The sequence below is a fragment of the Citrobacter sp. Cpo103 genome (genome assembly GCF_030332605.1).
Lineage (GTDB): Bacteria > Pseudomonadota > Gammaproteobacteria > Enterobacterales > Enterobacteriaceae > Citrobacter > Citrobacter portucalensis.
In genome coordinates, this window is the sequence record NZ_JAOWHO010000016.1 from 57,384 (window position 1) to 112,761 (window position 55,378).

The following is a 55,378-nucleotide window of genomic DNA, read 5'->3' on the forward strand; positions in this document are numbered from 1 at the left end:
ATTGCGAGGATCACTAAGCCATCACCAATCCAGTGGCTCACCGGCCACACCTGGCTGGCGTAGCGCCACGCAAATCCCATCCCGATGGTACCCAGTACCATGCCAAAATAACCAGCCGGAAGATTGAGGACCCGTTCACTCTGTTTGTTCTTACTCATTTTGTTTATTTTTTAAAGTATATTTGAAATGCATTTTATGGAATATCTGCCGGTTTAGCCAGTGCAGAAAACTTTGCTACGTTTAACTAAGGTGCGCAACATGGAAATGAGCTATGACCAAATACCGTCTAAGCGATGAATCTCGCTCCTTTAGTTACCTGGATAATGGCAATAAAAAAAGTGTATTACTACGCCAAATCATCGCACTCATTGATTTTAATGATGTTAGATCCGGTACGCTCGGTGGCTGGATTGATGATGAAAGCGTTCTGTCGCAAAGCGGTAATTGCTGGATATACGATGAGAATGCGCTCGCGTTTTCCGGCGCGACGATAACCGGAGACGCCCGTATTACACAGGCAAGCGTGGTCAGAGATGGCGCGCAGATTGGTGATGCCGTCTGGATTGACCGAGCAGAAATCAGCCATAACGCGCAAATACGTGACAACGTCACCATTCAGGATTCTGTTGTTCGCGGTGAGTGCCTCATCTGCGGTGATGCACGCATTGTGTGTGACTCTGAAATCATTGCGGCCAGAGGGTTAACCCGTGAAAGCGACCAGCTCCTGCAAATTTACGAGCGGGCGACCGTCAGCAATTCACGCGTGGTGCATCAGGTGCAGATCTATGGTGATGCGATGATCAACTATGCCTTTATAGAACATCGGGCTGAAGTTTTTGATTTTGCACAGGTAGAAGGCAATGAAGAGAATAATGTCTGGATCTGCGATTGCGCTAAAGTCTATGGCCATGCGCGTGTCATCGCCGGAACTGATGAAGACGCCATTCCTACCCTGCGCTACAGCTCGCAGGTGGCGGAACACGCGGTGGTTGAAGGTAACTGCGTGCTGAAACACCACGTGCTGGTTGGGGGGCATGCGCAATTACGTGGCGGACCGCTCCAGCTTGACGGTCACATCCTTATTGAAGGCTATGCCTGTATTCTGGGTGAAGTGCTGATCGAGCATCATATTGAGATAACCGATCAGGCCCAAGTTGAAGCCTTTGATGGCGATGCGATCCATCTGCGCGGGCCAAAAGTGATCAACGGCGAACAACGTATCACGCGCACCCCTATCGCCGGTTTATTCTGAAGAACCATCAATGATGCGGGCGTAGAGCTTCACGTCATGGTAATCGCCATTAAGGAATTCCGCCTGTTGCATACATCCTTCCAGTCGGAAGCCATTGCGCAGTGCAACCTGGTTGCTCCTGACGTTATCTACACGACATTTAATCACGAAACGGCGAATCTCCTGGCGCTGCGCATAATGACGAATCATTGCCTGTAGCGCCTGAGACAGAATGCCTTTGCCCTGGTGCTCTTCGTCCAGCCAGTAACCAATATAAGCGGCTTTGTTCAGCGGCTCTATCTGGTTAAACGAGATAACGCCAGCCACCTCCCCTTGTTCGAAAATAAGGAACATTTTGGCGTAGCCGCGCTGGTGCAACATCATATTCCCCTGCACGTTTTTGCGCGTGTCGTCCTCAGATTCGACAAACTGCGGCCAGTTCAGTGACTGTTGGAGCCAGGTTTTATTTTTAAGCACCAACTGATGCAGAGGGGTGACGTGTTGTTCTTCTACCGCCCGCAGTTCCAGCGCGTCACTAACGATAATTATTTCTGACATGTTTATCTCCTTTGCGATCGTAAACGGGGCATTTCTGACTGGCAGTAGCCGATATTACTCTGTTTAGCACCGAGGATGTCTTATTTTTATGCTGTAACAGCAATCACTTAGAAAGAATCTCTGGCGTGGAACCCGTTACTCTGGTGATCCGGGTATCCCCTCATGGATAGACCGTAATGATGACAATAACACTTTCATTCTATTGCTAAGGAGCAAGCATGGCAGCACCTTTGGGTCGTTTAGCACTTATTCCGCTTTTACTGATTACCGCCTGTCACCAACCTGTTTCCACCACGCAAGCAGGCCCCGTTCCCTTTGCGGTCAATAAGCAACAGGTTGTGGATAATACCACGCTGGAAATTTCCCGCAGCGCGCTGGAATATAACATCCATAAAGTTCAGCAACTGCTGGGAGATAAAACCCGGATGTGCGCCATTCTTAAAGGCGACGCGTACGGCCACGATCTCTCACTGGTAACGCCGGTGATGATGCAAAACGGCGTGCAATGTATTGGCATCGCCAGTAACGAGGAAATCAGTACCGTTCGCCAGTCAGGCTATACATCGCAGCTCATGCGCGTGCGTAACGCGACGGAAAAAGAGATGCGCCAGGCGGCGGATTTCGATACCGAAGAGCTTATCGGTAATCTGGATATGGCTAAGCGTCTAAGTGCAATCGCTCAGGAGAAAGGTAAAACTATTCGTATCCATCTGGCGCTGAACTCTGGCGGTATGTCGCGTAACGGTCTGGAAGTCAGTACCGCCGCAGGTCTGGAAGAAGCACGCGCTATTTCCGCATTACCCGGCCTGAAAATTGTCGGCATCATGTCGCATTTCCCGGAAGAAGATGCGGCAGTGGTAAAACGCGATCTGGCCCGTTTCAATACGCAATCAGCCCAGGTATTGAAAATTACCGGGCTTAAGCGCGAAGATGTCACCCTGCATGTCGCGAATACGTTCGCTACCCTGACCGTTCCAGAATCCTGGCTCGACATGGTGCGTGTTGGCGGTATTTTCTATGGCGATACCATCGCCAGCACCGAATACAAACGCGTCATGACGTTTAAATCTGCCATCGCGTCGGTAAACCATTACCCCAAAGGAAACACCGTCGGGTATGACAGAACCTATACCCTTAAACGTGATTCCGTTCTGGCCAATATCCCGACAGGTTATGCCGATGGTTATCGCCGTGTGTTCAGTAATGCGGGGCACGTGCTGATCCGCGGCCAGCGGGTTCCGGTACTGGGTAAAACATCCATGAATACCGTGATCGTCGATGTAACCGATTTGCCGCAGGTTGCATCCGGTGATGAAGTGGTGCTGTTCGGTAAACAGGGAAATGCGCAGGTTAGTGCAGAAGAAGTCGAAGAAATTAGCGGCGCGTTGTTCACTGAAATGTCGATCCTCTGGGGGGCGACGAACAAACGCGTGATGGTCGATTAACACCTAAAACAGGAAGGGCTTCCGTTTCTCGCAGGAAGCCCTTTTACACAGCAAGCGCCGTTCTACTTAGCTCTCACTGACACTCTCTTTTTGCAATATTTTGAGCAGATCTTCCTTCAGGTGGAGTTTCTGTTTCTTAAGACGAACAATGTCCAAACTATACCCCCGACCATCCGAACCTTCCAGTCTGGAGATCTCATGATCAAGGCTGTTGTGTTTTTCGAATAAGGACAGAAAGCGAGGGTTCTCGGATTTCAGTCGGGAAATAAGGTCTCTGTATTCTGGAAACATACTTTCTCCCTGTTAGTGGACAAGAACGTGTATAAGAAATACACACCCACAGAGTACCCATTTGCTATACAGAAAAATGCGAACAGGATCGAGTAAATAGTGTACAGAGTCGTTATGAGGATGAATGCAGATACGGCTCCCCATCAGGAGAGCCGTAAAGGGCGTGATTAACGCATCTCGCGGTCGTCAACGTACTGACGTTTATCCGGCGCTGGCGGGAAGTACTGATACAGCCAGGTTTCGCTGATGGCGTCACCCTGACAACGCAGGAACATACGCATATCTACCGGATCGGTTGAGTCAGAAGTCGGATACCAGTCAAACTGAATGCGATAACCGTCGATAGGCTCCACGTAGAGGATCTCAATCTGTTTCGCTTCACCGCTGGAGAGCGTAATCACCGGTTCAATGCCTTTCGGCGCAGCCGCTTTTAGATCGCCACCAACGAAGTCAACGGCAAAACGACGCGCCCATTTTTCCGGGTAATGCTCGCCCGGTGCCCATCCTTCCGGGAAGCCGCCCATACCTGTCCGGGTCGCCATCACGCGAGCCAGCGGTGAACGCACCGGCGGTTGAGCGCTCCAGTACAGGCGATATTTGAATTCCAGCTCATCGCCGGCTTTGATCTTCTTGTCCGGCTGCCAGAAGCAGACAACGTTATCCAGCGTTTCGCCAGTCGTCGGGATCTCCATCAAACCGATGGTCCCCTTGCCCCACTGGTTGCGCGGTTCGACCCACAGACTTGGGCGCTTGTTATACCAGCCCATGATGTCCTGATAATGGGAGAAGTCGCGATCGAGTTGCAGCAAGCCAAACCCTTTCGGGTTGTTATCGGTATAGGCGTTGAACTGCAGCTTTTGCGGGTTATTCAGCGGACGGCAGATCCACTCGCCATTGCCCCGCCACATCGCCAGACGATCTGAGTCATGGATTTGCGGGTGAATAGTGTCGCACATCCGACGCTCATTGTTGCCGCAGCTGAACATGCTGGTCATCGGCGCAATGCCGAGCTGCTTGATGTCTTTGCGCGCATAGATGTGGTTTTGTACATCCATAATCACCTGCGTTTTCTCGCAGTGGATCACGAACTTGAATGCGCCGGTTACGCTTGGGCTGTCGAGAAGCGCATACACGGTAAAAGAGGTTGCGCCCGGTTTAACCGTTTCGAACCAGAAAGAGGTGAAATCAGGAAACTCTTCTTTACTGTCGGTGTAGGTATCTACCGCCAGACCACGGGCCGATAAACCGTACTGATAGGTGTCATCCACGGCGCGGAAATAGCTGGCGCCCAGGAAAGAAACGACATCGCGGCGGGCCAGTTCTGGCGCTTTAAACACGCGGAATCCAGCGAATCCGAGGTCAGTCTGCCCTTCCAATTGTTTGGTATCCACACCCGCGTCGTTGTATTTAAACAGTTCCGGACGGAAGTGAATTTCACGCGCCATATGCGTACTACCATCAACCGAGAACATGCGTACACGACGACGGAAGCCCATTCCCACGTGGAAGAACTGCGCATCAAGCTGACGATTTTCAACATTGTTCCACAGAGACTGCTCTGCGTCATATTGAATGCTGTTGTAGGCCTGCGGCGTCAGTTTCGCCAGCGTATCCGGTAACGCGCGCGGTGCGCCGCCCCAGGGTTTCTGTGCTAAGTCATGGGCCATCGATTGCAGAACGGAAAAATCAAAACGTACGGTTTTTCCGTCTGCAATGTCAGACTCTGCCGCAAAGGCGGCGCGGGAAAAGAGTGATGCAATACCACTGGTTCCGCACACGGCGGCCATTGCCATTGAACCTTTAATAAATCGTCTGCGATTCATGCCTGAAAGTGAGTCCTTCTGGTCGTGTAAATGTTCCCGCGCCGGTCAAAATCAGCGGCAAGAGAGTGCACATTTCTGACCGCTCACTCTAGACAAAATTCATTAATAATCCAATTGTTGGTCGCCGATTATCTGTACAAAATCGAAAATATTTTATGTCGATGGGAACAGACCGAATCCCATGTAAATTCCATTAAAGTAAACCACACCGACGTTTACTTCGCTCTTGAGCCTCCTGATACAGCGCAAACTCATCATAAACCGCGCAACCCAGCGCCTGTTCAAACGCGTCGCGGCTGGAATTTCCGTGGCTGCGAGCTTGTGTTTCATTACCCAAATTGGACTGGAAAATTCCTGCGGCGCTCACCGGTAAAAAATCTTCGTAGGTGATGGGTTGCGCAACCAGCCAGCCCCGTTCAATAAGCGGCTGCGGATCGTCATCCGGGCGAATCGCCTGCCGATGCGCTTCACCCGATGGCGTCAGACGATAGCGGAACCAGGCTAGCCCCTGCTGGCGCAGCAGGAATTCGCTGTCCGGGAAGGCTTTGAACACCTCCTGAAGATGTAGCTGGTGCGTCAGATTGTCTTTCCCCGTTCCCGCTTTATTCAGCAATTCGTCGTACAACGCTCTGCCTTTCGGCGTCAGGGCCACGCCGCGCTGTTCGATTTCACCAAAACGTGCCGTGTGAGTGCCGCGCATTTCACCGGCAAACAACACCGGTTCTTCCAGCGCTTTGAAACTGGTCTGACGCAATAAAATGGGCACCTCGCGGCGCGGCGGCCCTTCAATCAGTATTTTGGGCTCAATGCCGCATTCCGGCATCATCGACTGCACCCGGTCAATATCCAGCGTTCGCGGTGTCAGATGGTTGATATGACAACCGGGGAAGCACACTACATCAGCAACCAGCCGATGTTCGTTATGTAATGCGTGATAGGTCTCTTCATCGACCGTGGCGTGCTGATGCCAGCGGAATGTTTCCAGCGCTTCATGCACAAACTCTTGCGCCTGTTCAGTTGTAAAACTGCCCTGCGCATCAAATTCATCCAGCAGCTCGTGGCAACGGCGGGTGAAAATATCGCGTTTCGCGAGGATCTCTGCGGCTTTTTGCCGCAGCGCGGCGTTTTCGATTAGTTCGAGCCGTAATAACGAGGTGAATACCCGAAACGGGTTGCGCGATAGCGAGGCATCGTCGATGGGACGGAAGGCTGTGGAATGTACTGGGACGCCCGCCTGGGAGAGATCGTAATAACTCACCGGATACATGCCCATAACGGCAAACATCCGGCGCAGCGTAGAAAGCTCCTGCGCGGTACCCACTCGAATGGCGCCATGACGCTCAACGTTTAGCCGGGCCAGTTCATCCGCATTCGCCAGTTTTTCATGCAGCGTCGGATTATTTTCCAGTACCGCCAGATTCACATCAGCGACAAGTTCCAGCAACGTGCCGTACTGCGGGACTTCCTGCTGGTACATTGCTGACATTGCCTGCGAAAATTGTTCCCGAATCTCATCTGCCGTGATGGTGTTCGCCATAATGTCATGCCTCCAGTGAATATTACCTGGAGTGTAGAAAACGCCGCTGACTCCGGTGGGAAGAATTTACAAAGTGTGACCCCGCGTAAACTTCCCACCCATACAAAAGATGAACAGTACCTACTGGCGTAGTTTCAAATGACTTTCCAGCCAGGGCAGCATCTGTTTTTTACGGCTAAGCATACCTTCTACCTTGCAAGGCTGCGGGATGTCTGAAAGTTCTGATCCAGCAAACCACAGGCTGGTGTCACCCAGATTGATGTCAGTGAGCATCAGCACGACTAACGCAGCATTCTTTTCTTCTGCATAGCTCGCCATTTCCTGACGGAGATCGTCCAGCACCGCATCCACCTGTTGCAGCGCATACAGTTCAAGCTGCGCTACACAGACTGAATGTCCATGGATGGTGAAGGTTTTAATGTCTTTCTGCAGAAGTTCGCGGGCGCTCATCCCTTCCACGCTTGTTTTGGCTGACAGCAGGTCGCGGCTGAAAGCGTCAAGATCCACTCCGGTTTTTTGGGCCAGCGCATCAACCGCCTGACGATCGTCAGAGGTGGTCGTTGGTGAACGTAGCGTGACAGTGTCACTCAATACGGCACCGAGCAGTATAACAGCCTCAGAGGAAGATAACTGGTTGCGTTCATCCTCCGTCATCAGTTGCCACAGCAGGGTTGCGCTACTGCCGACGGGCTTCACCCACACTTCCGGTGGCAGACGGGTGACTAACCCACCGAGTCGGTGATGATCGATAATTCCCACCACGTTACTTTCGGTCAACGATTCCGGCCCCTGGGTAGGCTCGGTGAAATCGACCAGCCAGACATCACGATCGGTCAGTTCAAACGCCAACCGTTCAGGCATCGTCAGCCCCGCATGCTCAAAGATAAACTGCGTTTCGCGGTTAGGCTCGCCCAAACGCCATGCCGTCGCCTGCTGGCCACGTAAACTAAGCCAACGCGCCGTCATTGCGGCGGTGCAGATGGCATCACTATCGGGATTAAGGTGCCCTATTACATGTATCATTCATCAGTGCCTTGTGAAGAGAAATCGTTCAAAAGTAAACAATCACCAAAGTATAACGACTGGGCACACTCCCTTCCATGATCCCACTCCCCAGCAATGCTGTACAAAACATAAGCAAAATAAATCAGTTGTAAGTAAAACATGATAAATGTTAATAATATTTTGCTATCAGGTTATCAAAAACAAACAACTTTACTTGTCACCGATACGACTCTGTTTTTAACATCGCTTATGGAAAAAAATGTTCTGTTCAATCAGCGCATTCGCTTGCGCCACCTTCATACTTTTGTCGCCGTTGCACAGCAGGGAACGTTGGGGCGCGCGGCTGAGACCCTTAACCTGAGCCAACCGGCTCTCTCCAAAACGCTAAATGAACTGGAGCAACTGACCGGGACCCGGCTCTTTGAGCGTGGCCGCCTTGGCGCGCAGTTAACGCTGCCCGGAGAACAGTTTCTTACCCACGCGGTAAGAGTGCTGGATGCGCTCAACACCGCCGGACAAGCGTTAAATCAGCGCGAAGAGTCGCAGACTGATGTAGTACGGATTGGGGCCTTACCCACCGCAGCACTGGGTATTTTGCCTGCGGTAATTGGTCCTTTCCACAAGCAGCAAATGGAGACCACGCTACAGGTCGCCACCATGAGCAATCCGATGATTCTGGCAGGTTTAAAATCCGGGGAAATCGACCTTGGCATTGGTCGCATGGCCGATCCAGAATTGATGGTCGGTCTGAATTATGAATTGTTGTTTCTGGAATCACTTAAACTGGTCGTGCGCCCTAACCATCCGCTGTTGCAGGAAACCATCACGTTAAGTCGGGTAATGGAGTGGCCGGTGGTGGTTTCGCCAAAAGGAACCGCACCTCGCCAGCACGCAGAAGCATTGTTGCAAAGTCAGGGTTGTAAAATGCCGCCAGGCTGCATTGAAACACTGTCAGCATCGCTTTCCCGCCAGCTGACGGTTGATTACGACTATGTGTGGTTTGTCCCTTCAGGCGCGGTTAGAGAAGATTTACGCCAGGCGACGCTGGTGTCGTTGCCGATACCTACCCACGGGGCGGGCGAACCCATCGGTATTCTTACCCGTGTCGATGTGCAACTCTCTCAGGCCGCGCAGATCCTTATCGCCGCAATACGCAAAACCGTACCGTTTTGATACCAAAAATTAAGGGACCATCAGGTCCCTTAATTTATTGTTAAAACGTTTCCCAGTTATCGCCACTGGCCGTTGCCGTCTGCGGACGTGAAGGGTCAGGCGTAGTGGTCACGAAAGCGCGTTTAATCGCGCTTATTCCTGTTAAACGAAACGTGCCAACGGCTTCCGTTAAGCGTGCAGCCTGCTCTTCCAGAGACGCCGCCGCAGCCGATGCTTCTTCAACCAGCGAGGCATTTTGCTGCGTAACCTTATCCATTTCTGATATCGCCTGGCTCACCTGTACGATGCCCCGGCTCTGCTCATCAGAAGCCGCCGCAATTTCTAACATAATGTCGGTGACGCGTTTTACCGCATCGACAATATCCGTCATCGTATTGCCCGCCGCGACGACTTCTCCGGAGCCCTGATCAATCAGTCGGACCGATTCGCTGATCAATCCTTCAATCTCTTTTGCCGCCTGAGCGCTGCGGCTTGCCAGCGTACGGACCTCACTGGCCACCACTGCAAATCCACGCCCCTGCTCTCCTGCCCGCGCCGCCTCAACCGCCGCGTTCAGCGCCAGGATATTGGTCTGGAAAGCAATGCTATTAATCACGGCTGTGATTTCGGAGATTTTCTTCGAGCTCGTTGAGATATTGCCCATGGTTTTCACCACGCCAGAAACCATCTGACCGCCCCGACTGGCCTTGCCGGACGCATCTTCCGCCAGCTTGCTTGCGTGATGCGCGTTGTCGGCGTTTTGCTTCACCGTGGCGGTCAGCTCTTCCATGCTGGCTGCCGTTTGTTCAATCGCTGCGGCCTGTTGTTCAGTACGTGAAGACAGATCGGTATTACCCGCCGAAATCTCACTGGTACCGCGGTAGATTTCTTCCGCGCCCTGACGTACCGTGCCCACCGTTTTCCCCAACGATCGTTGCATTGCCTGTAGGTGACGGCTCAGGCGACCAATTTCGCTACGCCCGGTCGGTTCATCTTGCATCGTCAGATCGCCCGCGGAAATTTGCTCAATACGCTTGGCCGCGCGTAACAGAGGATGAATGACCGTGCGGCGCAGAACAATGAACGTCATTACGGTCAGCGCCAGCGCAAGAACGAATGCACCCAGCATAAAAGCCATGCCGAGTTGTGTACGCTGATGCGCCTGCTCGCTTAACTGGTTCGCCCTTGCGGTACGAATGTCGATCGCTTTTAACAATACCTTATTGTAAGCAGAGTCCAGCGGTCGGGCCTGTTCATTTTCATGGTTGATGATCGCTTCAAACATGCCGTTTTTAGCGTACTTCAGCATGGGCTGTAAGCCGTCGGTATAGGCTTTGAAGCTGGCGCTCAGTTCAGCATCTAGCGCTTCATCAGCAGACGTTTTTACCGCACGCGACATATACGCGTTAAAACCGTCCTGCGACTGCTTGATCCGTTTTTCGGCCTCGGCAATATTGGCCTTCATGTCATCCATTTCGGCGATACGGCTCGCCGCGCCGGCGTGGATCATATTGATACGTGCGGTGCGTAAGTGGTTAGAGCTGTTAGATAACCCCATCCTGACCTGAATCTCATCGGTCACGTCGCGCTGATCGCGATCGGCCTGCATAAGAAAATAGCTTGCCAGCCCAGAACTTAGGGCGAACAGCAGGAGAATGCCACCGAGAATGGAGGAAAACAGCGGAACCAGCCGGATTTGATGCAGAAAGCCCAGTTTATGCTGGGCTTGCATCGATGTAGTGTTGTCCATGACCGTCGACTCTCTTGTAGGGTTTATGCGTGAAAACACGCCCGTTAGATAGTCATCGGCAATCCGGGAAGTTTACTTACCTTGAAAAGCGCCGGATTCGTCACACTTTCACAACATAATTCTAAAAAATTCAGGAAAGTGCCAGCGGTTAAATCCGCTGGCCAATGAATCAGTTATCGCCAAAGTGGATAACGGTACGGATGGACTTACCCTGATGCATTAAATCGAACGCTTCGTTAATCTGCTCCAGCGGTAAACGGTGGGTGATAAACGGATCCAACTGAATTTTCCCACTCATCGCATCTTCAACCATGCCAGGAAGCTGAGTGCGCCCTTTCACGCCGCCAAATGCGGAGCCGCGCCAGACACGCCCGGTAACCAGTTGGAATGGACGCGTTTTGATCTCTTGTCCTGCTCCCGCCACGCCAATGATGATGCTTTCGCCCCATCCTTTATGGCAACATTCCAGCGCTGCGCGCATCACGTTAACATTACCGATACATTCAAAGCTAAAATCCACACCGCCGTCAGTCAGTTCGACGATCACATCCTGAATCGGTTTGTCGTAATCCTTCGGGTTGATGAAGTCGGTCGCGCCCATCTCACCTGCCAGCTTAAATTTTTCCGGATTGGTATCAACGGCCAGAATACGCCCGGCTTTCGCCTGCACCGCGCCCTGAATGACCGCCAGACCAATACCGCCCAGACCAAATACGGCTACGGTGTCGCCTTCTTTCACTTTTGCGGTGTTATGGACGGCTCCGATACCGGTGGTCACGCCACAACCCAGCAGACACACTTTGTCCAGCGGGGCCTGCGGGTTAACCTTCGCCAGAGAGATCTCCGCGCAAACAGTGTATTCGCTGAAGGTGCTGGTGCCCATATAGTGATAAATCGGCTCACCGTTATACGAGAAGCGCGTTGTGCCATCCGGCATCAGACCTTTGCCCTGGGTCGCACGTACGGCCTGGCACAAGTTGGTTTTACCCGATTTACAGAACTTACACTCGCCGCACTCTGCGGTGTACAGCGGGATCACATGATCGCCCGGTTTCAGACTGGTAACGCCTTCGCCTACTTCAACCACAATGCCACCACCTTCATGGCCAAGTACCGCCGGGAATACGCCTTCCGGATCGTCGCCAGAGAGCGTAAAGGCGTCGGTGTGGCACACGCCGGTATGGGTAATTTTAACCAGCACTTCACCTTTCTTTGGCGGTGCGACGTCGATTTCGACAATTTTTAACGGTTGGCCGGGGCCGAATGCAACTGCTGCACGTGATTTCATTTGTCTCTTCCCATTATTGCGAGGTGATGGTGTTATTTTAGATAAGCACGCAGAAGATGGCCGATTTCAGCCATGCGCACGGCACGCTGATCTGGCGTAGTTTCCCCGCTGACCAGCTCGTCTTTCAGATGGATCTCAACCATTTCGCCCATCAGGCCATTGGATGCACCGCGCACGGCGGCAATTTGCTGCAGGATAGCCAGACACGGTTCGCCGGACTCCAGTGCGCGCTCAAGCGCATCAACCTGACCGCGAATACGGCGTACACGGGTGAGAATGCGTTTCTTGTCTTCAGGTGAATGCGGCATACGCCCTCCAGATACTATAGGGGGGTATACTATCAGATTTGTTATTTGGCTGTAAAATATATGATTACTGATTATGTTAACGCATTGATTTTTATTATATTAGTTTGAACAACACCCTGATTGATTTTAACTGTGTCAGATGCACCCAAAGATTATGTAGATTAATAAGGCCTGCCTGAGCCAGTATCGCCAGGGTGATCATCAATGTGGACGCGGTAATCACAAGCATCAAACGACTAATATTTTTCTGGATCCTGATCTGCTGCTTTTCCCGTTTATCTTCAGATTCCCATGAAACAATTGTTGAAATAGCCTTGCCCTGAATATAATATTTTTCATCACTAAATCTGACATCCTCTGTAATTACAAGTGACTGGAGCAGCAGAAAGACCTTCCTCCTGAAATCTTCATTCTTGATATGTTTATACCAAAGCGTCCCGTACAATAGATCAATAACCTCATCACATGTTACTCCAGTGTGAGTTTTCTCTGGCGATTGATGTACATATTCGTTCACCAGCATCTGTAGCAACATTATACGATCAAGTCCACTCAACGCCTTGTTACTGGCGAATGAAGAAAAGAGATTGCTTTTTGCTCTCGTCAGAGCATTTTTTACATAAGCAATACGCGTAAAATAATTTATTGCAAAAAGAAAAATCGAATTAAACCTTAACGGACCTTGCTTTCTCCAATGAATAATCTCAACATTCATTTTTTCAATATCATTGAGTGGAAGGTTTATTTTCTCCATATAGGCGTGCTGCTCAGCATGCCATTTTTCAAGCACAACATTTTTGCCTCTTAGACTCACAAGCTGATATTTTTCTTGTTTTACATCCGAAAAATAAACACCATAGTAATTATATACTTGATCATCCACATGATTTTTCAGAGTAAACCGTGGCAGAAAATAACGCCATAATTTACCTTTAGCTCTCGAAACTAACGATTCTATGAACATGATTACGCTCTAACATCTTTAAATTGTCACAGTTAATGATAGTTCACTGTGCGAATAAAAAAGCCCTCCCCATTCGATAATGAGGAGGGCTTTTTGTACACCGATTTAGTGCTTATCAGTGATCTCAACAACGACATGGCGATCTGGAGCAAGACAATTAATCAGCTGCTGTCCGGTCTGCCCATCACAACTGGATCCCGTGACAGAATCACTCGAACCATATCCTTGTGCAGTAATATTTGCAGCCGGCATGCCTAATGCGACTAATTCATCGGCGACAGCCTGCGCGCGTTGGGCCGACAGTTGCTGGTTATAATCTGCGGCTCCGGTGCGATCGCTATAGCCAATAACAACGGTCGCTTTATCTTTTGCCGGTTGCAGACCGGGGTTTCGGTATAGCTGCGCAATCGCCGCTTTCCCTTCTGGGGTTAGTGCTGCTGAATCATAACCAAACATCACATCAGATTTTAAGTTAAAACGCTGAGGTTCAGGCGCAGGAGTTGCGGCAACTGCCGGTGCAGGCGTAACCTCCGCGTCGTTATGCTGGCCAAAGCGATATGACAACCCAGCGGTAACGGAACTAACATCACTTGATACGCCAATCTGGTTTTCATTACCCACATTGCTCACCCATTGATATTCCACGCGTCCAGCCCAGTTCTTGTTAAAGGCATATTCCGTACCAACAGCCACAACCGGACGCACACCAGTATCAAAGCGGTTATTGCCTTTAATATCTGACTCCGCGCGATATCCCATTGCCCCTGCACGGCCGTAGAGATCCCAATTATCTGTCAGACCATAACTTGCCTTCAGAGATAATTGCAGGCCCTGACTTTTCATTTGAGAACCAGATGCGCCATTTTTACCGTTGAATTGCATATTGCCTAAATAGTCATAACCGCCTTCAACTGCCAGCCATGGAGTAATCTGATAGCCTGTAAATACACCACCACCGACGTTATCGCTATCAAAACCAACATCACCATATTTATTACCATTGGCCCCCGTTTGCTGGCTTGCGCTGGTATCAAAGTAATGTGACCAACCAAATTTCCCACCAGCATACCAGGTTCCCGCATCCGCGGCGGCAAATGCCGTAGTCGCGGTCAGCGCATTTGCAATAATGAGTGTAATAAGCGTCTTTTTCATAAATTTCCTATTATAGACTTGCCGTTTGTCAGTTAGTTATCTGTTAGTCGGCGCTACAATAAGATTTTTAATGAAGGCTGATAATCGTTTTTTTATTTATTTCTGGACAGTTTTAGAATCGCTCTGGACGCTTATTTACGATAACAATGGCTATCCCACCCGCAGTAAATCGCTATATCTCGTTGTATAACGCGGTGAAAGCATATCTCGCTTCATTGCCCACGGTTGTTGTATACCTTGTCCGGCAAAATAGAGTGTTCCTTTACCCTTTTCAGCATTGAGTGTATCCAGAACGGCCATCAGCTTATCGCTGTTATGCCGTGGGGCGTTGTCATCAAACAGATTCAACTGCGCAACGCCAGAACTAAAAAAATCGCCCAGCATGACCCCTGCTTTTTGATAACGCAGCCCCTCCCGCCATATTGCGTCCAGGCTACGTGTGGCCGCCCTTATAATTTCCCGACTATCCTGGGTTGGTGTCAGCAGTTTTATCGATGCGCTGTTACCGTAATACGGTTCATTCAGGGAAAATGGGCTGGTTTTGATAAACGTAGAGATAAACCGGCAGAACTGGTGCTCTCTGCGTAATTTTTCCGCAGCACGTGCAGCATAGGTACAAATAGCCTCTCTCATCGCATTGTAATCCGTGAGTTTTTCACCAAACGATCTTGAACAAATGATCTCCTGCTTAACTGGCGCAAACTCTTCCAACGCCAGGCAAGGTTCACCGCGCAATTCCCGCACAGTGCGCTCAAGCACGACGTTGAAATGTTTGCGGATAAAGCGAATATCGGTATCCGCCAGGTCGCATACTGTTTTAATACCCATGGCGTCCAGTTTTTTACTGATACGGCGTCCGACACCCCAGACTTCATCAACCGGGAGCGCAGCCATCAGCTTACGCTGACGCTCAATATTCGAGAGATCCACCACCCCGCCAGTCTGTTCCTGCCACTTTTTGGCAGCATGGTTCGCCAGCTTGGCCAGGGTTTTGGTCTGGGCGATACCGACCCCAACCGTGAGGCGTGTTTTCTGTAAAATGGTTTCTCTGATTTCACGACCAAAATCTGTAAGATCCCTGCAGTTTCGCACGCCGGTTAAATCACAAAAGGCTTCATCGATACTGTACATTTCCACGCGCGGAGACAGCTCCTCCAGAATCGACATTACCCTGCTACTCATATCCGCATACAGCTCGTAGTTCGAACTAAAGCAGAACACGCCGCAGCGCCTGAACAGATCTTTCTGTTTGAAGTATGGTGCTCCCATATTGACGCCAAGCGCCTTCGCTTCCGCGCTACTGGCAATGACACAACCATCGTTATTTGAAAGAACAACAACGGGTTTACCTTTCAGGTCCGGTCGGAATGCCGATTCACAACTGGCATAAAACGAATTAACATCCACCAGCGCAAACATAATCAACCCGCGGATTTAATGATAAATGTCACCACGCCAAATATATCCAGCGTGTCCTCGCTGCCGATCATGATCGGTGCGTAGGCGCTGTTCTCTGGCTTCAACATCACCACCGGATGCAATTGCAGGCGCTTAACGGTGAATTCGCCTTCAATAGCAGCAATCACAATGTCTCCGTGGGCCGCTTTTCTGGCACTGTCGACTACCAACAAGTCGCCAGCACCGATCCCTGCCCCCATCATGGAGTCGCCAGACGATTTAACAAAATAGGTTGCGCTGGGATGCTGCACCAACAGGTCGTTAAGATCGATACGTTTCTCAACGTAATCCTGCGCCGGAGAAGGAAAACCGCAGGGCACGAGATCGCTAAATAGCGGGAAGTGTTTGATTTCGGGGGGTTCAACTGGCTGGAAAAACAACATAATAATCTGCCTCTCATATAACTGTATTTATATACAGTAGTTTTAATGAGGACAGTGATCAAGTGACAGACGTGGCGAACTGAGCGTTGTTTAATCATCTTGCCGGTAAGCGTTTATGCTGTCTGGAAAAATAATTTACGATTTTATTCCATGTTAGCGGTCGCCTTATGGCAAACGCGCGGCATGGTGGATTGTCGCCATTGCCGCGGCCTAAAAAAATGCCCCGCATTTGCGGGGCGTTACCTCAGGAGCGTTTGCGCGGCATCATGCGCAGCAGCGTATTATCCTTCCAGAAATAGTGATGCATCAGGGCCGCAACGGCATGCAGGGCAATAACAAAATAGCCCAGGTTTGCCAGCGTCACGTGCCAGGACTTCAGCATATCCACTAAATCAAAGTTGGCCTCTGCCGCATGCGGCATAACGATGCCGAATGCAATCCACGGGTTACCCCGGTTGTACATCATCACCAGCCCAATAATCGGCAGGACAATAAACAACAGATAGATAACCAGATGCCCCAGATGCGCCATGCCGGTCATCATTGGCTTCGGTTTCGGCACAATCGGCGGAGCCGGGTATTTCAGCCTGACCAGCAAACGCGCCACCATCAGCGTTAAAATAGTGATACCGCAGGAGACGTGCACCATGTTGAACAAGGGGCGATAGCTGCGCGGGAAAAATCCGCGAAACTCCATGGCACTGTAGGCCACAATAACCAACAAAAAGACCAGCCAGTGAATACCGATTTGCAGGCCAGAATACTTATTCCCCATAACACTTCCTGAATAAAAACAATAATGCGTCAACATAACGGGCTTTTGTTAAAAATTCATTAACTTTTGTTCACCCATTTTCAGTCGCTTACGCTTAACCGCAAGAACCGCTATTGCCGAGGATGCCTGTCTGGACTAAGCCTGGTAGGGAAAATATGTCGTACCGCCTCATCCTGACAGGAGAAAACCATGAGTAAAATTGGCATTAACGGTTTTGGTCGTATCGGTCGTCTGGTATTGCGTCGACTACTGGAAGTCAAAAGCAACGTGGAGGTTGTGGCCATTAATGACCTCACCTCACCTAAAATTCTCGCCTATCTGTTAAAGCACGATTCAAACTACGGCCCGTTTCCCTGGAGCATCGACTTTACCGAAGACGCGCTGATTGTCGACGGTAAAAAAATCGCGGTTTACGCAGAAAAAGAGGCCAAAAATATCCCATGGAAAACCACTGGCGCTGAGATAATCATCGAATGCACCGGTTTTTATACCTCGACAGAAAAAGCCAACGCACACCTGGATGCAGGTGCCAAAAAAGTGCTGATATCCGCCCCGGCTGGCGACATGAAGACCATTGTCTTTAACGTCAACGACGACACAATGGATGCGAACGATCGGATTATCTCGGTCGCATCGTGCACCACCAACTGCCTGGCACCGATGGCGAAAGCGCTGCACGATAGCTTCGGTATTCAGCTTGGCACTATGACCACCATCCACGCCTACACGGGAACGCAGTCGCTGGTTGATGGTCCACGCGGGAAAGATCTGCGCGCCTCACGGGCTGCGGCAGAAAATATCATTCCCCATACCACCGGAGCCGCCAAAGCCATTGGTCTGGTCATTCCGGCGTTGAGCGGAAAATTAAAAGGCCACGCCCAGCGTGTTCCGGTGAAAACCGGATCCGTTACGGAACTGGTTTCGATATTGGGGAAAAAAGTCACTGCTGAAGAGGTCAACAACGCGCTGAAAAAAGCCACGCAAAATAATGAGTCATTTGGTTATACCGATGAGGAGATTGTCTCATCAGATGTCATTGGCTCGCATTTCGGTTCGGTATTTGATGCAACACAAACCGAGATTACCGAAGTGGGCGATCTGCAACTGGTAAAAACCGTCGCCTGGTACGATAACGAATACGGTTTTGTCACCCAGCTTATTCGTACGCTGGATAAATTTATCAAGCTCTAATGTTCTGGCGGAGGCCTGCCTCCGCCCTCTTTCATTTCCCGCGAATTCAATACGTTGTGAGTCTCTCCCCGTTTTCGATTCACTGACTGTGCTATAGCTAACCTTTGCCACTGAGGGAGCATAGTAATGGAAGCACTGAGTCGTGAAACGTTAGAAAACATGATGGAGCAAGCCGTTGCCCACGCAACCACCGTCTCATTCTGGCCGCAGAGTGAAGCCCCCGGAGCAAAAAACAGCGATGCGGTGTTTACGCCTGAACCCCGACATACAGGAACATCTCAGTATGATCGTGCTGTCACCGGTATTCGCGCCCCGGAAATTACCGTTTATGCCCCCGAAAAACCTAACGGCGTAGGGATCCTTGTTACACCGGGAGGTTCTTACCGTCGCGTGGTGATGGATAAAGAAGGCAGCGTACTGGCACCATTCTTTAACGCTCGCGGTTATACCCTGTTTGTGATGACCTACCGCATGCCGGGTGATGGCCATGAGGAAGGTGCAAACGCGCCGCTGGCCGATGCCCAGCGCGCCATGCGCTACATTCGCGCCAACGCCCATGAATGGAAAATTAACCCTGATCGTATCGGTGTGTTGGGCTTCTCTTCCGGTGGTCACGTAGCCGCCAGCCTGGGAACCCGGTTTGCCGAACCGGTTTATACACCGATTGATAGCATAGACGAGCAACCTGCGCGTCCTGCGTTCATGGCACTGGTGTACCCGGTTGTCACCCTGCGCGAAGATATCGGTCACCCGGGATCCCGTCTTGAGCTGGTTGGCGCTACGCCAGAAAAGGAAGATCTGCGCCACTATTCTCTGGAAGAACGCGTGGATAGCACAACGCCGCCGACGTTCCTGCTACACGCCATTGACGATCCGGCGGTGAAAGTGGAAAACAGCCTGGTTTTCTTTAATGCGCTACGTGAGCAGGGCGTTCCGGTCGAAATGCATCTGTTTGAACGCGGTAAGCACGGATTTGGTATTCGCGATGCGCAAGGGTTACCGCTGGCCATCTGGCCGGAAATGATGATGAACTGGATCGCCACCAAAGTGTGAGAATTGCGCCGGGTGGCGTACAGGCTCACCCGGCGAAAAACTTAAGACTGCAAATACACTACCTGTGTTTGCAGGTATTCATTCAGACCGTGTTTACCATCTGCCCCGCCAATCCCGGACTTGCGCCAGCCAGCGTGGAAGCCCTGCATCGCCTCGAAGTTTTCGCGATTAATATAGGTTTCGCCAAACTTCAGTCCCTTAATCGCCTTCATTGCCGTATTCAGATTCTGCGTATAGATCGATGAGGTCAGTCCGTAGTCGCTGTCATTGGCCATTGTCAGCGCCTGTTCCAGCGTATCAAATGCAACCACCGGCAGCACCGGACCAAACGTCTCCTCGTGCATAATCGCCATATCCTGGCGCACGTCTAACAGTAACGTCGGCGGATAGTAATAACCTTTGCCGGCAACGGCTTTACCGCCCAGCACCACACGGGCGCCTTCCTGCACCGCTCGCTCGACTTTTTGCTCTACACGCTCCAGCGCAGCGGCGTTAATCAGCGGCCCCATCGCAATGTCATTGCGTTCGGCCGGATTGCCAAACTGCACGGCTTTCATCGCCTCACCCAGACGATTAACGAACTGGTCATAGATACCTTTCTGAACGTATACGCGCTCGGCACAGTTGCATACCTGTCCGGTATTAATCACCCGTGAGTCAACAATGGCCTTCACTGCCAGCTCAAGGTCAGCATCGTCCATCACGATAGCTGGAGCTTTACCACCCAACTCCAGACAAACTTTGGTGATGTTTTTGGCCGCTGCGGCCATAATTTTCTCACCTGCGCCGACGCTACCGGTCATGCTCACCATGGCGACCTTCGGGTTTCCGGCCAGCTCCTGACCGACCGTTTCACCGCGTCCCAGCACCAGGTTAAAGACTCCGCGCGGTAAACCAATGTCATCAACAATTTTGGCAAAGGCGATGGCGTTATTCGGTGTGAATTCACTCGGCTTAATGACGATGGTATTCCCCGTCAGCAAGGCGGGAGCCAGTTTGCGGGCAATCAGGAAAAACGGGAAGTTCCACGGTAGAATGCCCGTCGTCACGCCCAGTGCACGCTTAAACAGCAGGATATTCTCACCCGGGCGATCGCTTTGCAGGATCTCGCCTTCATAACGACGCGCCCACTCCGCCATGTAATCGATATAGTCGGCGGTAAACGCGACTTCAACGTCAGCCAGTTGTTGAATTTTTCCACCTTCCGCCACAATCAACGCGCTGATTTCATCGGCTCGCTGGCGGATACCTGCAGAAATTTTGCGTAACCAGTTTGCCCGTTCAATGGCAGGCAACGCTTCCCATTGCGGCTGAGCGCGATCCGCAGCATCGATCGCTTTACGCGCATCTTCGGCACGCCCATCGGGAATACGCGAGATAATCTCTTCCGTGGCCGGATTGACGACATCAATCCAGGCGTCATCGTGCCAGGTCACAAACTGCCCATCGATATACATAGGATGTTGTACGGGTACTGACATGCGGCTCTCCTGTGATTGATTTGTTTTTAACAAGTAAAACTATTGTTAATTAATATCAATCATGCATGACGCATTATCGCTGGAGTGGCGGTTCTGTGAACTGCTTCATAAAAGCATCTGGAAAAGTGATGATGAAGAGAAAAAACGGGTGGGCTTTCTGCCCGTTTGCCATAAAACGCCGACAAACGGGCAGCAAAAATTACAGAGAACGGCTCTCCAGTAAGTCGGTCAGCGCGGTATCATTTTTTAGCTGCTGCCAGGCTTGCTCAACGTCCTGGGGAATATCAACATGTACGATAAAATCGTGTCCACAGGGCCCATACCCGGCAGCATCATCCCGCAGGCGCGGAAGTTCACCGGTAATGAGAGAAAGATAGCGGTCTACCGACCACAGACCTTCTGCCGCGGGCACAAAATCCACGCCGTTGTGCTGTTGGGCCAGTTCAGGAATGAAACCAGGGAAACTCAACCAGCGCGGCGCATGTTGCTCATCGCGGGTTACGCGCTGAAACGTGGCCATTGTGCGGCGTTGCATAGTGGGATCCTGCACCACAATGACGGTATGAATGCTTTCTGCCGCCTGATTCAGTAACGCACAGCTAAATCGGGCATTTTCACCGCAGTTTGTCGACTGATCTTCCACCCAAATTTTCTCACCCGGAATTTGCCAGAACTGGTGAGCAATATCGGCAAGGATCGCCGCTTCCGCGCGTCCGGTAGTACGAATGATGCTATAACGCGGATGCTGGGCAATCGCATCATACAGAAAGCGCGTGGAATGACCGATACCACCGCTAATCAGCAAGGGAACCTGTTGCTCTTTCGCGATCCGACAGGCGGCGTCGATGGTAGGAATAACCGCGTTTCCTGCCAGAATCACGCAATCTGACTGAACGGTGATATTCCCCGTAAAATCATTCTGCGCCAGCCATCGCCCTACGGTATTGATAGCCGCAAGGGTGGTTGCGGAAAGTGTCGGAAACTGACTCATATTGATGACTCCTGGTGTTTATCTTTACCGGGTACAGATGCCGGATGGCGACTACGCTTCATCCGGCCTACGGCCCTGCACCGATTTATCCCGAAATCTGCTCCATCGCCTGCAGAATACGTTTATCGGAGATCGGATACGGTGTACCAAGCTGCTGGGCAAAATAACTGACGCGCAGCTCTTCTATCATCCAGCGGATCTCTTTGACATCGGCATCTTGACGGCGCGCGGGAGGCAGTTTATTGAACCACTGCTGCCAGGCCTGCTGCACACTGTCCACTTTCAGCATCTGTGCACGGTCACGGTGCGGGTCGATAGCCAGTTTTTCCAGACGTTTTTCAATAGCCTGCAAATAACGCAACGTATCGCCCAGACGTTTGAAACCATTGCCGGTAACAAACCCGCGATACACCAGGCCGCCCATTTGCGATTTGATATCCGCAAGACCCAGCGCCATGGTCATATCCACGCGCCCTTTCAGACGTTTGTTGATATTAAACACTGCGGTCAGGATCTGTTCGACCTGCTTCGCAATCTCCACCACCGTATCGTTCAGTTCAGCCCGCACTTTTTCATGCAACGCCGCGAAGCCTTCTTCGGTCCACACCGGACCACCGTTGGCGTCAATTAACTGATCCACACCGCAGGAGATACAGTCGTCAATCAAATCCAGAACTTTACCGTATGGGTTAAAGTACAGCCCCAGCTTGGCTTTATTGGGCAGCTTCTCGTGCAAATATTTGATTGGCGAAGGAATATTCAGCAGCAACAGGCGGCGTAAACCGCACCACATCGCCTGCTGTTGTTCCAGCGGATTATCAAACAGTTTGATGGCAACGCTGTCACGCTCATCGACCAGCGCCGGCCACGCTTTCACCTTATAGTTACCGCGTTTTTGTTCGTAACTTTCCGGAAGCTGACCGAAGCTCCAGATGTGCAACCCACTCTGTTCGATGCCGTCATCGGCCACCGCAGACAATGTTTCCTGAACTTTACCCTTCAGCGCATCCTTCAAATCTTGCAGCGAACGCCCTTCCTGTAGCTTCTTATTTTTATCATCCACCACCCGGAAGGTGATTTTTAGGTGATCGGGCACCTGATCCCAGTGCCAGTCTTCACGGTCAACGGTAACGCCGGTCATGCGGCGCAGTTCACGCTCCAGCGAGTCCAGCAGCGGCAGTTCCAGCGGTGTGACGCGGCCTAAAAACGCTTCCGCATAGTTCGGCGCAGGCACAAAGTTGCGTCGTACCGGTTTCGGCAGCGACTTAATCAGGGCGATCACCAGTTCGCGGCGTAGCCCCGGAATTTGCCATTCAAAACCGCTCTCTTCGATCTGATTAAGCAGCGGGAGTGGAATATGTACGGTCACACCGTCCGCATCGGCTCCCGGTTCGAACTGATAGCTCAGGCGAAGTTTGAGGTTACCCTGATGCCAGAAGTTCGGGTAATCCAGCTTACTGATTTTTTCCGCGCCCTCTTTGATAAGCATGCTCTTTTCAAAGTTGAGCAGATCCGGCGTTTCACGGCTGACCTTTTTCCACCAGCAATCAAAGTGACGAGCAGAAACTACGTCATGGCTGATACGTTGGTCGTAGAACTCAAACAGCGTCTCATCATCGACCAGAATGTCGCGCCGGCGCGATTTATGCTCCAGCTCTTCGATTTCGTTGCGCAGTTTCAGGTTGTCGCGGAAGAAGGCGTGACGAGTCTGCCAGTCGCCTTCCACCAGCGCGTGGCGGATAAACAGCTCGCGGCACAGCGCCGGATCAATCTGGCTGTAATTCACCTTACGGGCCGCCACAATCGGTAAACCGTAGACGGTGACCTTTTCTGTCGCCATCACAGCACCCTGCGCGCGCTCCCAGTGAGGTTCACTGTATGAACGTTTGATCAGATGCTGGGCTACCGGTTCCACCCATTCAGGATCGATACGCGCGGCAATACGTCCCCACAGGCGGCTGGTTTCTACCAGCTCTGCCACCATCGTCCACTTCGGCGGTTTTTTGAATAAACCCGACCCCGGAAAGATCGAGAAGCGAGCGTTACGCGCCCCGGTAAACTCCTGTTTATCGGTATCTTTCATCCCGATATGCGACAGTAAACCGGTCAGCAACGCGACGTGGATCTCCCGATATTCAGCAGGTTCACTGTTAACCGGAATACCCAACTCTTTCACCACCTGGCGCAGTTGCGTGTAGATATCCTGCCACTCGCGCACGCGCAGGTAGTTCAGGAAATCGACTTTGCACTGGCGACGAAACTGGTTTGACGACAGTGCTTTTTGCTGCTCGCCGAGGTAGTTCCACAGATTCACAAATGCAAGAAAATCAGACTCTTTGTCGTGGAAACGGCGATGTTTCTCGTCGGAAGCCTGCTGCTTGTCCATCGGACGCTCGCGCGGATCCTGAATGGACAGCGCCGAGGTAATGATCATCGCCTCACGCACACAGCCATGTTTTTGCGCTTCCAGCACCATGCGCGCCAGCCGTGGGTCCACTGGCAGTTGCGACAGCTGACGGCCCAACGGCGTTAACTTGTAAGCGGTTGCCTGTTCGTCGGTGGTTATCGCCCCCAGCTCTTCGAGCAGGCGTACACCGTCCTGAATATTGCGCTTATCCGGCGCTTCAACAAACGGGAACGCGGCGATATCGCCCAGCCCCAACGCGGTCATCTGCAAAATAACGGATGCCAGGTTGGTACGCAGGATCTCCGGGTCGGTAAACTCCGGACGCGACAGGAAATCGTCTTCGGAATACAGACGAATACAGATCCCTTCCGAAACACGACCACAACGGCCTTTACGCTGATTAGCAGAGGCCTGCGACACCGGTTCAATCGGCAAGCGCTGAACTTTAGTGCGGTAACTGTAGCGGCTGATACGCGCCGTACCCGGGTCGATAACGTATTTAATGCCCGGCACGGTCAGTGACGTTTCCGCCACGTTGGTCGCCAGCACGATACGGCGACCGCTGTGCGACTGGAACACGCGGTTCTGTTCGCTGTTTGAAAGGCGCGCATACAGCGGCAGCACTTCGGTGTGGCGTAAATCCAGCTTATTCAGGGCATCGGCAGTATCACGGATTTCACGTTCGCCGCTCATGAATATCAGAATGTCGCCCTGACTTTCACGGCCTAATTCCTCTACAGCATCAAAAATAGCCTGCAGTTGGTCACGCTCGGTGTCATCTGCGTCTTCAACAATCGGACGATAGCGAACTTCCACCGGATACGTTCGACCGGAGACTTCGATAATCGGCGCGTTATTGAAATGCTTTGAAAAACGTTCAGGATCGATGGTCGCCGACGTGATGATAATTTTTAGATCCGGGCGACGCGGTAGAAGTTCTTTCAGATAGCCGAGCAGAAAATCGATATTCAGACTGCGTTCATGCGCTTCATCGATGATGATGGTGTCGTACTGCATTAGCAGCCGATCCTGTTGGATTTCCGCCAGCAGGATACCGTCCGTCATCAGCTTGACCATGGTGTTATCACTGACATGATCGCTGAAACGAACCTTATAACCGATACAGCCGCCCGGCTCGGTTTGCAGTTCTTCCGCAATACGGTTCGCCACAGTACGCGCCGCCAGACGACGCGGCTGGGTATGGCCTATCAGCCCTTTTACCCCGCGCCCCAGCTCCATACAGATTTTGGGTAACTGGGTGGTTTTCCCCGAACCGGTCTCACCGGCAACAATCACCACCTGATGGTCGCGAATTGCTTCCAGAATATCCTGTTTTTTCTGGCTTACGGGCAGGTTTTCCGGATAGCTGATTTCCGGACGCGCCGCTTCACGCAGCACAACTTTACCGGCTGCCTGCTCAATCTCTTTCGCCATCTCCTGGTAAATGGCCTGTTGTGCATCAGGATTTTTAACCTTCTTCACACCGTGCAGGCGGCGGGCAAAACGCTGTCTGTCACGCAGCATCAGTGAATCCAGCTGTTGCTGCAACATGTTGAAGGTTAATTTTTGTTGTTCTGTCATAGCGTTAAAAGGCAGTGCTCTGCCGGGTTAAATCTCTTTTAGATGATGGGTATAGAGTACCACATCGGCGCTTTTCATGTGTTGTTCAATAATTTCGAACATAGGATTCGATATATTGCGCTATCACTGCGACAGGATTGTGAATAAAGTGTCAACAAGCAACGGGGCCTCCCCCTTCAAACACATAAAAGGAAACACCCATGAGCAAGGTATTAGTTCTTAAATCCAGTATTCTGGCAGGGTACTCTCAGTCTGGTCAGTTGTCTGATTATTTTGTTGAACAATGGCGTGAAAAGCACTCTGCTGATGAAATCACTGTCCGTGACCTGGCTGCAAATCCTGTACCGGTACTGGATGGCGAACTGGTGGGAGCGATGCGCCCGAGCGATACACCGCTGACGCCGCGTCAGCAGGAAGCGCTGGCGCTGTCCGATGAGCTGATTGCTGAGCTGAAAGCGCATGATGTGATTGTTATCGCCGCGCCGATGTACAACTTCAACATCCCAACGCAGTTGAAAAACTACTTTGACCTGATTGCCCGCGCTGGTGTGACTTTCCGTTATACCGAGAAAGGCCCGGAAGGTCTGGTGACGGGTAAACGCGCTGTGGTGCTGACCAGCCGTGGCGGTATTCATAAAGATACGCCAACCGACCTGATCACGCCGTACCTGAACGTATTCCTGGGCTTTATCGGCATCACCGACGTGAATGTCGTCTTTGCTGAAGGTATTGCTTACGGTCCGGAAGTGGCATCTAAAGCACAATCCGACGCGAAAGCCGCTATCGACAGCGTAGTCGCTGCCTGATAATTCCCCCTCTCACCATCCGGTGAGAGGGGTTCTCCAACACTTACTTCTTTACCTGTACCCGTATCTGTTTGCCGTGAATGCGATTAATATCACGCCAGATGGTTGCATAATCCCTGCATTTCGCCAGATTCTCTTCCCAGCAATGAAGCAAAAATTGTTCAGGCTCCGCGACATCCCGGCTTAACAGCTTGAATACCCAACGATTCCAGACGTACCACTTGAGAAGCCACATGATTTCACCCCACGACGCGACCGGTGTTGGACTATACCAGCATCCATTTTATGCCGTGTGGCAACTATTGCGATGTCGATGAATAATTCAGCGTCGTGTCCCTCTGGCTGTGTGAAAAAGCGATTTACTCTTTTTTCAACCACTTACCATTAATACCCTGCACATACTCTCCCGGTTTAGCGCGAGCAACCAGCTTTTGCCCGGCCATTTTTGCCACTTCATCTGGCGGAATATTATTGCTCTCAGCCAGTTGCTGATAGCTGGCGTTGCGCGCTTTATTAATCTCACTCACCAGCGCCTGCGTTTCGGCATCGGTTTGCAATGCAACCAGATAGCCATTGAGCGTTTCCCCTACTCGTCCCTGAGTTCTAGCTTCATTCAGGGTCAATGCCCACGCATTGCTACTGAGTAAACTCAGGACGACCAGCGCCACTGCAAACTGTTTTCTCATCATGACCTCAGAACAAATCGCTGCGCGATTTCAATAAGCTTTCGACGTCTTTATCAACTTTGATATGGATCTCATGCTCGATTTTGACGTTCATATTAATGGTGATGGGCTCTTTTGGCGCAGCCACTTCGATTCTGGGAGTGCACCCTACCAGCAGAGATGAAGCCAGCAGACCCAGCATGGCAGCTATCGTTTTCATTGTTGTTCCTCACATTCCTTGCCTTCCGGGCAATGGGTTTCCGGCAGCGCTGCATTTTGTTCAAGCCATGCCTGTAAATTGTCGCCAAAACGCAAACTGCGCCATAGCGTAAAGACGTTTTCCTCGTGGGTATAATTCAAATTAACCGTACCTACTTTGCCATCTACCCGACTATTGCCAGTCACGGTTGACTGCATGGTTAAGACACCGAGGTTATCCAGATTTATTTTCGTCCACGAATGGCTTATTTCCATATAACGCAGCCAGTTAATGGCCGCCCCCGCCGCCATGTTATCTTTGACGACCGCATCCGCAGTGTCCTTATCAATACGCAATGTCATCGGCCCTGGATTAGTCAACCAGCCGTCTTTAATGATCCATTTTTCGTTATCCAGCCATAATGGCAACGCGCCACTGACCGGGCCAGACATGGCGAACTGTTTGGGGTTAACCGCGCTGATAAGCTCGCTGGAAGAGATATTCTGCACTCGCAATAAGGCCGGATCATGCTGCGGCATTCGCAGTTGCTGCATGATGATTTTGCCCCCCAGCAGGTCGGCGCTGACATCGCTCAACAGTAACGGGTTGTTTTCACTCCAGGGGTACGCCCCCTGCAGATCGGCGGCGATATTCTTCACCGTCACCTGATTGACCACTTCCGCAATACGCAGTGAAATAGGTCCACGCGTACCCAGCTGCCATGCACCTTCACTAAACCGGAAAGGCAATACAAAATCGACACCGTTGATTTGGTTGTCGGGCATCCAGGCGCTACCGCCTTTTAACACTCCATGACCGCCCGCTTCAAAGCCCTGCTCCGGGGCTGCCGAAAACGCGACCTGCGCATACAGCTCACCTTCTCGTAGCTTCATTTTCCAGTCAGGTGGGATCAGCGGCTGGAATACGGTGAGCGATTGTTTTGGCCACCAGGCCTGTCCGCGCAGGCGGATACCGTCCCAACGACCATTCAGTTGTACGGGCCCAATCGCCCCTGCGTGAAGCTGGCCTTTGAACTGGAAGATTGTCGGATCGCTACCTTCCACGCTGAACTTCAGCGTCGATGGTGGTAACACGCTTCCCCCGGTGAAGGTGGTGTTCCCTGCGTCCAGCGACAGCGCGCCGCTAAATGTTGGTTTGGTTGCATCACGCACCCAGACTATCGGTTCGTCCATCACCAGACGTGGGTTTTCCACCTTCATCGTGCCGTATTGCAGATGATCAAATCCGGTGGAAAGATCAAATAGCTTCAGGGTGTTGTCATGCCATTCCCCTTTACCCGCCACGTCCCAGCGCGCATGCATCGGCGTAAAGCTGCCTTCACCCCAATATCGCCATTGCCAACGCCCGGCATCAGGAAGAAAATCATTTGCCAGGCCATCCAGATGCAGTTCAAAGCCCCCCATCTGGTTTTCATGCGCACGTAAAATAGCCTGCAGACGGCCATCCACGCCGCGTTGTGTGACTTTTACACCTGCCAACGGCCAGCGAATCTCGTCAATATCCAGCGAATCAATCACCCTCCCACGTGAGCGCAGCAGCGCCCCTGGCTCGAAAGCCAATTGCGGATCGTACAGACTCCCGGTGAGTCTGGCGGGTAATTTCGCGTAGAAGATCAGATCGCCCTGTTTCGCTTCACCGGTCAACTGTAGCGGCATATCGCTACTATCCATACCAAGCTTACCTGGCCCCAGCGTTAATACGGCGTTTCCTTTACCGGCATCGCCATGCGTCAGAATGTTCAGACGCCCACTCACCACCGCGTTTTCCAGTCCGGCCTGCCAGTTTTCAACCTTCATGCCCAGCCGGCCACTTAACGGGAATCCCTGATAAGGCCAGTTCCAGCGTCCGTCGCTGATGGTCAGTTGCTGGCGTGTTATTTCCCACGGAAGGTCAAGCAGCGGATCGGCATTATCCCGCGCCATCACGATCAGTTGTCCGCTGTTTTGTTGCCACTCCAGTTCGGCGTCCACAAGCGTAGGCTCTTGCGGCAAACTTAACGTCGCAACCGCATGACCGCTTACCGGTAGTCCATCGGGCACCAGTGGCATAGTAAATTCACCGACCAGTTTTACTGGCGGCTGGCCTTCAAATGCCGCAACATCCAGCTCCGTTACCGTGAGGTTTTGCCCGTGCAAACGCCCCTGAAATTTAACTTTTTCACCCTGGTAACGCAGCTGTTGAGTAGAGGGAGTGAGCGAGAGTGACAGTTTTCCCTGCCATTCCTGCCATGGAGAAAGGATAAGTTTGTCGATGTTAATCCAGGTATTGGGCAGCATTGACTGCCATTCAGCCAGCGTTTTAGGCGCTACCGGCGATGGCTCTGCCTGCGGCAATTTGGCCAGGCAAGCTGAATCCAACTCAATGGTCCCGACATTCAGCGCCCAGCGGCTGGGGTGAGACAGATCCGCCTGAGTGATGCGTGCTAGCGGGCAATCTTCAACCAGATAGCGGAGTTCAGGTATATGCAACCCATGCCGTGTCAGCCGCGGGCTCTCATCCAGCGCGATGCGTGTTCCAACGGGTAACCAGATACCCACCAACGTAGGCACCCACAGGCCAAGCGTCATCACTAGCGTCAGCGGCACAAGAATCAATAATAAGAGGAGTGCCAGAACGGCTTTATATTTACCCTTCATGGGTAGTTAATATCCTGATTTAGCAAAAATTTAAGCCGGTTTAGGCCTGTATTGTGGCATGTTTAACTGGATATGCCCACATTAAGGATAGATAACCGATTTACAGGCACGCTGTTACACGTGCCGTCGGGGATATTAAGATTCAGACTCAATGAGGCCTCAGTTGTCCATCGCTATGTTTAGGTCCGATACGACCAGCTTCTATCAGAATTTCCTCAATGAGTTCTTCGAGGCACTCCCTACCATGATGATCGCAGACCAGATGTACCTGCCGGGAAATCTCATCAGGTTTCATACCATCGCATAATGCCGCCTTGAGCATTAGGGTGGCCCATCGTTTTGCTTCAGAGTGAGTCAGCATAACCCCTCCCGATAATTGCTACCTGTATAAGCGTAGCTGTCCGGATGTGATTCGGCTGGCTTTTTACCTGCCGCGATATTCGGGTGTTGAGTTGGATAGAAAAATATCCAGTTGTTGAAATTGTGTAACCTGCCCACACTAACAACAGATACGCTGAAATTATTCATTACGCCTATGACTATCAATAACTTTTTAGATTTTGTAAAATAATTTGAATTGGATTAATGTGACGTCAAAATCACTGGAGAAAGTCTTATGAAACTCGCCATCTATAGTACAAAACAGTACGACAAGAAGTATCTGCAGCAGGTTAACGAGGCTTTTGGTTTTGAACATGAATTCTTTGACTTTCTGTTGACGGAAAAAACAGCCAAAACCGCCCATGGCTGCGAAGCCGTGTGCATTTTCGTCAACGACGATGGCAGCCGCCCCGTTCTGGAAGAACTGAAAAAGCATGGCGTGAAATATATCGCGCTGCGCTGCGCCGGGTTCAATAACGTCGATCTCGACGCAGCAAAAGAGCTGGGTCTGCAGGTGGTTCGTGTTCCAGCTTATTCACCAGAGGCCGTCGCAGAGCATGCGATTGGCATGATGATGACGCTGAATCGCCGTATCCACCGCGCCTATCAGCGTACCCGTGATGCCAACTTCTCTCTTGAGGGGCTGACCGGTTTTACTATGTATGGCAAAACCGCTGGGGTGATCGGTACCGGTAAAATCGGTATCGCTGCACTGCGGATCCTGAAAGGTTTTGGTATGCGTCTGCTGGCGTTCGATCCTTACCCGAGCGCTGCTGCGCTGGAGTTAGGCGTTGAATATGTCGATCTTAAAACGCTGTTTGCCGAGTCCGATGTCATCTCTCTGCACTGCCCGTTAACACCGGAGAATTATCATCTGCTCAATCACGAAGCCTTTGAGCAAATGAAAAATGGCGTGATGGTCATTAACACCAGTCGTGGTGCATTGATCGACTCACAAGCCGCTATCGACGCGCTGAAAAACCAGAAAATTGGTTCTCTGGGTATGGACGTGTATGAGAACGAACGCGATCTGTTCTTTGAAGATAAATCTAATGACGTCATTCAGGATGATGTGTTCCGTCGTCTGTCAGCCTGCCATAACGTGCTGTTTACCGGTCATCAGGCATTCCTGACAGCTGAAGCGTTGACCAGTATTTCTGAGACTACGCTACAGAATCTGGCCCAAATATCCAAAGGCGAGACCTGTCCAAACGCCCTCTTCTAATCTCTGAGCTCCCCTGACGTCAGGGGGGCATTTTCAGACAATCACCGATGATAAAACATTCAGTATCATTATTATATTGAATGTATTCCCGTCACAAACGTAGAGAAATTTAATGAAGAAAGTTGTCACGTTGATTGCGCTCAGCATGCTGATGGCTGGCTGTGTGAGCAATGGAAAAGTTTCCGTCAATCGCGAACAGTTGCAGCATCACCGCTTCGTTTTGCAAAGCGTGAATGGTAAAGCCGTCACCACCGCCAACAACCCACCTGAGTTAAGTTTTGGCGAAAACATGACGGTATCAGGCAAGATGTGTAATCAATTCCACGGCCAGGGCAAGCTGTCCGACGGTGAGTTGAAGGTAAAAGATATGGCGATGACGCGTATGATGTGCGCCGATCCACAGCTTAACGCGCTCGACGGGATCGTCAGCGAAATGTTTAAGCAAGGCGCACAGGTCGATCTAACTGCTGACCAGTTAACACTGGCGACAGCAGAACAAACGCTGACGTATAAACTCGCGGATTTAATGTAGGAAACGCGGAGACTTAGTAGCTCCCACAACTTCCGGCGGCAAGCGACTGCTCACTACAGCGTTTGCCGTTGGGTAGCGCACACATCCCGATGGCTGAACCATCCAGTTGACGAGCAACAGAGAGCGAACCGCCAATCATGGCGCAATTAGCTTCTCCAGAACTGGACATTGCTGCCTTCATGCCCGGTGCGACATGCGCGGCGGTTGCCTGCTGAACAGGTTCGCTGCTACAAGCCGATAATAATAACGCGGCACATCCTACCCAAAACGCTGCGCGCATCTTACTCCCCTCTGAATAATAACCAAACGACACAGCCATAAATAATAGGCAGCGGAAACACCGCCGTCGAGAGGCAAAATACGCATTTATGCGCACTGTTTACATTTTCTGGCAATTTTTTGCCTGCTCCTTTGATCAAACCATTCATTCTGTTTATTCCAGGGACACAAAAGCGAAAATCTGTCTTTAGCGCTTTTGCTAAAATAGAAGGATAACTACAGGATTCGCCGCTGTTACGCGAGTCCCTCTTTTTGCGCAATGTAAGGGTGTCAGTATGATCACAATTGACGGTAATGGTGCGGTTGCTTCAGTCGCATTTCGTACCAGCGAGGTTATCGCCATCTACCCGATTACGCCCAGTTCGACGATGGCTGAACAGGCGGATGCCTGGGCCGGGAACGGGCTTAAGAACGTGTGGGGGGATACCCCTCGCGTCGTAGAAATGCAGTCAGAAGGCGGTGCGATCGCAACCGTTCATGGCGCGTTGCAGACCGGTGCGCTCTCTACGTCGTTTACCTCATCGCAGGGCCTGTTACTGATGATCCCAACGCTGTACAAACTGGCCGGTCAGTTGACCCCGTTTGTACTGCACGTTGCGGCTCGTACAATTGCTACTCACGCATTATCGATTTTTGGCGATCATTCCGACGTGATGGCGGTGCGCCAGACAGGATGTGCGATGCTGTGTGCCAGCAGCGTTCAGGAGGCACAGGACTTTGCGCTGATTTCGCAAATAGCTACCCTGAAAAGCCGGGTTCCGTTTATTCATTTCTTTGATGGTTTCCGTACATCCCATGAAATCAATAAAATTGTGCCACTGGCCGACGACACGATCCTTGGACTGATGCCGCAGGCGGAAATCGATGCTCATCGCGCTCGGGCGCTTAATCCAGAGCATCCGGTTATTCGCGGTACGTCTGCGAACCCGGACACCTATTTCCAGTCACGCGAGGCAACAAACCCGTGGTACAACGCGGTTTACGATCATGTAGAACAGGCGATGAACGATTTCGCCGCAGCGACAGGTCGCCAGTATCAGCCATTTGAATATTACGGCCATCCTCAGGCTGAGCGCGTCATTATCTTAATGGGTTCGGCAATTGGAACCTGTGAAGAAGTCGTTGAAGATCTGCTGGCGCGTGGCGAGAAAGTCGGCGTTCTGAAAGTACGTCTGTTCCGTCCATTCTCTGCCAGACATTTACTGCGCGCGCTGCCGGAAACCGTACGCAGCATCGCCGTCCTGGATCGCACCAAAGAGCCCGGCGCACAGGCAGAACCGTTGTATCTGGATGTGATGACCGCGCTGGCGGAAGCCTTTAACTGCGGCGAGCGAGAAACGCTACCGCGCGTGATTGGCGGACGTTATGGCCTTTCTTCCAAAGAGTTTGGTCCAGACTGCGTGATGGCGGTCTTTAATGAGCTGAGCAGCGCGAAGCCGAAACCTCGCTTTACTGTCGGTATCTATGATGATGTCACCAACTTGTCGCTACCGTTACCAGAAAACACCCTGCCCGGTACGGCTAAGCTCGAAGCGCTGTTTTATGGGTTAGGCAGCGACGGTAGCGTGTCCGCCACCAAAAACAATATCAAGATTATTGGTAACTCGACGCCATGGTATGCGCAGGGTTATTTCGTCTACGACTCGAAAAAAGCAGGCGGTCTGACGGTTTCTCACCTGCGCGTCAGCGAGCAGCCTATTCGATCAGCGTATCTGGTATCGCAAGCCGATTTCGTTGGCTGTCACCAGCTGCAATTTATCGATAAGTATCAGATGGTCGAGCGCCTGAAACCAGGCGGTATCTTCCTGCTCAATACCCCGTACAGTGTGGATGAAGTCTGGGCGCGTTTGCCGCAGGAAGTTCAGGCGGTACTAAATCAGAAGAAAGCCCGTTTCTACGTGATTAATGCGGCCAAAATCGCCCGCGAATGCGGTCTGGCAGCGCGTATTAACACCGTGATGCAAATGGCATTCTTCCATTTGACGCAAATCTTACCCGGCGACAGCGCGTTGGCTGAATTGCAGGGGGCGATTGCGAAAAGTTACAGCAGTAAAGGACAGGACCTGGTTGAACGTAACTGGCAGGCTCTGGCCCTGGCGCGCGAATCCGTCGCCGAAGTAACACTCCAGCCAGTTGATCCGCACAGCGCAAACCGCCCTCCGGTGGTTTCTGATGCCGCACCTGATTTCGTGAAAACAGTCACCGCGGCAATGCTCGCCGGTCTGGGTGATGCCCTTCCCGTATCCGCGCTGCCGCCAGACGGCACCTGGCCAATGGGCACCACGCGTTGGGAAAAGCGTAATATCGCCGAAGAGATCCCCATCTGGAAGGAAGAGCTGTGTACTCAGTGTAACCACTGCGTTGCCGCTTGCCCGCACTCGGCAATCCGCGCCAAAGTGGTTTCACCTGAAGCGATGGAAAACGCTCCTGCCAGCCTGCATTCTTTGGATGTGAAATCTCGCGATATGCGCGGTCAGAAGTATGTCCTGCAGGTTGCACCAGAGGATTGCACCGGGTGTAATCTATGCGTCGAAGTTTGCCCGGCGAAAGATCGCCAAAACCCGGAAATCAAGGCCATCAATATGATGTCGCGCCTTGAGCATGTTGAAGAGGAAAAAGTTAACTATGACTTCTTCCTCAATCTGCCGGAGATCGACCGCAGCAAGCTTGAACGCATTGATATCCGTACCTCGCAGTTAATCACTCCGCTGTTTGAATATTCCGGCGCCTGTTCTGGTTGTGGTGAAACGCCGTATATCAAACTGCTTACGCAGCTGTACGGTGACCGCATGCTGATCGCCAACGCGACTGGCTGTTCATCGATTTATGGTGGTAACCTCCCCTCAACACCGTATACGACCGATGCCAATGGTCGTGGACCTGCATGGGCAAACTCTCTGTTCGAAGATAACGCCGAGTTTGGTCTGGGCTTCCGTCTGACGGTGGATCAACACCGTGTGCGCGTCATGCGTTTGCTGGAGCAGTTTGCGGATAATATTCCGGCTGAACTGAATGACGCCCTGCATGCTGAAGCGACGCCAGAAGTACGCCGTGAACAAGTTGCAGCGCTGCGCCAGCATCTGAAAGATGTCGAAGGTGCACAGCAACTGTTAACCGATGCTGATGCGCTGGTTGAGAAGTCCATCTGGCTGATTGGCGGCGACGGCTGGGCTTACGATATTGGTTTTGGCGGGTTGGATCACGTCCTGAGTCTCACCGAGAACGTCAATATTCTGGTACTGGATACCCAGTGTTACTCCAACACGGGCGGACAAGCGTCGAAAGCCACGCCGCTCGGGGCGGTTACCAAGTTTGGGGAGCATGGCAAGCGCAAGGCTCGCAAAGATCTTGGCGTTAGCATGATGATGTACGGACATGTGTATGTGGCGCAGATTTCCCTGGGCGCCCAGTTGAACCAGACGGTGAAAGCTATCCAGGAAGCGGAAGCCTATCCGGGTCCGTCGCTGATTATCGCCTATAGTCCTTGCGAAGAACATGGTTATGACCTCGCGCTAAGCCACGATCAGATGCGTCAGCTGACGGCGACCGGATTCTGGCCGCTATACCGCTTTGACCCACGCCGAGCAGACGAAGGTAAACTGCCGCTGGCACTGGACTCTCGCCCACCGTCAGACGCGCTGGCTGAAACATTGCTTAACGAGCAGCGCTTCCGCCGCCTGAATGCCCAACAGCCAGAAGTTGCAGAACAGCTGTGGAAAGACGCCGCAGCTGATCTACAAAAACGCTACGACTTCCTGGCCCAACTGGCAGGCAAAGCGGAAAAGAGCGGTACCGAATAATACGTTTTTCTCAGTATTAGCCCGGAACCAAAAAAAAAGCCCGAACAGTTGTTCGGGCTTGTCAATTTATTCGCTGGCTAATTAATAATTGCCATCAATATACCAACGAAAAATAAAAAGTGACAATAAAGGCATATAACACGCGCAGAATAGCCCAACAAAATTCAATTGTATAATTTTTATTTTATATATATTTTCATCAACTCATTCATGTCGACTATCACTATTTCCGTAGAATTATTTGTTTAAGGTTTTACTTAAGGCGTAACAATTCATATTTATCTCTTTACGGAACTTCTCCTTTAGCATGCTTTTACTCCCTACATGGGTAGTCACAGGTTAATAAAAAAACTAAAGGATTATTTCAATGAACAGAAAAGTACTGGCGCTCGTAATTCCTGCCCTGCTGGCTGCAGGCGCTGCTCACGCTGCTGAAGTTTATAATAAAGACGGCAACAAATTAGATCTCTACGGTAAAGTAGACGGTTTGCATTATTTCTCTGACGACGCTAACAGCGATGGCGATCAGACTTATATGCGTATGGGCTTCAAAGGCGAAACACAGGTTAACGATATGATCACCGGTTATGGCCAGTGGGAATATCAGGTTCAGGCCAACGGTACCGAAGGTGATAAAGGCGACTCCTGGACTCGTCTGGCATTCGCAGGTATTAAAGTCGGCGACTACGGTTCATTCGACTATGGCCGTAACTACGGCGTAATGTACGACGTTGAAGGCTGGACCGATATGCTGCCAGAATTCGGTGGCGACTCTTACACCAAAGCTGACAACTTCATGACCGGTCGTGCAAACGGTGTTGCAACCTACCGTAACACCGACTTCTTTGGTCTGGTTGACGGTCTGAACGTTGCACTGCAGTACCAGGGTGCGAACGAAAATCAGTCACCAGAGCAAGAAGGCACCAATAACGGTGGCGACGATCGTAACATGAAGAACTCTAACGGTGACGGCTTCGGTATCTCCTCTACCTACGATCTGGGTATGGGCGTAAGCTTCGGTGCAGCATATACATCTTCTGACCGTACCAATCAACAAGTGAACCATTCTACCGCAGGTGGTGATAAAGCTGACGCATGGACTGCTGGTCTGAAATACGACGCGAACAATATCTACCTGGCAACCATGTACTCTGAAACCCGCAATATGACCCCGTATGGCGGTTCAGATGGTCACGACAATACTATTGCCAACAAAACCCAGAACTTTGAAGTAACTGCACAGTACCAATTTGACTTCGGTCTGCGTCCGGAAGTTTCTTTCCTGATGTCTAAAGGTAAAGATCTGGGTGTAAACGGATCAGACGGCGACAAGGATCTGGTTAAATATGCCTCCGTAGGTGCCACTTATTACTTCAACAAAAACTTCTCCACCTACGTTGATTACAAAATCAACCTGCTAGATGAAGATGATAGTTTCTACAATAAAGATCACAATGACATCTCTACCGATGACACTGTAGCACTGGGTATGGTTTACCAGTTCTAATCCGTCAGCCCGCTGGCAACGGCGGGCTCTCTTTACGTTCTAATAATTCTGTTTTATCCAGATCAAAACATTATATCTATTGCGTTAAAACACTTCTCTGATAGATGATATCTTGCATTAAGACCTGTAGTAGAGGATACCTGCAATGAATCATCATCCTGTAAAATCATCCCGTATTGCATCCGTCGGCTATGACGAATCCTCCCGTACGCTAGAAATTCGCTTTCACCAATTGGCTACGCTGCAATATCAGCAGGTCCCTGCCCGTATTTTTCGTGATTTCCTGATCGTGGTCTCTAAAGGCCGATTTTACGATGGGGTAATAAAAGGCAAATTTCCTGAAATCAAAATAAAGTGATGCCAAAATGTGATCGTTGTCATTGTACATAAAGTGCCATTACGCGGTAAGCTTTACTTGGATACTTAAACAGGAGGTTTTATGAACAGAACGATTCTTGTACCCATCGATATTTCAGACTCAGAATTAACTCAACGCGTTATTGCCCATGTTGAAGCAGAAGCAAAGATTGACGATGCGCAGGTTCATTTTTTAACCGTCATTCCGTCCTTGCCTTATTACGCTTCTCTGGGACTGGCCTACTCGGCAGAGTTACCGGCCATGGACGATCTGAAAGCCGAAGCAAAATCTCAACTGGAAGAGATTATCAAGAAGTTCAATATCCCAACGGACAGAGTGCACGTTCATGTCGCAGAAGGTGCGCCGAAAGACAAGATTCTGGAGATCGCAAAAAAATTACCGGCCGATATGGTCATTATTGCCTCACACCGACCTGACATCACCACCTACCTGCTGGGCTCTAACGCTGCAGCCGTGGTGCGTCATGCGGAGTGTTCGGTACTGGTAGTCCGCTAAGCTGTCTGGCCCGCACATCGTTGCGGGCTTTTTGTTTCTACCTCTTTTACCCTTGATTCCTGTCCTAAATGTGCTGACATTTTTCCCGCTTATCCGTACCATACACGCCACAGTTTTTATATCAGACTTCTTTTGCCGGACGATCCGGCGTGATGCATACTCTTCTGATGCCACACTATGAATTGAGCCTCTATTAAATGTCGCAAAATCAAGATATTAGTAAGAAAGAACAATACAACCTGAACAAATTGCAAAAACGTCTGCGTCGTAACGTCGGCGAAGCCATTGCCGACTTCAATATGATCGAAGACGGCGATCGCATTATGGTGTGCCTTTCCGGCGGGAAAGACAGCTATACCATGCTGGAGATCCTGCGTAATTTGCAGCAAAGCGCCCCGATCAGTTTTTCCTTAGTTGCGGTTAACCTCGATCAGAAACAACCCGGCTTCCCGGAGCACATTCTGCCGGAGTATCTGGAACAGCTGGGCGTTGAGTACAAGATTGTCGAAGAAAACACTTACGGGATCGTCAAAGATAAAATCCCTGAAGGCAAAACGACATGCTCACTCTGTTCTCGCCTGCGTCGCGGCATTCTGTACCGTACGGCAACCGAATTAGGAGCCACCAAGATTGCGCTCGGCCACCATCGCGACGACATTCTGCAAACGCTGTTTTTAAACATGTTCTACGGCGGGAAAATGAAAGGCATGCCACCGAAGCTGATGAGTGATGACGGTAAGCATATCGTGATCCGCCCACTGGCTTACTGCCGTGAGAAAGATATCGAGCGTTTCTCCGAAGCGAAAGGTTTCCCAATTATTCCGTGCAACCTGTGCGGCTCACAGCCTAACCTACAGCGCCAGGTCATTGCTGACATGCTGCGTGACTGGGACAAACGCTATCCAGGCCGCATTGAAACCATGTTCAGCGCAATGCAGAACGTTGTACCTTCACATCTGAGCGATATCAATCTGTTCGATTTTAAAGGCATTAAGCACGGTTCAGAGGTTGTGGACGGCGGTGATTTAGCGTTCGATCGTGAAGAGATCCCGCTGCAACCTGCGGGCTGGCAGCCAGAAGAAGATGATGCTCAACTGGATGAATTACGCCTGAACGTGGTGGAAGTGAAGTAAGCGTCTGTCAGGCCTACAACGTGCATAAGCGCCTGTAGGCCTGATAAGCGGAGCGCCATCAGGCGCCCCAACGGGCAGTTATTTCAATAACCTAACCCGGCAAGTCTTGCCTTTAATCTTACCGTTTTGTAATTGTTTCCACGCCTTGTGCGCTACAGTCTGGCGAACGGCGACATAAACGTGTGCCGGGTGAACGGCAATTTTGCCGATATCGGCGCCATCCAGGCCAATGTCGCCGGTCAGAGCCCCCAGAACATCGCCAGGACGCATTTTCGCTTTTTTACCGCCATCAATGCATAACGTCGCCATCTCTGCTTCCAGCGGCAGGACTGAGCCATTAGCTGGCGCAGTTAGCCAGTTCAGCTTCAGTTGCAGCATTTCAGAAAGAATATTGGCACGCTGCGCTTCTTCCGGCGCACAGAAGCTAATCGCCAGACCGCTGTTGCCGGCACGCGCGGTACGTCCGATACGATGGACATGTACTTCCGGATCCCACGCCAGTTCGAAGTTAACTACCAGCTCAAGTGATTTGATATCCAGGCCACGTGCGGCCACATCGGTTGCGACCAGCACGCGCGCGCTACCGTTGGCAAAACGAACCAGCGTCTGATCGCGATCGCGCTGTTCCAGGTCGCCATGTAATGACAGTGCGCTTTGCCCTGCCGCATTCAGTGCATCGCAAACGGCCTGACAATCTTTTTTGGTGTTACAAAAAACCACGCACGATGCGGGTTGATGCTGGCTGAGTAGCTTTTGCAGCAGTGGAATTTTTCCGTGGCTGGAGGTTTCGAAAAACTGCTGTTCAATCGCCGGTAACGCATCGACCGTATCAATTTCAATCGTTAATGGATTTTGCTGTACCCGGCCACTGATAGCGGCAATGGCTTCCGGCCAGGTTGCGGAAAACAGCAAAGTCTGACGTGACGCAGGCGCAAAGCGAATGACATCATCAATCGCATCGCTAAAGCCCATATCCAGCATGCGGTCGGCTTCATCCATAACCAGCGTATTCAGGGCATCCAGAGAAACGGTGCCTTTTTGCAGGTGGTCAAGTAAACGACCCGGTGTGGCAACAATAATATGTGGTGCATGTTGCAGGGAGTCACGCTGTGCGCCAAAAGGTTGCCCACCGCACAGCGTTAAGATCTTGGTGTTTGGCAGGAAGCGCGCTAAACGACGCAGTTCACCCGCCACCTGGTCGGCAAGCTCGCGCGTTGGGCACAGCACCAGAGACTGCGTCTGAAACAGCGCGGCATCAATATGCTGTAATAGCCCAAGACCAAAAGCAGCCGTTTTGCCACTGCCGGTTTTAGCCTGCACGCGAACATCTTTACCCGCCAGGATTGCCGGTAACGCAGCAGCCTGAACAGGCGTCATTTCAAGATAGCCCAGCTCGTTAAGATTCTCGAGTTGAGCAGCAGGTAAAACATTCAGGGTTGAAAAAGCGGTCACAATTTAATCTCGCGGTAAAAACTCACATTCAGCAGGCGCGTATCCTCGCAGATCTGTGCCCGTGATGCGACAATTTAATCGGTTCTTCATCCGGCGGCGGATCCGGCATCGGCTGCGGACGAGGTATGGGATCGGGAATGGGAACCGGATCGGTCGGTAGCGAATCAGTGTGCGACGTTGCAATCAGACAGGTCATATACCCCTCCAGTCATTCAGGTTGACTCTTTTAGGGTAGACGCTGATTTCCTGCAGGCAAAAAAAAGCCGACTAATCTAAGTCGGCGTCGTACGAATCAATTGTGCTATGCAGTAATTCAAAAAAGGAAGTAAGACAATATGGAGCGCAACGCCCATCGCTTGACGTTGCATTCACCTGCGAGAGAGATATTGCCCCGAATAGGTAGATGGTTTATTGACTTCGCTCAAAAATCAGGACGTTTTCATGCGCAAAAGCCACTAAAAAACGTTGTTGTTACAACCATTTACTACGATGCAACCATAAAGTAACACCACCAATCAGGACCACTAACAGAATACAAAAGAGTGAGAAACCAAACTGCCAACCACCGCCGGGGATACCGCCGAGGTTGACGCCGAAAAGCCCAGTTAAAAATGTGCTGGGAAGAAAAACCATTGCCATCAATGACATTGTATACGTTCGGCGAGCCAGAGACTCCTGCATCACTTGCGCAATTTCATCCGCCATAATACCGGTCCGGGCAATACAGGCGTCTATTTCATCCAGCCCTCTCCCCAGCCTGTCAGCGATATCCTGCATCCGTCTCCGATGGTCGTCGGTCATCCAGGGTAAACGTTCACTCGCCAGACGCGCATAAACATCTCTCTGAGGAGCCATATAACGTCGCATTACAATCAACTGTTTGCGCAGCAATGCCAGGAAGCCGCGTGGGGGAATTTGTTGATCGAGCAAGTTATCTTCCAGATCGATAATTTTGTCGTGCAGTTGTTCGATAAATTCGCTGGCATGGTCGGTGAGCGCATCACAAACATCCACCAGCCAACTGCCACAATCAGCCGGTCCTGTCCCTTCCTGGAGATCGCTGACCACATCATCCAGTGCCAACACTTTGCGCTGGCGGGTTGAGACAATCAGACGTTCATCCATATATAAGCGCATCGCCACAAGTTGGTCAGGACGCTCGTCGGTGCTGCCGTTAATGCAGCGCAGTGTAATCAGCGTACCTTCCCCGACTCTACTGACGCGTGGGCGTGTACTTTCGCCTGCCAGCGCATCACGCACATTGTTGGGAAGAAGAGGTGTTGTCGCCAACCATTGGGCACTTTCAGGATGAGTGTAATTAAGGTGTAGCCAGCAGGGATGCTGACTATCAATTACATCATTATCGCTCAGCGGTTTTACTCCACCTCGACCATCCAGCAGCCAGGCAAACACGGCATCCGGCACATTAACATCCGTTCCCTTAATGGCTTCCACAGCGCCTCCACAAACATTCAGCCTTTTTCGTTAGTCTAGCTGTCAGAATATGTTAAGCAATATCTCATTGTCCCATTGTGCTGAAATGATTCATAAAAATATCTGATAATACAAAAAGCGCCGACGAATGCGACGCTTGCTTCGAAATACCCGGTTAAGCCCGCTGCCATCTCGCTGACTCAAGAGAGTTACTTAAGCGAAATTTATGTGTTCGCGACTGGAGATCAATCACCTGGTTTTTCAGGATACCCGAGGAATCAGAAAGCTCATCAACCATAATGGCATTACTTTGGGTTACATTCTCCAGTTCGGCCAGTGCATGAGAAATTCTGATAATTCCTTTCTCCTGCTCCTGTGTAGTGGTTAATATCTCGCCCATCAGTTGGTTTAATTGACCGGCACCACCGACAATATCATGCATATTTTTTTCTGCTTCACGCACAATAGCTGCACCTTGCTGAACATTTTGATGGGTTTGCGCAATCAGCTGCTTAATATTCTTAGCAGCATCCGCGCTACGGTGTGCAAGCATTCTGACCTCACCGGCCACCACGGAAAAACCTTTGCCATGTTCACCGGCCCTCGCCGCTTCCACTGCAGCATTCAATGCCAGAATATTTGTCTGGAATGCGATACCATCAATTAGCGTAATAATTTCCGTCATCTGCTGTGCACATTCGGTGATTGAACGCATATTTGTCGCAACCTGCACCATTAATTCGCCACCCTGAATGGCGCATTGCGTGGCAACTGTTGCCTGGACGCTGGCGATTTGCGTGTTGTCAGCATTATTTCGCGTATTAACGGCTATTTCATCCATATTAGCAGCCGTCTGCATCAATGCTCCAGATTGTTGTTCCGTTTTCACTGAAAGCTCGGCGCTGCGTTCCGCAAGCTGTTCAGAGAGCGCCATCGCCGTTTGTGAGGATGTTCTGATCTCATTAACGAGTGTTGAAATATTACTCGATAAACTATTGATGCCCGGTATTAGTCTACCCGCACAATTATTACCAAACTCTGGAATACTGATCGCCAGATTCCCAGACGTCACTTCCTCAATGCTCCTTTTTACCGTATTGATCGGCATGACCAGGTATTTCGTCATATACCACCATAAGCAAAATACAGAAATAAGGCTTACTACATTTGTACCAATTATAATTTCCGGCGTGGCCGAGAAAATTATCTCAACAATATTTAGAGCGACTGCCGAAATAAGCAGAAATAAAATAATAAAGGTTCTGACGCTAATATCATTTAACATTTTAGTCCTGTGCACTAAGAAATTATGTAGATATTATTTTTTATAGCACCTGCAATGCAGAATGCCATTGCTCTGCGACGAAAGCTGAACTTTCAATGAGAGCCTGCAATCCTTTTACTTAAGGCAAGAAATCACACCTTGTATTCCTGTTAGTTCAGTGTTTTATTCCATCAAATGGCTGTGATGGCGCCAGTCATCAGGTTATTGTGATGACAAGCACATGGAGAGCATAAAACACACAGAACTATAAATTTGGTGAATGTTTATATAAGTAATGGCTCGTTATTTTCACTATCTTCCTGTTTCCTCTAATACCAGTGTAAAAACATAAGAACATTCCCGGTTTTATCATGTTAACTGGACAAAACCTGCTAGATTTATTACCACGGCTTTTTTTCGATAGGTAGTATGATGTTGAACGTGTCGTGGGACCCTGTATTGATTGGGATTTCCTTTGTTGTCGCGTTTATTGCCTCTTTTATTGCTCTCGATAGTGCGGGCAAAGTGGCAATCTCCAATCGACGTGAATCAACCTTCTGGCGCCTGTCTGGCGGGGCTACGCTAGGGATGGGTATTTGGTCAATGCATTTTATCGGTATGCTGGCCATGAAAATGAGTATGCCGATCAATTACCATTTTTCGCTCACGGCATTTTCTTTCTTTATTGCGCTCATTTCTGCAACTCTCGCCATTAATATCGCCATTTCCGGTAATACGCTTTCAACAAAACGATTAGTCGTAGCCACAGGAATATTAAGCGCAGGTGTCGTCACCATGCACTACGTTGGCATGTATGCCATCATTGAGCATGTTGCCATCCTATGGAGTCATTCGCTGATACTGCTCTCAGTGATGATTGCCATCGTTGCATCTGGTGTGGGTTTGTGGCTGGCGTTTCATTTGCGCCAAAATACCCGTCGAGCCCTGTTCAATCGGCTTGTCGCCGCCCTTATTATGGCGCTGGCGATTGCCTCTATGCATTACACCGGGATGGGAGCGGCAACATTCACCCATTTTGGACACACTGTACACAATGGGCTCAGCACACTGGAACTCTCTGTCTGGGTCTGCGCCGTCACGCTGGTTATTTTGGGTATCATGCTGGTGGTGTCGATGGTGGATTCGCAACTGCGTACCTCCCGGCTGGCAGACAACTTACATCAACTTAACTGCCAGCTTGAGCATCAGGTCCACTTCGACGCACTGACCGGACTTGCCAATCGCACACATATAGATGCCTGCTTGCAGGCCTGTCTACAACATTCCAAACTGCATCAGCATCAATTTGCTCTGGTATTCATCGACCTCGATCGCTTCAAAGTCGTTAACGATACCTGGGGACATCACATCGGCGATCAGTTGCTGATCGCCAGTACGCAGCGAATCTACAGCTGCCTTGATGACACCATGACGCTGGCGAGGCTGGGGGGAGATGAGTTTATTCTTCTGGTTCCTGACTGTAATAAAGAGACTATCACCGCTCTGCTGACCCGGATTGCGGCTGCGATTGGCGATCCTTTCACGCTGTTTGGGTACACCATTCGGGTTTCGTTAAGTGCGGGAAGCAGTATTTATCCTGAACATGGTTCCACATTGCATGAGTTAAAAGTAAAGGCTGATATGGCGATGTATCATGTCAAACAGGCAGGCAGAAACGGTTGGGCTATTTATAGCCCGGAAATGGAAGCTATCGCCGATACACCGCCGACATTTTTACAGGAACTGTCACAAGCACTGGAACACGATCAATTTGAGCTTTGGTACCAACCCAAATACACCGCCGGAGATCATTCCCTGACCGGTTTTGAAGCGTTATTACGCTGGCATCACCCGGAACGCGGCATGCTGTTACCCGCAGAGTTTCTGCCTGCGCTGGAAGAAACAGGTCTTATCATTCCGGTCGGGAAATGGGTTATCCAGCAGGCATGCCAGCAGTTACATCAATGGAAGTTACAGGGCTATGCGGAATGGACCCTCGCCGTTAATCTTTCCCCTTCCCAGTTTGAACAACATGATATCGTTGATGTGGTTTGCAGCGCCCTTGCACAATATCAACTATCACCTGCATATCTCACGCTGGAACTGACTGAAAGTACAGCGCTTAAAAATTTAAAACGTAGCGCTGAAGTCTTGAATGCATTTTCAGCTTTAGGGATCACCGTTTCTATTGATGATTTCGGTACCGGTTATTCAAATATATTGATGTTAAAGTCTCTTCCGGCACGGGAATTAAAAATTGACAGAGTATTTGTTAAAGATATCAACGAGAACAGCAAAAATACAAAGATTGTGTCTACTATTATTGACATAGCCCACTCCATGAATATGCAAGTGGTGGCTGAAGGAATAGAGACCCAGGAGCAGGAAATACTCCTGACCCAGATGGGATGTGGCGTGCTGCAAGGTTTCTTGTTTGCAAAACCGTTGCCTGCGCATCAGATCCATGAATTGACTCCAACGGAAAGCAACATTAAGCAGCAGCGAATCGTACAGTCTTTATCTCCTCAACAATCGATAACATTATGAGACTGTAATATAAAAAACAGATGCCATTAAACGGGCAACACAGCAGATAAAGATAACGGGATTATCGATGAGCACAACCGAGCTGCATTCACTGGATTTATTAACCCTGCCGGTGTGGATTGTTTCGCCGCATACCGAAGAACTGGTGTTCGCAAATACCGTTGCGCGGGAACTGATGCAGGCCCCCTGCTTTTCTCTACTCCGCAAGGGTATATTTTCAACTCATGCCCAGAATGATTTAACCATGTATCTCAGCGATTTGAGAAATCATCACGACATTGTGGAAATCCTTACGGTTTGCCGCGAAGGTGAGGCCGTCGCAATGGCATGTCGCCTGTCCATCCGCTCTCTGCCGGAATCAGGTGACGTCATTCTTTTCGAAGGCATTGAAACACCGACTTCGCAAGGTCTGAAAGCGAGCCGTTCAGCGAATTATCAGCGAAAAAAACAGGGATTTTACGCGCGTTTTTTCCAGACCAACTCGGCACCAATGTTGCTTATCGATCCGTCCCGTGATGGGCTGATCGTCGATGCAAATCTCAGCGCGCTAAATTTTTATGGCTATAGCCATGATACGATGTGCCAGAAACATACATGGGAAATCAATACGCTGGGCCGTCATATACTCCCGGTGATGCATGAAATCGCCCATCTTCCCGGTGGCCATAAGCCTTTGCATTTTGTACATAAACTGGCAGACGGCACCTCCCGTCACGTACAAACCTACGCCGGTCCAATTGAAATCTACGGTAATAAGCTCATGTTGTGCATTATTCATGATATTACCGAGCAAAAGCGGCTGGAACAGGAGCTTGAGCGTGCGGCCCTGCGTGACGCCTTAACGGGATTGCTTAACCGCCGACATTTTTATCAGGTAACCGAGCCGGAACAGACCCACGCGATGTCACTGACACAGGATTACAGCCTGCTGTTGATCGACACCGATCGCTTTAAAAGCATTAACGATCTTTTTGGTCATTTAAAAGGTGATGAGGTACTTTGCGCTCTGGCACGCACACTGGAATCCTGTGCGAGAAAGGACGATCTGATTTTTCGCTGGGGAGGTGAAGAATTTGTGCTGCTGCTGCCGCGAACCTCGTTGGACACTGCCCTCAATCTCGCAGAAGTGATACGGGCGACGGTGGCCAAAGTGACTCTCCCTGGCCTTCCCCGCTTTACCGTCAGCATTGGCGTAGCTCGGCACGAAACAAATGAAAGCATCGATGAGTTATTCAAACGCGTTGACGACGCGTTGTACAAAGCCAAGAACGAAGGCAGGAACAGAGTGCTGGCCGCCTGATGTTTACGTCGTTCAGCGACTACGTTTAGCGTGACGCTCCCAGTTGTCTTGTTTTGCCTGTGCGGTTTTACGCAATGCCACATAACATGCCCCGCTGCCGCCGTGATGCGGCAGTGCGGCGCAGTATGCTTGCACATCGTCAAATTCCGTCAACCAGCGCGCCACGTAGCTGCGAACAATATTGGCATGGGAGTTATCGTCACGTCCCTTGCCGTGTATCACCAACACGTTACGCAACCCTTCCTGCTGCGCCTGCAGAATAAAGCTAAAGAGCATCTGGCGACATGTTTCAACAGGTTGGCGAATAAGATTGAGACTCGCCTGCTGCGGGTATTTTCCGTTTCGCAGCTTGTCGGTCACGCCGTTCTGTAAACCTTCGCGACGAAACTCGAGCGGCACATTCAACGGGACAATATCGAGAAATCCCGTCGAGAGAAAATTATCCAGTTGAAGCGTATCGACACGCGCCGGAGTGCGAAGATTGCGCATGGGCTGCCAGTGCACATCGGCATGGTTTTTCAGCGGTTGAACATCCCCCATTGCGTCAAGAAACAGCGATGCATCATCAAGGTTCATGTTTCATCCTCCAGCATATTGCGACGAGCATTATCATAACCGCGCACTATTATACCGACAACTATACCGGTAACGGTTTACGGTTATTTCCAATAATTAGCCGGATCCACCGCGCTGAACCGATCTACTCACGGCAAGTTGATATCCGTTTTTAGGGGTATAGCTGCGACGGTCACAGGCGTGATAATGTGTAGCCTCGCTTGAATGCTGTAATGAGAGAAACGGATGCTTAACTTACTGGAAGACACCATAGACACGCCGCTGGGCCCGCTGTGGGTTATTTGTGATGAGCAATTTCGCCTGCGCGCAGTGGAATGGGATCAGCACAGCGATCGCATGGAACAATTGCTTGATATTCATTACCGTACAGAAGGTTATCAGCGCATTACCGCCAACAATCCAGGTGGATTAAGCGACAAACTCTCTGAGTATTTTGCCGGAAACCTCAGCATCATTGACTCGCTGGAAACGGCAACCGCTGGGACGCCTTTCCAGCGTGAAGTTTGGCAAGCATTACGCACTATCCCCTGCGGGCAGGTCATGCATTATGGTCAGTTGGCCGAACAGTTGGGACGCCCCGGCGCTGCAAGAGCCGTCGGTGCAGCTAATGGCTCCAATCCAGTAAGCATTGTGGTTCCCTGTCATCGCGTCATTGGACGTAACGGCACCATGACCGGATATGCCGGCGGCGTACAACGAAAAGAGTGGTTATTGCGCCACGAAGGTTATTTGCTACTCTAGATTCCAGGCAATTAATGCCTTATTCATCACACTTCCGCATAATGCGACCCCAAATTAAGTGTGGTTAATCAAGCAGATACAAACATTCGCTCCAGTTATGCCTGAATTATTCTCTATTGGGAGTAGCTCAGGCTTACGTGCTCACCAAAAAGATGTTAAAATTGACAAATATCAATTACGGCTTGAGCAGACCTATGATCCCGGAAAAGCGAATTATACGGCGCATTCAGTCTGGCGGTTGTGCTATCCATTGCCAGGATTGCAGCATCAGCCAGCTTTGCATCCCGTTCACACTTAACGAGCATGAGCTTGACCAGCTCGATAACATCATCGAGCGCAAAAAGCCTATCCAAAAAGGGCAGACGCTCTTTAAAGCAGGTGATGAGCTTAAATCACTCTACGCTATCCGCTCCGGAACGATAAAAAGCTATACCATTACCGAACAAGGCGATGAGCAAATTACCGGTTTCCATCTGGCGGGTGACCTGGTAGGTTTTGACGCCATTGGCAGCGGCCATCACCCGAGCTTTGCTCAGGCGTTGGAAACCTCAATGGTATGCGAAATTCCTTTCGAAACCCTTGATGACCTGTCCGGTAAGATGCCGAACCTGCGTCAGCAGATGATGCGTCTGATGAGTGGCGAAATCAAAGGCGATCAGGATATGATCCTGTTGCTGTCGAAGAAAAACGCTGAAGAGCGCCTGGCGGCCTTTATCTACAATCTGTCTCGTCGCTTCGCCCAGCGTGGGTTCTCGCCTCGTGAATTCCGCCTAACCATGACCCGTGGCGACATCGGTAACTACCTCGGTCTGACGGTTGAAACCATCAGCCGCCTGCTGGGTCGTTTCCAGAAAAGCGGCATGCTGGCGGTGAAAGGCAAATATATCACTATTGAGAACAGCGACGCGCTGGCAGTTCTTGCCGGCCACACGCGTAACGTTGCGTAATCTTTCCGCAAGCCTCTCAGTTATCCTTCTGTCAAATCGCTAAATTTTCCCGATTTATTGATCTGGCAGGAGGTTATTCCCTGTTTCAATCTTCATTATTGGGTTACTCTTTTAGTTACAAACTGCGATGACAGTTGTAAGGAGACTTAGCGAGAAATCGTATAAGTATCTAAATAGACATAGGTTTTCCTAACTCACAACAATTCACATACACAAATCTGTGAAATTGGAGTTAGAGATTATGGCTAGTATCACCACCAAAGAAAGAACATCCCCTAAAGGCATTACTTCCTATCAAGTTCAGGTACGTGGTAAAGGTGTCGATAAGCCTTACAGCAAAACATTCCCCACATCACAAGAAGCCCAAGAATGGGCAGCTCTGCAAGATGCAAAATTGAATCATGGAGAAATAGATGATTCACAAAGCACAGATGCAGCTACGCAAAATCTAGCGTCTAATACCCCTGCTTCTTCTACAGAAAGCGCGTACAGCATCGCTAACATCGTTGATGAATACTTACGAGACACTCAATTTAAAGGGGGGATAAAGAAAAAGGGATATGCAACTGTTGTGCAACGTATGAGTACCCTTTCACAAAAGCTTGGCAACAAAGGTATAGATACACTTACTAAAAAGGATATTCAAGAATACACGATCACACGCCGTGGAGATCTTGCCCTACGTTCACGTAAACCTATCGCTCCCGCTACTATCCGAAAAGAATTAGAGATCTTACGCCGTGTTCTTAGATGGGCTGTTGAGGAAAAAGGGATTAAGGCACAAGTACAAATTAAGGGTGATTTGCTTCCAGAGAATGGCAAAGGTCGTGATCGAGTTCTGACAGAGGAAGAATATAAAAAGTTATGTGAATGGTGTCATATCCATATGTGTTGGCTGGAACCTATGATAATTTTGGGATGGGAAACAGCTATGCGACGTGGTGAGATCCTTTCTCTTGTCCCTGGCTGGATTGATTTTGATGCGAGAGAAATTAACCTCCCTGCTGAGGTTTGTAAAAATGGTGAAACTCGTAAAGTTCCACTGTCAAACAATGCAATTGATTTATTGAAACGTCTTATTTGTACTGGTGAGACTGCAATGAAAGATGAACAATTGTTCTTTACCATTAGCTACAATACTGTTCCACAACGTTTTAAACATGCCTGTAAAGCTTGTGGTATTGAAGGTGCTGTATTTCATAGTCTGAGACATAGCGCCTGTTCACGATACGGTAAAAAGCCAGGAATGAATGTTATCTTGTTATCACGTATAACAGGACACAAAGATTTAAAAATGTTGTCTCGTTACTTCCACACTGAATCTAACTTCATTGCTGATTTAATGAACCAATAACTATAGCCACACGATTCATAAACACAATATAATGATATCAAATCATTCAGTCAGTGATTAATTCTTTCTATAATATTGATAATAAAAATATTGTTAATTGTTAAATATGTTAAGGGCTTATAGATGATAGGTGCTATTTTTGGTGTAATGATATTTATTGTTACATGCTTTTTATTTTCATATATTCAAACCATTAAACGCTGTCGTATGTTTTATTACCTAGAGTGTCTAAAATATGCTTTAGACTTTAACAAGGAAACTGAGGCTAGTCAGTCATTAATTCAAATATTGAACATTGAGGCTAAAAAACTCAAACTTAGCAAACAATCTTCAATACTTCAGGAAATGGATCTGTATATTCAGAAAAATTTTAACGGGAATTTTAAAGACTTTATGGCCTACGCACGTAATAAAGGTTTCAAAGGGTAACCATGAAAAATACAGCTTTAGCATTATTTCTGATATCTGGAGCAGTCAATGCTTCTGATAATAACTATTCAAATGCTCAAAAATCATTTTTTTGCGCTGCTACTCTAAATGAGATTAACGGTGCTGAAATGGCAATGGCGCGTTTAAATAACCAGTCAGAGGATCAAATAAGTATCAATGCAAAACCAAAATTCCAACAGATAGATCACTATATAAACTATGCAACAGAGCAAATGAATATCTATTATTCAGAGAAAAATTTAGGTGCTGTTACAGTATCCGATATTGCCACATCATATGCTAGCTCTATATCTTTTGTGAGTATACTACCTGACTATCCAGGACCAGAAACACAATTGCATTATGTAACTCGTAAGTTAACTTGGCATATGGATAAATATAGCCGTCAAGGTTGTGAAACAATAGCTAATGCGTCAAAAAACTCAGATGAGAAGGAAGTAAAATGAAAAAAATAATATTGATATTAGGTTTTGCTTTGTCTTTCAATGCAATCTCTGCCGAGAAAGCCTCTATTGCTGGAATGTCAGAAGACCAATCAATAATTAAGCTCGATGATGGTTCAATTTGGTCTGTTAATGCCGTAGATCAATTTGAGCTTGCTACTTGGTTAGTAGGTGAGGATGTGGTTATTAATGACAAAGAAGATCAAATATATAATATAGATGATGATTCATCAGTTGATGTAAATAGAATTAGATAATAACTAGCCCCCTCTCTTGGGGGCTTTTAATTTATCATGAGTTATAAATTGCAGGTATTCCAAGGAAGATTCCAAGGTTCCATAACCTGACTTTGTACGGTGTCATAAAGAGTAGAATTAAACATCACAGATGTTACCTTGCAATCACTGTAAGTTTTTCCATCCTTACCAATAAAGGAACCTCCTTTACCATATAAATCAAGTATGCTACCAAGTCCATAAGCTTTGTTAAGATTTGCCTGATACTCCATTTCATAAAATTGTTTGTCGTCTTTAACAAGAACATGTCTATCAGTATCATTGACAAACCAGATAGATATCTTCTCTGTTTTTCCGAAATCATTTCTAATTAATACTAGATTTGGTTTCCTATTAGAAACCCATGTCTCTGCTTTTGCCTGAGTTTTATCAAACCTTTCTTGCTCAGCCTTTTTATCAGAGTAGAGAACATAAGCAATGCTTATACCTATCAATAGAACAATAACGATAGCTATTATGCCTACTATTTTAAAAAATTTGATGATGGGTGACTTAGTTGGCTTACTGCCATCTACAACGCCATCAGGCTTTTCACGCTGTCCCTTGTTCATTGATTGACCTTAGCAAAGAGAAAAGATTAATATGATTTAAGCCATTATACAGATCTTTGAAACTGATATTCAAAGTTTATATTGAAAGATTATTATGTCTGACATGTTAGATTTCTCAAAGCAAGAAGAAGATGATGTTGGTTATGATTATGATACTGATGATTCAGGTTACGATCATGATGAAAGTGCTGAGTATGCAGATCGTCCAGAATTAGATGATTACGATAAATGGAATGAATAAGAATCAGCCCCCTTAATTGGGGGCTAATTTTACTCTTGGTTATTCCTGATTGATTCAGTGGTTTTAGTAAATGGAATAGAACCTTTTAAACCCTTCTGACTTACTTCAAGTAATTTCATCGTTGAAGGCATTGAATAATTACCACGTAGAGCCTGAGAGAGTTCTTGTAATCCTAAATCAGTTTGTCCTTTAACTAATTTGCTAACAATCATCTTAGCCATTGGTGCAGTCACCACCCCTAACCCACCTGTAAGGTGGAACAATCCAAAGTGAGATATCAATTTACCAACGATGTTATAAGCAAGTTGACTTGTTTTATTTTTTGGAGAATTGGCCATGTATTTACGCATTGTATTCAAATCATCAAGTGTCTTATGATAATTTTCAAACTCTTGTTTGGACATATCAAATTCATCATATGCTTTCTGTTGAGTCATTTCATTACGTAGATCTTTGATACCTACATTAGCCTTTTCCCATTGTCCATTACGTAGATCTTCAATAACAGGAACCATTGATTGCCAGCCAATTGAATCAGGAATAGTGATTTTATCAGCGATGTGTTCACCAAGATTAGTTAATACTTTATTAGCTGCACTGGCATTCTTACCAGCCTGATCCATTGCCTTGATTCCAAGATATTCACCTAACTTGCCAATGTAACTATCATCAAATGATTGAATCGCCACGGGTTTAACAGACACCTCGGAGTCATTTAAGATGACTTAAAGAGAGGTGCCCATGAGCGGTAAACGTTATCCCGAAGAGTTTAAAATTGAAGCAGTCAAACAGGTTATTGATCGCGGTCATTCTGTTTCCAGCGTTGCAACACGTCTCGATATCACCACCCACAGCCTTTACGCCTGGATAAAGAAGTACGGTCCGGACTCATCCACTAATAAAGAACAGTCAGATGCTCAGGCCGAGATCCGCCGACTCCAGAAGGAGTTGAAGCGGGTTACTGACGAACGGGACATATTAAAAAAAGCCGCGGCGTACTTCGCAAAGCTGTCCGACTGAGGTACGCCTTTATTCGTGACAACTCCCGTTGCTGGCCTGTTCGTCTGCTCTGCAGGGTGCTGGATGTTCATCCCAGTGGCTTTTACGCCTGGTTTAAACAACCGTATTCTCAGCGCCACCAGGTAGATCTGAGACTGACGGGACAGATCAAACAGTTCTGGCTGGAGTCCGGTTGCGTTTATGGTTATCGCAAGATCCATCTGGACTTGCGGGATAGCGGTCAACAGTGCGGAGTGAACAGAGTCTGGCGACTGATGAATCGTGCCGGGATAAAGGCTCAGGTCGGGTACCGGAGCCCGCGGGCACGCAAAGGCGAGGCCAGTATCGTATCGCCCAACAGGCTCCAGCGACAGTTCAATCCGGATGCTCCGGATAAGCGTTGGGTAACGGACATAACCTACATCAGGACCCACGAAGGCTGGCTGTATCTTGCTGTGGTTGTTGATCTGTTCTCACGCAAAATTATCGGCTGGTCAATGCAATCCCGGATGACAAAGGACATTGTCCTGAACGCACTGCTGATGGCTGTATGGCGGCGTAATCCCCAAAAACAGGTGCTGGTTCATTCGGACCAGGGCAGTCAGTACACAAGCCATGAGTGGCAGTCGTTCCTGAAATCACACGGCCTGGAGGGGAGCATGAGCCGTCGCGGTAACTGTCACGATAATGCGGTTGCAGAAAGCTTTTTCCAGTTGCTGAAACGCGAACGGATAAAGAAAAAGATCTACGGAACGCGGGAAGAAGCCCGCAGCGATATTTTTGATTACATCGAAATGTTTTATAACAGTAAGCGTCGGCATGGTTCGAGCAATCAGATGTCACCGACAGAATATGAAAACCAGTATTATCAACGGCTCGGAAGTGTCTAGATTATCCGTGG

General features: G+C 49.7%; 52 protein-coding genes (1 of these 52 running past the window's edge). 23 read left to right on the forward strand and 29 right to left on the reverse strand.

The window, feature by feature from the left end; all coding sequences use genetic code 11:
• Positions 1 to 158 carry the start of a dicarboxylate transporter/tellurite-resistance protein TehA gene (gene tehA / locus OGX89_RS00340; RefSeq protein WP_003833162.1) on the reverse strand. Its footprint begins 844 nt before the window's first position, so the window shows 158 of its 1,002 coding nt (coding positions 1–158); the start codon lies at positions 156 to 158; the stop codon falls past the left edge of the window.
• Between the two features lie 113 nt (positions 159 to 271).
• Here tehA and ydcK point away from each other — a divergent pair, with 113 nt between their 5' ends.
• A complete protein-coding gene (gene ydcK / locus OGX89_RS00345) occupies positions 272 to 1,252 on the forward strand; it encodes a YdcK family protein (protein ID WP_126957603.1) in 981 nt (326 codons plus the stop codon).
• Here the strand turns inward: ydcK and rimL are convergent.
• On the reverse strand, positions 1,244 to 1,789 hold the full coding sequence (gene rimL, locus OGX89_RS00350) for a 50S ribosomal protein L7/L12-serine acetyltransferase (RefSeq protein WP_126957605.1): 546 nt from the start codon (positions 1,787 to 1,789) through the stop codon (positions 1,244 to 1,246). The genes ydcK and rimL overlap by 9 nt on opposite strands.
• Positions 1,790 to 2,007: 218 nt before the next feature.
• Here rimL and alr point away from each other — a divergent pair, with 218 nt between their 5' ends.
• On the forward strand, positions 2,008 to 3,234 hold the full coding sequence (alr, locus tag OGX89_RS00355; protein ID WP_003833167.1) for an alanine racemase: 1,227 nt from the start codon (positions 2,008 to 2,010) through the stop codon (positions 3,232 to 3,234).
• Positions 3,235 to 3,300: 66 nt separating this feature from the next.
• On the opposite strand, the gene OGX89_RS00360 is transcribed toward alr, so the two are convergent.
• The 4 genes from OGX89_RS00360 to OGX89_RS00375 form a co-directional block, all read right to left on the reverse strand.
• Positions 3,301 to 3,525 carry an HP1242/YdcH family protein gene (locus tag OGX89_RS00360; RefSeq protein ID WP_003833168.1) on the reverse strand — a complete coding sequence of 75 codons (225 nt, stop codon included), beginning with the start codon at positions 3,523 to 3,525 and terminating at the stop codon, positions 3,301 to 3,303.
• Between the two features lie 167 nt (positions 3,526 to 3,692).
• The gene (locus OGX89_RS00365; RefSeq protein ID WP_047411098.1) at positions 3,693 to 5,348 is read right to left on the reverse strand and encodes a glucan biosynthesis protein D; all 1,656 of its coding nucleotides are present in this window, start codon (positions 5,346 to 5,348) and stop codon (positions 3,693 to 3,695) included.
• 193 nt (positions 5,349 to 5,541) lie between these two features.
• Complete coding sequence (gene hglS, locus OGX89_RS00370) at positions 5,542 to 6,885, reverse strand: 2-oxoadipate dioxygenase/decarboxylase HglS (RefSeq protein ID WP_126957607.1); 1,344 nt, start codon at positions 6,883 to 6,885, stop codon at positions 5,542 to 5,544.
• A 120-nt stretch (positions 6,886 to 7,005) separates the two neighbouring features.
• The gene (locus OGX89_RS00375) at positions 7,006 to 7,908 is read right to left on the reverse strand and encodes a manganese-dependent inorganic pyrophosphatase (protein WP_126957609.1); all 903 of its coding nucleotides are present in this window, start codon (positions 7,906 to 7,908) and stop codon (positions 7,006 to 7,008) included.
• 231 nt (positions 7,909 to 8,139) lie between these two features.
• Between OGX89_RS00375 and pcaQ the strand changes: the two genes are divergently transcribed.
• Positions 8,140 to 9,063: a pca operon transcription factor PcaQ gene (gene pcaQ / locus OGX89_RS00380; RefSeq protein WP_003020288.1), complete on the forward strand. Its 924-nt coding sequence runs from the start codon at positions 8,140 to 8,142 to the stop codon at positions 9,061 to 9,063.
• Positions 9,064 to 9,103: 40 nt separating this feature from the next.
• Here the strand turns inward: pcaQ and OGX89_RS00385 are convergent, their stop codons facing one another.
• The 8 genes from OGX89_RS00385 to cybB form a co-directional block, all read right to left on the reverse strand.
• Positions 9,104 to 10,792, reverse strand: a complete 1,689-nt coding sequence (locus OGX89_RS00385) for a methyl-accepting chemotaxis protein (RefSeq protein ID WP_126957611.1) — start codon at positions 10,790 to 10,792, stop codon at positions 9,104 to 9,106.
• 169 nt (positions 10,793 to 10,961) lie between these two features.
• Positions 10,962 to 12,080: an S-(hydroxymethyl)glutathione dehydrogenase/class III alcohol dehydrogenase gene (locus tag OGX89_RS00390; protein WP_126957613.1), complete on the reverse strand. Its 1,119-nt coding sequence runs from the start codon at positions 12,078 to 12,080 to the stop codon at positions 10,962 to 10,964.
• Between the two features lie 32 nt (positions 12,081 to 12,112).
• Entirely contained in the window at positions 12,113 to 12,388 is a 276-nt protein-coding gene (locus OGX89_RS00395) for a metal/formaldehyde-sensitive transcriptional repressor (RefSeq protein WP_003833178.1), read from the reverse strand.
• 94 nt (positions 12,389 to 12,482) lie between these two features.
• Positions 12,483 to 13,271, reverse strand: coding sequence for a hypothetical protein (locus OGX89_RS00400; RefSeq protein WP_126957615.1), 789 nt, complete (start codon positions 13,269 to 13,271; stop codon positions 12,483 to 12,485).
• A gap of 186 nt (positions 13,272 to 13,457) precedes the next feature.
• The gene (ompA, locus tag OGX89_RS00405; RefSeq protein WP_126957617.1) at positions 13,458 to 14,504 is read right to left on the reverse strand and encodes a porin OmpA; all 1,047 of its coding nucleotides are present in this window, start codon (positions 14,502 to 14,504) and stop codon (positions 13,458 to 13,460) included.
• A gap of 150 nt (positions 14,505 to 14,654) precedes the next feature.
• Positions 14,655 to 15,923 carry a Y-family DNA polymerase gene (locus OGX89_RS00410; RefSeq protein WP_063940790.1) on the reverse strand — a complete coding sequence of 423 codons (1,269 nt, stop codon included), beginning with the start codon at positions 15,921 to 15,923 and terminating at the stop codon, positions 14,655 to 14,657.
• Between the two features lie 2 nt (positions 15,924 to 15,925).
• A complete protein-coding gene (locus OGX89_RS00415; protein ID WP_126957619.1) occupies positions 15,926 to 16,345 on the reverse strand; it encodes a translesion error-prone DNA polymerase V autoproteolytic subunit in 420 nt (139 codons plus the stop codon).
• A gap of 244 nt (positions 16,346 to 16,589) precedes the next feature.
• Complete coding sequence (gene cybB, locus OGX89_RS00420) at positions 16,590 to 17,120, reverse strand: cytochrome b561 (protein ID WP_003833183.1); 531 nt, start codon at positions 17,118 to 17,120, stop codon at positions 16,590 to 16,592.
• Between the two features lie 189 nt (positions 17,121 to 17,309).
• Here cybB and gap point away from each other — a divergent pair, with 189 nt between their 5' ends.
• Both gap and OGX89_RS00430 read left to right on the forward strand, forming a co-directional pair.
• Entirely contained in the window at positions 17,310 to 18,311 is a 1,002-nt protein-coding gene (gene gap, locus OGX89_RS00425; protein WP_008784871.1) for a type I glyceraldehyde-3-phosphate dehydrogenase, read from the forward strand.
• 126 nt (positions 18,312 to 18,437) lie between these two features.
• Positions 18,438 to 19,364: an alpha/beta hydrolase gene (locus OGX89_RS00430; protein ID WP_126957621.1), complete on the forward strand. Its 927-nt coding sequence runs from the start codon at positions 18,438 to 18,440 to the stop codon at positions 19,362 to 19,364.
• Positions 19,365 to 19,405: 41 nt separating this feature from the next.
• Here the strand turns inward: OGX89_RS00430 and aldA are convergent, their stop codons facing one another.
• From aldA to hrpA, 3 genes are all read right to left on the reverse strand, one after another.
• Positions 19,406 to 20,845, reverse strand: coding sequence for an aldehyde dehydrogenase (aldA, locus tag OGX89_RS00435; protein ID WP_063940795.1), 1,440 nt, complete (start codon positions 20,843 to 20,845; stop codon positions 19,406 to 19,408).
• A 199-nt stretch (positions 20,846 to 21,044) separates the two neighbouring features.
• On the reverse strand, positions 21,045 to 21,836 hold the full coding sequence (locus tag OGX89_RS00440) for a YdcF family protein (RefSeq protein WP_126957623.1): 792 nt from the start codon (positions 21,834 to 21,836) through the stop codon (positions 21,045 to 21,047).
• 85 nt (positions 21,837 to 21,921) lie between these two features.
• A complete protein-coding gene (hrpA, locus tag OGX89_RS00445) occupies positions 21,922 to 25,824 on the reverse strand; it encodes an ATP-dependent RNA helicase HrpA (RefSeq protein ID WP_286559720.1) in 3,903 nt (1,300 codons plus the stop codon).
• Between the two features lie 200 nt (positions 25,825 to 26,024).
• On the opposite strand from hrpA, the gene azoR reads away from it, so the two are divergent.
• Positions 26,025 to 26,630 (forward strand): FMN-dependent NADH-azoreductase, encoded by a 606-nt coding sequence (gene azoR / locus OGX89_RS00450; protein ID WP_003020341.1) that lies wholly within the window; start codon positions 26,025 to 26,027, stop codon positions 26,628 to 26,630.
• Between the two features lie 43 nt (positions 26,631 to 26,673).
• Here azoR and OGX89_RS00455 read toward each other — a convergent pair whose 3' ends face one another.
• From OGX89_RS00455 to OGX89_RS00470, 4 genes are all read right to left on the reverse strand, one after another.
• Positions 26,674 to 26,865: a hypothetical protein gene (locus tag OGX89_RS00455; protein ID WP_003020344.1), complete on the reverse strand. Its 192-nt coding sequence runs from the start codon at positions 26,863 to 26,865 to the stop codon at positions 26,674 to 26,676.
• Between the two features lie 124 nt (positions 26,866 to 26,989).
• Positions 26,990 to 27,316: a YdbL family probable chaperone protein gene (locus tag OGX89_RS00460; RefSeq protein ID WP_003833190.1), complete on the reverse strand. Its 327-nt coding sequence runs from the start codon at positions 27,314 to 27,316 to the stop codon at positions 26,990 to 26,992.
• A 7-nt stretch (positions 27,317 to 27,323) separates the two neighbouring features.
• The gene (locus tag OGX89_RS00465) at positions 27,324 to 27,515 is read right to left on the reverse strand and encodes a YnbE family lipoprotein (RefSeq protein WP_003020350.1); all 192 of its coding nucleotides are present in this window, start codon (positions 27,513 to 27,515) and stop codon (positions 27,324 to 27,326) included.
• On the reverse strand, positions 27,512 to 30,151 hold the full coding sequence (locus OGX89_RS00470; RefSeq protein ID WP_126957627.1) for a YdbH family protein: 2,640 nt from the start codon (positions 30,149 to 30,151) through the stop codon (positions 27,512 to 27,514). Before OGX89_RS00470 ends, OGX89_RS00465 begins: the two co-directional genes overlap by 4 nt.
• A 616-nt stretch (positions 30,152 to 30,767) precedes the next feature.
• Between OGX89_RS00470 and OGX89_RS00475 the strand changes: the two genes are divergently transcribed.
• Positions 30,768 to 31,757: a 2-hydroxyacid dehydrogenase gene (locus OGX89_RS00475; RefSeq protein ID WP_126957629.1), complete on the forward strand. Its 990-nt coding sequence runs from the start codon at positions 30,768 to 30,770 to the stop codon at positions 31,755 to 31,757.
• 112 nt (positions 31,758 to 31,869) lie between these two features.
• Entirely contained in the window at positions 31,870 to 32,289 is a 420-nt protein-coding gene (hslJ, locus tag OGX89_RS00480; protein WP_003833197.1) for a heat shock protein HslJ, read from the forward strand.
• Positions 32,290 to 32,302: 13 nt separating this feature from the next.
• Here the strand turns inward: hslJ and OGX89_RS00485 are convergent, their stop codons facing one another.
• Complete coding sequence (locus tag OGX89_RS00485) at positions 32,303 to 32,569, reverse strand: putative hemolysin (RefSeq protein ID WP_003833199.1); 267 nt, start codon at positions 32,567 to 32,569, stop codon at positions 32,303 to 32,305.
• A 274-nt stretch (positions 32,570 to 32,843) separates the two neighbouring features.
• On the opposite strand from OGX89_RS00485, the gene nifJ reads away from it, so the two are divergent.
• From nifJ to ttcA, 5 genes are all read left to right on the forward strand, one after another.
• The gene (nifJ, locus tag OGX89_RS00490; RefSeq protein WP_279893097.1) at positions 32,844 to 36,368 is read left to right on the forward strand and encodes a pyruvate:ferredoxin (flavodoxin) oxidoreductase; all 3,525 of its coding nucleotides are present in this window, start codon (positions 32,844 to 32,846) and stop codon (positions 36,366 to 36,368) included.
• 367 nt (positions 36,369 to 36,735) lie between these two features.
• On the forward strand, positions 36,736 to 37,875 hold the full coding sequence (gene ompC, locus OGX89_RS00495) for a porin OmpC (RefSeq protein WP_126957633.1): 1,140 nt from the start codon (positions 36,736 to 36,738) through the stop codon (positions 37,873 to 37,875).
• Between the two features lie 145 nt (positions 37,876 to 38,020).
• Positions 38,021 to 38,233, forward strand: coding sequence for a KTSC domain-containing protein (locus OGX89_RS00500; RefSeq protein WP_123267264.1), 213 nt, complete (start codon positions 38,021 to 38,023; stop codon positions 38,231 to 38,233).
• An 81-nt stretch (positions 38,234 to 38,314) separates the two neighbouring features.
• Complete coding sequence (uspF, locus tag OGX89_RS00505) at positions 38,315 to 38,749, forward strand: universal stress protein UspF (protein ID WP_003833207.1); 435 nt, start codon at positions 38,315 to 38,317, stop codon at positions 38,747 to 38,749.
• Between the two features lie 197 nt (positions 38,750 to 38,946).
• Positions 38,947 to 39,882, forward strand: a complete 936-nt coding sequence (gene ttcA / locus OGX89_RS00510) for a tRNA 2-thiocytidine(32) synthetase TtcA (protein WP_003833209.1) — start codon at positions 38,947 to 38,949, stop codon at positions 39,880 to 39,882.
• 78 nt (positions 39,883 to 39,960) lie between these two features.
• On the opposite strand, the gene dbpA is transcribed toward ttcA, so the two are convergent.
• From dbpA to OGX89_RS00530, 4 genes are all read right to left on the reverse strand, one after another.
• Entirely contained in the window at positions 39,961 to 41,334 is a 1,374-nt protein-coding gene (gene dbpA / locus OGX89_RS00515; protein WP_063940801.1) for an ATP-dependent RNA helicase DbpA, read from the reverse strand.
• A gap of 28 nt (positions 41,335 to 41,362) precedes the next feature.
• On the reverse strand, positions 41,363 to 41,530 hold the full coding sequence (gene ynaL / locus OGX89_RS00520) for a proline-rich small protein YnaL (protein WP_003833213.1): 168 nt from the start codon (positions 41,528 to 41,530) through the stop codon (positions 41,363 to 41,365).
• 275 nt (positions 41,531 to 41,805) lie between these two features.
• On the reverse strand, positions 41,806 to 42,789 hold the full coding sequence (gene zntB, locus OGX89_RS00525) for a zinc transporter ZntB (RefSeq protein ID WP_003833215.1): 984 nt from the start codon (positions 42,787 to 42,789) through the stop codon (positions 41,806 to 41,808).
• Positions 42,790 to 42,943: 154 nt separating this feature from the next.
• A complete protein-coding gene (locus OGX89_RS00530) occupies positions 42,944 to 44,053 on the reverse strand; it encodes a methyl-accepting chemotaxis protein (protein WP_003833217.1) in 1,110 nt (369 codons plus the stop codon).
• 411 nt (positions 44,054 to 44,464) lie between these two features.
• Here OGX89_RS00530 and OGX89_RS00535 point away from each other — a divergent pair, with 411 nt between their 5' ends.
• Positions 44,465 to 46,579 carry a putative bifunctional diguanylate cyclase/phosphodiesterase gene (locus OGX89_RS00535; protein ID WP_126957649.1) on the forward strand — a complete coding sequence of 705 codons (2,115 nt, stop codon included), beginning with the start codon at positions 44,465 to 44,467 and terminating at the stop codon, positions 46,577 to 46,579.
• A gap of 67 nt (positions 46,580 to 46,646) precedes the next feature.
• Entirely contained in the window at positions 46,647 to 47,879 is a 1,233-nt protein-coding gene (locus tag OGX89_RS00540) for a GGDEF domain-containing protein (protein WP_003833223.1), read from the forward strand.
• A 12-nt stretch (positions 47,880 to 47,891) separates the two neighbouring features.
• On the opposite strand, the gene smrA is transcribed toward OGX89_RS00540, so the two are convergent.
• Positions 47,892 to 48,455, reverse strand: coding sequence for a DNA endonuclease SmrA (gene smrA, locus OGX89_RS00545; RefSeq protein ID WP_003833225.1), 564 nt, complete (start codon positions 48,453 to 48,455; stop codon positions 47,892 to 47,894).
• Between the two features lie 225 nt (positions 48,456 to 48,680).
• On the opposite strand from smrA, the gene ogt reads away from it, so the two are divergent.
• The 6 genes from ogt (at position 48,681) to OGX89_RS00575 (ending at position 52,647) form a co-directional block, all read left to right on the forward strand.
• Positions 48,681 to 49,196: a methylated-DNA--[protein]-cysteine S-methyltransferase gene (ogt, locus tag OGX89_RS00550; protein WP_003833227.1), complete on the forward strand. Its 516-nt coding sequence runs from the start codon at positions 48,681 to 48,683 to the stop codon at positions 49,194 to 49,196.
• A gap of 194 nt (positions 49,197 to 49,390) precedes the next feature.
• Positions 49,391 to 50,143: a fumarate/nitrate reduction transcriptional regulator Fnr gene (gene fnr, locus OGX89_RS00555; protein WP_003020397.1), complete on the forward strand. Its 753-nt coding sequence runs from the start codon at positions 49,391 to 49,393 to the stop codon at positions 50,141 to 50,143.
• 241 nt (positions 50,144 to 50,384) lie between these two features.
• Complete coding sequence (locus OGX89_RS00560; protein WP_126957635.1) at positions 50,385 to 51,497, forward strand: tyrosine-type recombinase/integrase; 1,113 nt, start codon at positions 50,385 to 50,387, stop codon at positions 51,495 to 51,497.
• A 123-nt stretch (positions 51,498 to 51,620) separates the two neighbouring features.
• The gene (locus OGX89_RS00565) at positions 51,621 to 51,926 is read left to right on the forward strand and encodes a hypothetical protein (RefSeq protein WP_126957637.1); all 306 of its coding nucleotides are present in this window, start codon (positions 51,621 to 51,623) and stop codon (positions 51,924 to 51,926) included.
• A gap of 2 nt (positions 51,927 to 51,928) precedes the next feature.
• Positions 51,929 to 52,393, forward strand: coding sequence for a hypothetical protein (locus tag OGX89_RS00570; protein WP_126957639.1), 465 nt, complete (start codon positions 51,929 to 51,931; stop codon positions 52,391 to 52,393).
• The gene (locus OGX89_RS00575) at positions 52,390 to 52,647 is read left to right on the forward strand and encodes a hypothetical protein (RefSeq protein WP_126957641.1); all 258 of its coding nucleotides are present in this window, start codon (positions 52,390 to 52,392) and stop codon (positions 52,645 to 52,647) included. Before OGX89_RS00570 ends, OGX89_RS00575 begins: the two co-directional genes overlap by 4 nt.
• Positions 52,648 to 52,688: 41 nt before the next feature.
• On the opposite strand, the gene OGX89_RS00580 is transcribed toward OGX89_RS00575, so the two are convergent.
• Positions 52,689 to 53,237: a hypothetical protein gene (locus OGX89_RS00580; protein ID WP_126957643.1), complete on the reverse strand. Its 549-nt coding sequence runs from the start codon at positions 53,235 to 53,237 to the stop codon at positions 52,689 to 52,691.
• A gap of 94 nt (positions 53,238 to 53,331) precedes the next feature.
• Here OGX89_RS00580 and OGX89_RS00585 point away from each other — a divergent pair, with 94 nt between their 5' ends.
• Positions 53,332 to 53,478 carry a hypothetical protein gene (locus tag OGX89_RS00585; RefSeq protein WP_185879300.1) on the forward strand — a complete coding sequence of 49 codons (147 nt, stop codon included), beginning with the start codon at positions 53,332 to 53,334 and terminating at the stop codon, positions 53,476 to 53,478.
• Positions 53,479 to 53,507: 29 nt separating this feature from the next.
• Here OGX89_RS00585 and OGX89_RS00590 read toward each other — a convergent pair whose 3' ends face one another.
• The gene (locus OGX89_RS00590; protein WP_126957645.1) at positions 53,508 to 54,182 is read right to left on the reverse strand and encodes a hypothetical protein; all 675 of its coding nucleotides are present in this window, start codon (positions 54,180 to 54,182) and stop codon (positions 53,508 to 53,510) included.
• A gap of 37 nt (positions 54,183 to 54,219) precedes the next feature.
• On the opposite strand from OGX89_RS00590, the gene OGX89_RS00595 reads away from it, so the two are divergent.
• Positions 54,220 to 55,367, forward strand: a protein-coding gene (locus tag OGX89_RS00595) for an IS3 family transposase (RefSeq protein ID WP_155959297.1) whose coding sequence is annotated in 2 segments (ribosomal slippage) — positions 54,220 to 54,457 and positions 54,457 to 55,367 — 1,149 coding nt in all. Because the reading frame shifts where the segments join, the coding sequence is not laid out codon by codon here.
• The last annotated feature ends 11 nt before the right edge of the window (positions 55,368 to 55,378 follow it).

Bases quoted from the DNA above. Each gene is read 5' to 3' on its own strand.
- ydcK (WP_126957603.1), top strand. From the start codon at position 272: ATGACCAAATACCGTCTAAGCGATGAATCTCGCTCCTTTAGTTACCTG.
- rimL (WP_126957605.1), bottom strand. From the start codon at position 1,789: ATGTCAGAAATAATTATCGTTAGTGACGCGCTGGAACTGCGGGCGGTA.
- alr (WP_003833167.1), top strand. From the start codon at position 2,008: ATGGCAGCACCTTTGGGTCGTTTAGCACTTATTCCGCTTTTACTGATT.
- OGX89_RS00360 (WP_003833168.1), bottom strand. From the start codon at position 3,525: ATGTTTCCAGAATACAGAGACCTTATTTCCCGACTGAAATCCGAGAAC.
- OGX89_RS00365 (WP_047411098.1), bottom strand. From the start codon at position 5,348: ATGAATCGCAGACGATTTATTAAAGGTTCAATGGCAATGGCCGCCGTG.
- hglS (WP_126957607.1), bottom strand. From the start codon at position 6,885: ATGGCGAACACCATCACGGCAGATGAGATTCGGGAACAATTTTCGCAG.
- OGX89_RS00375 (WP_126957609.1), bottom strand. From the start codon at position 7,908: ATGATACATGTAATAGGGCACCTTAATCCCGATAGTGATGCCATCTGC.
- pcaQ (WP_003020288.1), top strand. From the start codon at position 8,140: ATGGAAAAAAATGTTCTGTTCAATCAGCGCATTCGCTTGCGCCACCTT.
- OGX89_RS00385 (WP_126957611.1), bottom strand. From the start codon at position 10,792: ATGGACAACACTACATCGATGCAAGCCCAGCATAAACTGGGCTTTCTG.
- OGX89_RS00390 (WP_126957613.1), bottom strand. From the start codon at position 12,080: ATGAAATCACGTGCAGCAGTTGCATTCGGCCCCGGCCAACCGTTAAAA.
- OGX89_RS00395 (WP_003833178.1), bottom strand. From the start codon at position 12,388: ATGCCGCATTCACCTGAAGACAAGAAACGCATTCTCACCCGTGTACGC.
- ompA (WP_126957617.1), bottom strand. From the start codon at position 14,504: ATGAAAAAGACGCTTATTACACTCATTATTGCAAATGCGCTGACCGCG.
- OGX89_RS00410 (WP_063940790.1), bottom strand. From the start codon at position 15,923: ATGTTTGCGCTGGTGGATGTTAATTCGTTTTATGCCAGTTGTGAATCG.
- OGX89_RS00415 (WP_126957619.1), bottom strand. From the start codon at position 16,345: ATGTTGTTTTTCCAGCCAGTTGAACCCCCCGAAATCAAACACTTCCCG.
- cybB (WP_003833183.1), bottom strand. From the start codon at position 17,120: ATGGGGAATAAGTATTCTGGCCTGCAAATCGGTATTCACTGGCTGGTC.
- gap (WP_008784871.1), top strand. From the start codon at position 17,310: ATGAGTAAAATTGGCATTAACGGTTTTGGTCGTATCGGTCGTCTGGTA.
- OGX89_RS00430 (WP_126957621.1), top strand. From the start codon at position 18,438: ATGGAAGCACTGAGTCGTGAAACGTTAGAAAACATGATGGAGCAAGCC.
- aldA (WP_063940795.1), bottom strand. From the start codon at position 20,845: ATGTCAGTACCCGTACAACATCCTATGTATATCGATGGGCAGTTTGTG.
- OGX89_RS00440 (WP_126957623.1), bottom strand. From the start codon at position 21,836: ATGAGTCAGTTTCCGACACTTTCCGCAACCACCCTTGCGGCTATCAAT.
- hrpA (WP_286559720.1), bottom strand. From the start codon at position 25,824: ATGACAGAACAACAAAAATTAACCTTCAACATGTTGCAGCAACAGCTG.
- azoR (WP_003020341.1), top strand. From the start codon at position 26,025: ATGAGCAAGGTATTAGTTCTTAAATCCAGTATTCTGGCAGGGTACTCT.
- OGX89_RS00455 (WP_003020344.1), bottom strand. From the start codon at position 26,865: ATGTGGCTTCTCAAGTGGTACGTCTGGAATCGTTGGGTATTCAAGCTG.
- OGX89_RS00460 (WP_003833190.1), bottom strand. From the start codon at position 27,316: ATGAGAAAACAGTTTGCAGTGGCGCTGGTCGTCCTGAGTTTACTCAGT.
- OGX89_RS00465 (WP_003020350.1), bottom strand. From the start codon at position 27,515: ATGAAAACGATAGCTGCCATGCTGGGTCTGCTGGCTTCATCTCTGCTG.
- OGX89_RS00470 (WP_126957627.1), bottom strand. From the start codon at position 30,151: ATGAAGGGTAAATATAAAGCCGTTCTGGCACTCCTCTTATTATTGATT.
- OGX89_RS00475 (WP_126957629.1), top strand. From the start codon at position 30,768: ATGAAACTCGCCATCTATAGTACAAAACAGTACGACAAGAAGTATCTG.
- hslJ (WP_003833197.1), top strand. From the start codon at position 31,870: ATGAAGAAAGTTGTCACGTTGATTGCGCTCAGCATGCTGATGGCTGGC.
- OGX89_RS00485 (WP_003833199.1), bottom strand. From the start codon at position 32,569: ATGCGCGCAGCGTTTTGGGTAGGATGTGCCGCGTTATTATTATCGGCT.
- nifJ (WP_279893097.1), top strand. From the start codon at position 32,844: ATGATCACAATTGACGGTAATGGTGCGGTTGCTTCAGTCGCATTTCGT.
- ompC (WP_126957633.1), top strand. From the start codon at position 36,736: ATGAACAGAAAAGTACTGGCGCTCGTAATTCCTGCCCTGCTGGCTGCA.
- OGX89_RS00500 (WP_123267264.1), top strand. From the start codon at position 38,021: ATGAATCATCATCCTGTAAAATCATCCCGTATTGCATCCGTCGGCTAT.
- uspF (WP_003833207.1), top strand. From the start codon at position 38,315: ATGAACAGAACGATTCTTGTACCCATCGATATTTCAGACTCAGAATTA.
- ttcA (WP_003833209.1), top strand. From the start codon at position 38,947: ATGTCGCAAAATCAAGATATTAGTAAGAAAGAACAATACAACCTGAAC.
- ynaL (WP_003833213.1), bottom strand. From the start codon at position 41,530: ATGACCTGTCTGATTGCAACGTCGCACACTGATTCGCTACCGACCGAT.
- OGX89_RS00530 (WP_003833217.1), bottom strand. From the start codon at position 44,053: ATGTTAAATGATATTAGCGTCAGAACCTTTATTATTTTATTTCTGCTT.
- OGX89_RS00535 (WP_126957649.1), top strand. From the start codon at position 44,465: ATGTTGAACGTGTCGTGGGACCCTGTATTGATTGGGATTTCCTTTGTT.
- OGX89_RS00540 (WP_003833223.1), top strand. From the start codon at position 46,647: ATGAGCACAACCGAGCTGCATTCACTGGATTTATTAACCCTGCCGGTG.
- smrA (WP_003833225.1), bottom strand. From the start codon at position 48,455: ATGAACCTTGATGATGCATCGCTGTTTCTTGACGCAATGGGGGATGTT.
- ogt (WP_003833227.1), top strand. From the start codon at position 48,681: ATGCTTAACTTACTGGAAGACACCATAGACACGCCGCTGGGCCCGCTG.
- fnr (WP_003020397.1), top strand. From the start codon at position 49,391: ATGATCCCGGAAAAGCGAATTATACGGCGCATTCAGTCTGGCGGTTGT.
- OGX89_RS00560 (WP_126957635.1), top strand. From the start codon at position 50,385: ATGGCTAGTATCACCACCAAAGAAAGAACATCCCCTAAAGGCATTACT.
- OGX89_RS00565 (WP_126957637.1), top strand. From the start codon at position 51,621: ATGATAGGTGCTATTTTTGGTGTAATGATATTTATTGTTACATGCTTT.
- OGX89_RS00570 (WP_126957639.1), top strand. From the start codon at position 51,929: ATGAAAAATACAGCTTTAGCATTATTTCTGATATCTGGAGCAGTCAAT.
- OGX89_RS00575 (WP_126957641.1), top strand. From the start codon at position 52,390: ATGAAAAAAATAATATTGATATTAGGTTTTGCTTTGTCTTTCAATGCA.
- OGX89_RS00580 (WP_126957643.1), bottom strand. From the start codon at position 53,237: ATGAACAAGGGACAGCGTGAAAAGCCTGATGGCGTTGTAGATGGCAGT.
- OGX89_RS00585 (WP_185879300.1), top strand. From the start codon at position 53,332: ATGTCTGACATGTTAGATTTCTCAAAGCAAGAAGAAGATGATGTTGGT.